At 37.1% G+C, this 53386-nt stretch carries 81 protein-coding genes and 2 tRNA genes (1 of these 83 cut by a window edge); 26 read left to right on the plus strand and 57 right to left on the minus strand.

Translation table 11 applies throughout. The features are described 5' to 3' along the window. Positions 1-80: 80 nt before the first annotated feature. From KO464_05525 to KO464_05570, 10 genes are all read right to left on the minus strand, one after another. Positions 81-290 carry a hypothetical protein gene (locus KO464_05525; GenBank protein MCC7572830.1) on the minus strand — a complete coding sequence of 70 codons (210 nt, stop codon included), beginning with the start codon at positions 288-290 and terminating at the stop codon, positions 81-83. A gap of 4 nt (positions 291-294) precedes the next feature. Beyond that, positions 295-693, minus strand: a complete 399-nt coding sequence (locus KO464_05530; protein ID MCC7572831.1) for a hypothetical protein — start codon at positions 691-693, stop codon at positions 295-297. After that, positions 693-1349, minus strand: a complete 657-nt coding sequence (locus KO464_05535; GenBank protein ID MCC7572832.1) for a hypothetical protein — start codon at positions 1347-1349, stop codon at positions 693-695. The genes KO464_05530 and KO464_05535 overlap by 1 nt, the downstream gene beginning before the upstream one ends. 98 nt (positions 1350-1447) lie before the next feature. Continuing rightward, positions 1448-1777, minus strand: coding sequence for a hypothetical protein (locus KO464_05540; GenBank protein MCC7572833.1), 330 nt, complete (start codon positions 1775-1777; stop codon positions 1448-1450). 9 nt (positions 1778-1786) lie between these two features. Further along, a complete protein-coding gene (locus KO464_05545; protein ID MCC7572834.1) occupies positions 1787-2728 on the minus strand; it encodes a hypothetical protein in 942 nt (313 codons plus the stop codon). A 6-nt stretch (positions 2729-2734) separates the two neighbouring features. After that, positions 2735-3154 carry a hypothetical protein gene (locus tag KO464_05550; protein MCC7572835.1) on the minus strand — a complete coding sequence of 140 codons (420 nt, stop codon included), beginning with the start codon at positions 3152-3154 and terminating at the stop codon, positions 2735-2737. Further along, the gene (locus tag KO464_05555) at positions 3155-4249 is read right to left on the minus strand and encodes a hypothetical protein (protein MCC7572836.1); all 1095 of its coding nucleotides are present in this window, start codon (positions 4247-4249) and stop codon (positions 3155-3157) included. It abuts the gene before it with no gap. Between the two features lies 1 nt (position 4250). Further along, a complete protein-coding gene (locus tag KO464_05560; GenBank protein MCC7572837.1) occupies positions 4251-5495 on the minus strand; it encodes a hypothetical protein in 1245 nt (414 codons plus the stop codon). A 189-nt stretch (positions 5496-5684) separates the two neighbouring features. After that, positions 5685-6869: a hypothetical protein gene (locus KO464_05565; protein MCC7572838.1), complete on the minus strand. Its 1185-nt coding sequence runs from the start codon at positions 6867-6869 to the stop codon at positions 5685-5687. Between the two features lie 486 nt (positions 6870-7355). Then, positions 7356-7508, minus strand: coding sequence for a DUF2080 family transposase-associated protein (locus tag KO464_05570; protein MCC7572839.1), 153 nt, complete (start codon positions 7506-7508; stop codon positions 7356-7358). Between the two features lie 104 nt (positions 7509-7612). Here KO464_05570 and KO464_05575 point away from each other — a divergent pair, with 104 nt between their 5' ends. From KO464_05575 to KO464_05585, 3 genes are read left to right on the plus strand one after another with little or no spacing between them, the layout of a single operon-like run. Then, complete coding sequence (locus KO464_05575; protein ID MCC7572840.1) at positions 7613-7804, plus strand: hypothetical protein; 192 nt, start codon at positions 7613-7615, stop codon at positions 7802-7804. Beyond that, entirely contained in the window at positions 7804-8055 is a 252-nt protein-coding gene (locus tag KO464_05580) for a hypothetical protein (protein ID MCC7572841.1), read from the plus strand. Before KO464_05575 ends, KO464_05580 begins: the two co-directional genes overlap by 1 nt. Then, positions 8052-8432 carry a hypothetical protein gene (locus KO464_05585; protein MCC7572842.1) on the plus strand — a complete coding sequence of 127 codons (381 nt, stop codon included), beginning with the start codon at positions 8052-8054 and terminating at the stop codon, positions 8430-8432. The genes KO464_05580 and KO464_05585 overlap by 4 nt, the downstream gene beginning before the upstream one ends. Here the strand turns inward: KO464_05585 and KO464_05590 are convergent. From KO464_05590 to KO464_05695, 22 genes are all read right to left on the minus strand, one after another. Beyond that, positions 8422-9909, minus strand: coding sequence for a hypothetical protein (locus KO464_05590; protein ID MCC7572843.1), 1488 nt, complete (start codon positions 9907-9909; stop codon positions 8422-8424). The two genes, KO464_05585 and KO464_05590, sit on opposite strands and share 11 nt — an antisense overlap. A gap of 8 nt (positions 9910-9917) precedes the next feature. Next, positions 9918-10436 (minus strand): hypothetical protein, encoded by a 519-nt coding sequence (locus KO464_05595; GenBank protein MCC7572844.1) that lies wholly within the window; start codon positions 10434-10436, stop codon positions 9918-9920. 26 nt (positions 10437-10462) lie between these two features. Then, a complete protein-coding gene (locus tag KO464_05600) occupies positions 10463-10996 on the minus strand; it encodes a hypothetical protein (protein ID MCC7572845.1) in 534 nt (177 codons plus the stop codon). A 39-nt stretch (positions 10997-11035) separates the two neighbouring features. Beyond that, a complete protein-coding gene (locus KO464_05605) occupies positions 11036-11356 on the minus strand; it encodes a hypothetical protein (GenBank protein MCC7572846.1) in 321 nt (106 codons plus the stop codon). A 13-nt stretch (positions 11357-11369) separates the two neighbouring features. Then, positions 11370-11588: a hypothetical protein gene (locus KO464_05610; protein MCC7572847.1), complete on the minus strand. Its 219-nt coding sequence runs from the start codon at positions 11586-11588 to the stop codon at positions 11370-11372. A 28-nt stretch (positions 11589-11616) separates the two neighbouring features. Further along, on the minus strand, positions 11617-11766 hold the full coding sequence (locus tag KO464_05615) for a hypothetical protein (protein ID MCC7572848.1): 150 nt from the start codon (positions 11764-11766) through the stop codon (positions 11617-11619). Positions 11767-11799: 33 nt separating this feature from the next. Beyond that, positions 11800-12036 (minus strand): hypothetical protein, encoded by a 237-nt coding sequence (locus tag KO464_05620; protein MCC7572849.1) that lies wholly within the window; start codon positions 12034-12036, stop codon positions 11800-11802. Then, the gene (locus KO464_05625; GenBank protein MCC7572850.1) at positions 12033-12401 is read right to left on the minus strand and encodes a hypothetical protein; all 369 of its coding nucleotides are present in this window, start codon (positions 12399-12401) and stop codon (positions 12033-12035) included. Before KO464_05625 ends, KO464_05620 begins: the two co-directional genes overlap by 4 nt. A 35-nt stretch (positions 12402-12436) precedes the next feature. Next, a complete protein-coding gene (locus KO464_05630; protein MCC7572851.1) occupies positions 12437-12583 on the minus strand; it encodes a hypothetical protein in 147 nt (48 codons plus the stop codon). Continuing rightward, the gene (locus KO464_05635) at positions 12580-12933 is read right to left on the minus strand and encodes a hypothetical protein (protein MCC7572852.1); all 354 of its coding nucleotides are present in this window, start codon (positions 12931-12933) and stop codon (positions 12580-12582) included. Before KO464_05635 ends, KO464_05630 begins: the two co-directional genes overlap by 4 nt. Continuing rightward, a complete protein-coding gene (locus KO464_05640) occupies positions 12930-13226 on the minus strand; it encodes a hypothetical protein (protein MCC7572853.1) in 297 nt (98 codons plus the stop codon). Before KO464_05640 ends, KO464_05635 begins: the two co-directional genes overlap by 4 nt. Further along, on the minus strand, positions 13223-13501 hold the full coding sequence (locus KO464_05645) for a hypothetical protein (GenBank protein ID MCC7572854.1): 279 nt from the start codon (positions 13499-13501) through the stop codon (positions 13223-13225). Before KO464_05645 ends, KO464_05640 begins: the two co-directional genes overlap by 4 nt. Next, on the minus strand, positions 13494-13640 hold the full coding sequence (locus tag KO464_05650) for a hypothetical protein (protein ID MCC7572855.1): 147 nt from the start codon (positions 13638-13640) through the stop codon (positions 13494-13496). Before KO464_05650 ends, KO464_05645 begins: the two co-directional genes overlap by 8 nt. Further along, positions 13618-13887 (minus strand): hypothetical protein, encoded by a 270-nt coding sequence (locus KO464_05655; GenBank protein ID MCC7572856.1) that lies wholly within the window; start codon positions 13885-13887, stop codon positions 13618-13620. Before KO464_05655 ends, KO464_05650 begins: the two co-directional genes overlap by 23 nt. Beyond that, complete coding sequence (locus KO464_05660; protein MCC7572857.1) at positions 13884-14201, minus strand: hypothetical protein; 318 nt, start codon at positions 14199-14201, stop codon at positions 13884-13886. Before KO464_05660 ends, KO464_05655 begins: the two co-directional genes overlap by 4 nt. Then, the gene (locus KO464_05665; GenBank protein MCC7572858.1) at positions 14198-14692 is read right to left on the minus strand and encodes a hypothetical protein; all 495 of its coding nucleotides are present in this window, start codon (positions 14690-14692) and stop codon (positions 14198-14200) included. Before KO464_05665 ends, KO464_05660 begins: the two co-directional genes overlap by 4 nt. After that, positions 14667-15593 (minus strand): winged helix-turn-helix domain-containing protein, encoded by a 927-nt coding sequence (locus tag KO464_05670; protein ID MCC7572859.1) that lies wholly within the window; start codon positions 15591-15593, stop codon positions 14667-14669. The genes KO464_05665 and KO464_05670 overlap by 26 nt, the downstream gene beginning before the upstream one ends. Before the next feature lie 56 nt (positions 15594-15649). Continuing rightward, entirely contained in the window at positions 15650-16027 is a 378-nt protein-coding gene (locus KO464_05675) for a hypothetical protein (GenBank protein ID MCC7572860.1), read from the minus strand. Between the two features lie 44 nt (positions 16028-16071). Continuing rightward, the gene (locus KO464_05680; protein MCC7572861.1) at positions 16072-17175 is read right to left on the minus strand and encodes a hypothetical protein; all 1104 of its coding nucleotides are present in this window, start codon (positions 17173-17175) and stop codon (positions 16072-16074) included. After that, positions 17133-17609 carry a hypothetical protein gene (locus KO464_05685; protein MCC7572862.1) on the minus strand — a complete coding sequence of 159 codons (477 nt, stop codon included), beginning with the start codon at positions 17607-17609 and terminating at the stop codon, positions 17133-17135. Before KO464_05685 ends, KO464_05680 begins: the two co-directional genes overlap by 43 nt. Further along, positions 17606-17956: a hypothetical protein gene (locus tag KO464_05690; protein ID MCC7572863.1), complete on the minus strand. Its 351-nt coding sequence runs from the start codon at positions 17954-17956 to the stop codon at positions 17606-17608. Before KO464_05690 ends, KO464_05685 begins: the two co-directional genes overlap by 4 nt. A gap of 152 nt (positions 17957-18108) precedes the next feature. Next, positions 18109-18196: transfer RNA gene (locus KO464_05695), tRNA-Leu, on the minus strand. Positions 18197-18318: 122 nt separating this feature from the next. On the opposite strand from KO464_05695, the gene KO464_05700 reads away from it, so the two are divergent. Beyond that, positions 18319-18819, plus strand: a complete 501-nt coding sequence (locus tag KO464_05700; GenBank protein ID MCC7572864.1) for a hypothetical protein — start codon at positions 18319-18321, stop codon at positions 18817-18819. A gap of 2 nt (positions 18820-18821) precedes the next feature. Further along, a complete protein-coding gene (gene pyk, locus KO464_05705) occupies positions 18822-20222 on the plus strand; it encodes a pyruvate kinase (protein ID MCC7572865.1) in 1401 nt (466 codons plus the stop codon). Here the strand turns inward: pyk and KO464_05710 are convergent. Then, positions 20211-21155, minus strand: coding sequence for a hypothetical protein (locus KO464_05710; protein ID MCC7572866.1), 945 nt, complete (start codon positions 21153-21155; stop codon positions 20211-20213). The two genes, pyk and KO464_05710, sit on opposite strands and share 12 nt — an antisense overlap. A gap of 53 nt (positions 21156-21208) precedes the next feature. Here KO464_05710 and KO464_05715 point away from each other — a divergent pair, with 53 nt between their 5' ends. The 5 genes from KO464_05715 to KO464_05735 all read left to right on the plus strand — a co-directional run bounded on the left by KO464_05715 (position 21209) and on the right by KO464_05735 (position 24075). Beyond that, the gene (locus KO464_05715) at positions 21209-21628 is read left to right on the plus strand and encodes an archease (protein MCC7572867.1); all 420 of its coding nucleotides are present in this window, start codon (positions 21209-21211) and stop codon (positions 21626-21628) included. A 125-nt stretch (positions 21629-21753) separates the two neighbouring features. After that, positions 21754-22266: a universal stress protein gene (locus KO464_05720; protein MCC7572868.1), complete on the plus strand. Its 513-nt coding sequence runs from the start codon at positions 21754-21756 to the stop codon at positions 22264-22266. A gap of 100 nt (positions 22267-22366) precedes the next feature. Continuing rightward, positions 22367-23125 carry a slipin family protein gene (locus KO464_05725; protein MCC7572869.1) on the plus strand — a complete coding sequence of 253 codons (759 nt, stop codon included), beginning with the start codon at positions 22367-22369 and terminating at the stop codon, positions 23123-23125. A 16-nt stretch (positions 23126-23141) separates the two neighbouring features. Beyond that, positions 23142-23402, plus strand: coding sequence for a hypothetical protein (locus KO464_05730; GenBank protein ID MCC7572870.1), 261 nt, complete (start codon positions 23142-23144; stop codon positions 23400-23402). Positions 23403-23493: 91 nt separating this feature from the next. Continuing rightward, complete coding sequence (locus KO464_05735) at positions 23494-24075, plus strand: class I SAM-dependent methyltransferase (GenBank protein MCC7572871.1); 582 nt, start codon at positions 23494-23496, stop codon at positions 24073-24075. Positions 24076-24079: 4 nt separating this feature from the next. On the opposite strand, the gene KO464_05740 is transcribed toward KO464_05735, so the two are convergent. Continuing rightward, entirely contained in the window at positions 24080-25078 is a 999-nt protein-coding gene (locus tag KO464_05740; protein ID MCC7572872.1) for a potassium channel protein, read from the minus strand. Between the two features lie 81 nt (positions 25079-25159). On the opposite strand from KO464_05740, the gene KO464_05745 reads away from it, so the two are divergent. Both KO464_05745 and KO464_05750 read left to right on the plus strand, forming a co-directional pair. After that, positions 25160-25609, plus strand: a complete 450-nt coding sequence (locus KO464_05745; GenBank protein ID MCC7572873.1) for a DUF134 domain-containing protein — start codon at positions 25160-25162, stop codon at positions 25607-25609. 38 nt (positions 25610-25647) lie between these two features. After that, entirely contained in the window at positions 25648-26016 is a 369-nt protein-coding gene (locus KO464_05750) for a NifB/NifX family molybdenum-iron cluster-binding protein (GenBank protein ID MCC7572874.1), read from the plus strand. Here KO464_05750 and KO464_05755 read toward each other — a convergent pair whose 3' ends face one another. From KO464_05755 to scpB, 3 genes are read right to left on the minus strand one after another with little or no spacing between them, the layout of a single operon-like run. Continuing rightward, positions 26017-26613, minus strand: a complete 597-nt coding sequence (locus KO464_05755; protein ID MCC7572875.1) for a DUF1847 domain-containing protein — start codon at positions 26611-26613, stop codon at positions 26017-26019. A gap of 35 nt (positions 26614-26648) precedes the next feature. Continuing rightward, on the minus strand, positions 26649-27620 hold the full coding sequence (locus tag KO464_05760) for a methanogenesis marker 2 protein (GenBank protein MCC7572876.1): 972 nt from the start codon (positions 27618-27620) through the stop codon (positions 26649-26651). A 32-nt stretch (positions 27621-27652) separates the two neighbouring features. Then, positions 27653-28165 carry an SMC-Scp complex subunit ScpB gene (scpB, locus tag KO464_05765; protein MCC7572877.1) on the minus strand — a complete coding sequence of 171 codons (513 nt, stop codon included), beginning with the start codon at positions 28163-28165 and terminating at the stop codon, positions 27653-27655. Positions 28166-28272: 107 nt separating this feature from the next. Between scpB and KO464_05770 the strand changes: the two genes are divergently transcribed. Genes KO464_05770 through KO464_05780 form a run of 3 tightly spaced genes read left to right on the plus strand, consistent with a single transcriptional unit; the run spans position 28273 to position 30438 of the window. Then, a complete protein-coding gene (locus tag KO464_05770; protein ID MCC7572878.1) occupies positions 28273-29547 on the plus strand; it encodes a TldD/PmbA family protein in 1275 nt (424 codons plus the stop codon). Then, positions 29544-30071 carry a flagellar hook-basal body complex protein FliE gene (gene fliE, locus KO464_05775; GenBank protein MCC7572879.1) on the plus strand — a complete coding sequence of 176 codons (528 nt, stop codon included), beginning with the start codon at positions 29544-29546 and terminating at the stop codon, positions 30069-30071. The genes KO464_05770 and fliE overlap by 4 nt, the downstream gene beginning before the upstream one ends. Continuing rightward, entirely contained in the window at positions 30061-30438 is a 378-nt protein-coding gene (locus KO464_05780; GenBank protein ID MCC7572880.1) for a hypothetical protein, read from the plus strand. The genes fliE and KO464_05780 overlap by 11 nt, the downstream gene beginning before the upstream one ends. Before the next feature lie 20 nt (positions 30439-30458). On the opposite strand, the gene KO464_05785 is transcribed toward KO464_05780, so the two are convergent. Next, positions 30459-31187 carry a lipoate--protein ligase family protein gene (locus tag KO464_05785; protein ID MCC7572881.1) on the minus strand — a complete coding sequence of 243 codons (729 nt, stop codon included), beginning with the start codon at positions 31185-31187 and terminating at the stop codon, positions 30459-30461. A 149-nt stretch (positions 31188-31336) separates the two neighbouring features. On the opposite strand from KO464_05785, the gene KO464_05790 reads away from it, so the two are divergent. The 5 genes from KO464_05790 to KO464_05810 all read left to right on the plus strand — a co-directional run bounded on the left by KO464_05790 (position 31337) and on the right by KO464_05810 (position 35432). Beyond that, positions 31337-31558, plus strand: coding sequence for an ArsR family transcriptional regulator (locus KO464_05790; protein MCC7572882.1), 222 nt, complete (start codon positions 31337-31339; stop codon positions 31556-31558). Then, positions 31558-33765 (plus strand): DEAD/DEAH box helicase, encoded by a 2208-nt coding sequence (locus KO464_05795; GenBank protein ID MCC7572883.1) that lies wholly within the window; start codon positions 31558-31560, stop codon positions 33763-33765. The genes KO464_05790 and KO464_05795 overlap by 1 nt, the downstream gene beginning before the upstream one ends. An 85-nt stretch (positions 33766-33850) precedes the next feature. Further along, positions 33851-34012: a hypothetical protein gene (locus tag KO464_05800; protein ID MCC7572884.1), complete on the plus strand. Its 162-nt coding sequence runs from the start codon at positions 33851-33853 to the stop codon at positions 34010-34012. A gap of 128 nt (positions 34013-34140) precedes the next feature. Continuing rightward, complete coding sequence (locus KO464_05805; protein ID MCC7572885.1) at positions 34141-34821, plus strand: SEC59/DGK1/VTE5 family protein; 681 nt, start codon at positions 34141-34143, stop codon at positions 34819-34821. Continuing rightward, complete coding sequence (locus KO464_05810) at positions 34821-35432, plus strand: thymidylate kinase (protein MCC7572886.1); 612 nt, start codon at positions 34821-34823, stop codon at positions 35430-35432. The genes KO464_05805 and KO464_05810 overlap by 1 nt, the downstream gene beginning before the upstream one ends. A 20-nt stretch (positions 35433-35452) precedes the next feature. Here KO464_05810 and KO464_05815 read toward each other — a convergent pair whose 3' ends face one another. From KO464_05815 to KO464_05860, 10 genes are all read right to left on the minus strand, one after another. Continuing rightward, entirely contained in the window at positions 35453-36565 is a 1113-nt protein-coding gene (locus tag KO464_05815) for a fructose-1,6-bisphosphatase (protein ID MCC7572887.1), read from the minus strand. Then, positions 36566-37174, minus strand: coding sequence for a 30S ribosomal protein S2 (gene rpsB / locus KO464_05820; GenBank protein MCC7572888.1), 609 nt, complete (start codon positions 37172-37174; stop codon positions 36566-36568). Continuing rightward, the gene (locus KO464_05825) at positions 37174-37773 is read right to left on the minus strand and encodes a hypothetical protein (protein ID MCC7572889.1); all 600 of its coding nucleotides are present in this window, start codon (positions 37771-37773) and stop codon (positions 37174-37176) included. Before KO464_05825 ends, rpsB begins: the two co-directional genes overlap by 1 nt. Before the next feature lie 26 nt (positions 37774-37799). After that, positions 37800-37877 (minus strand) — tRNA-Pro (locus KO464_05830). A 35-nt stretch (positions 37878-37912) separates the two neighbouring features. Continuing rightward, the gene (locus KO464_05835; GenBank protein ID MCC7572890.1) at positions 37913-38107 is read right to left on the minus strand and encodes a DNA-directed RNA polymerase subunit N; all 195 of its coding nucleotides are present in this window, start codon (positions 38105-38107) and stop codon (positions 37913-37915) included. A 4-nt stretch (positions 38108-38111) separates the two neighbouring features. Beyond that, positions 38112-38516: a 30S ribosomal protein S9 gene (locus tag KO464_05840; GenBank protein ID MCC7572891.1), complete on the minus strand. Its 405-nt coding sequence runs from the start codon at positions 38514-38516 to the stop codon at positions 38112-38114. Then, positions 38513-38938 carry a 50S ribosomal protein L13 gene (locus KO464_05845; GenBank protein MCC7572892.1) on the minus strand — a complete coding sequence of 142 codons (426 nt, stop codon included), beginning with the start codon at positions 38936-38938 and terminating at the stop codon, positions 38513-38515. Before KO464_05845 ends, KO464_05840 begins: the two co-directional genes overlap by 4 nt. Before the next feature lie 4 nt (positions 38939-38942). Next, entirely contained in the window at positions 38943-39302 is a 360-nt protein-coding gene (locus tag KO464_05850) for a 50S ribosomal protein L18e (GenBank protein MCC7572893.1), read from the minus strand. A 134-nt stretch (positions 39303-39436) separates the two neighbouring features. Beyond that, positions 39437-40567 carry an alanine--glyoxylate aminotransferase family protein gene (locus KO464_05855; GenBank protein MCC7572894.1) on the minus strand — a complete coding sequence of 377 codons (1131 nt, stop codon included), beginning with the start codon at positions 40565-40567 and terminating at the stop codon, positions 39437-39439. A gap of 108 nt (positions 40568-40675) precedes the next feature. After that, positions 40676-40870, minus strand: a complete 195-nt coding sequence (locus KO464_05860; GenBank protein ID MCC7572895.1) for a 30S ribosomal protein S17e — start codon at positions 40868-40870, stop codon at positions 40676-40678. Positions 40871-41009: 139 nt separating this feature from the next. Here KO464_05860 and mtxX point away from each other — a divergent pair, with 139 nt between their 5' ends. Next, a complete protein-coding gene (gene mtxX, locus KO464_05865; protein ID MCC7572896.1) occupies positions 41010-41747 on the plus strand; it encodes a methanogenesis marker protein Mmp4/MtxX in 738 nt (245 codons plus the stop codon). On the opposite strand, the gene surE is transcribed toward mtxX, so the two are convergent. The 3 genes from surE to KO464_05880 all read right to left on the minus strand — a co-directional run bounded on the left by surE (position 41744) and on the right by KO464_05880 (position 45624). Beyond that, positions 41744-42526, minus strand: a complete 783-nt coding sequence (gene surE / locus KO464_05870; GenBank protein ID MCC7572897.1) for a 5'/3'-nucleotidase SurE — start codon at positions 42524-42526, stop codon at positions 41744-41746. The genes mtxX and surE overlap by 4 nt on opposite strands. A gap of 34 nt (positions 42527-42560) precedes the next feature. Then, complete coding sequence (locus KO464_05875) at positions 42561-43688, minus strand: ORC1-type DNA replication protein (protein ID MCC7572898.1); 1128 nt, start codon at positions 43686-43688, stop codon at positions 42561-42563. Positions 43689-44400: 712 nt separating this feature from the next. Continuing rightward, positions 44401-45624 (minus strand): proteasome-activating nucleotidase, encoded by a 1224-nt coding sequence (locus tag KO464_05880; GenBank protein ID MCC7572899.1) that lies wholly within the window; start codon positions 45622-45624, stop codon positions 44401-44403. 158 nt (positions 45625-45782) lie between these two features. Between KO464_05880 and KO464_05885 the strand changes: the two genes are divergently transcribed. Next, on the plus strand, positions 45783-46277 hold the full coding sequence (locus tag KO464_05885) for a TIGR00270 family protein (GenBank protein ID MCC7572900.1): 495 nt from the start codon (positions 45783-45785) through the stop codon (positions 46275-46277). On the opposite strand, the gene truD is transcribed toward KO464_05885, so the two are convergent. Genes truD through KO464_05900 form a run of 3 tightly spaced genes read right to left on the minus strand, consistent with a single transcriptional unit; the run spans position 46258 to position 48918 of the window. Further along, on the minus strand, positions 46258-47403 hold the full coding sequence (gene truD, locus KO464_05890) for a tRNA pseudouridine(13) synthase TruD (protein ID MCC7572901.1): 1146 nt from the start codon (positions 47401-47403) through the stop codon (positions 46258-46260). The two genes, KO464_05885 and truD, sit on opposite strands and share 20 nt — an antisense overlap. 9 nt (positions 47404-47412) lie before the next feature. Then, entirely contained in the window at positions 47413-48066 is a 654-nt protein-coding gene (locus tag KO464_05895) for a hypothetical protein (GenBank protein MCC7572902.1), read from the minus strand. A gap of 9 nt (positions 48067-48075) precedes the next feature. After that, positions 48076-48918, minus strand: coding sequence for a hypothetical protein (locus KO464_05900; GenBank protein ID MCC7572903.1), 843 nt, complete (start codon positions 48916-48918; stop codon positions 48076-48078). Positions 48919-48991: 73 nt separating this feature from the next. On the opposite strand from KO464_05900, the gene KO464_05905 reads away from it, so the two are divergent. Together KO464_05905 and KO464_05910 are read left to right on the plus strand one after the other, a co-directional pair. Then, on the plus strand, positions 48992-49930 hold the full coding sequence (locus tag KO464_05905) for a hypothetical protein (protein ID MCC7572904.1): 939 nt from the start codon (positions 48992-48994) through the stop codon (positions 49928-49930). Between the two features lie 115 nt (positions 49931-50045). After that, positions 50046-50642, plus strand: a complete 597-nt coding sequence (locus KO464_05910; GenBank protein MCC7572905.1) for a class I SAM-dependent methyltransferase — start codon at positions 50046-50048, stop codon at positions 50640-50642. Here the strand turns inward: KO464_05910 and KO464_05915 are convergent. Both KO464_05915 and KO464_05920 read right to left on the minus strand, forming a co-directional pair. Beyond that, entirely contained in the window at positions 50619-51041 is a 423-nt protein-coding gene (locus KO464_05915; protein MCC7572906.1) for a DNA-binding protein, read from the minus strand. The genes KO464_05910 and KO464_05915 overlap by 24 nt on opposite strands. 32 nt (positions 51042-51073) lie before the next feature. Further along, entirely contained in the window at positions 51074-51646 is a 573-nt protein-coding gene (locus KO464_05920; GenBank protein MCC7572907.1) for a DUF2179 domain-containing protein, read from the minus strand. A gap of 150 nt (positions 51647-51796) precedes the next feature. Here KO464_05920 and KO464_05925 point away from each other — a divergent pair, with 150 nt between their 5' ends. Then, on the plus strand, positions 51797-52435 hold the full coding sequence (locus KO464_05925; protein ID MCC7572908.1) for a TetR/AcrR family transcriptional regulator: 639 nt from the start codon (positions 51797-51799) through the stop codon (positions 52433-52435). A gap of 8 nt (positions 52436-52443) precedes the next feature. On the opposite strand, the gene KO464_05930 is transcribed toward KO464_05925, so the two are convergent. Next, a complete protein-coding gene (locus KO464_05930; protein MCC7572909.1) occupies positions 52444-52665 on the minus strand; it encodes a hypothetical protein in 222 nt (73 codons plus the stop codon). A gap of 162 nt (positions 52666-52827) precedes the next feature. Here KO464_05930 and KO464_05935 point away from each other — a divergent pair, with 162 nt between their 5' ends. After that, positions 52828-53386, plus strand: the 5' portion of a protein-coding gene (locus KO464_05935; protein MCC7572910.1) for a 4Fe-4S binding protein. The gene runs 251 nt beyond the window's last position; 559 of the gene's 810 nt are visible here — the first part of the coding sequence; its start codon is at positions 52828-52830; the stop codon falls past the right edge of the window.

Here is a 53386-nt window from a genome sequence, read left to right on the forward strand (position 1 = left end):
AGCCATCCCCATGAAGGCTGAAGGTGCAAGTGTATCATCATCAACTATCGCATCTGAAGTCCAATCATCAATTATTGCCATTAATCTTTCACCACCCTATACTTATACCCTCCATCATTGTCAGCTATGATGAAGTCAATCCTTACAGGCCTCTTGCAGCCCGAGCCGTCCTTCTTCTCGCATGGATTATTCGTAGTGATCACATCTCCAATTCTATCCAAAGGTGTCCTCGAGCAGAATCTGTTTAAGATCATGCCACAGTTGGGGCATTTGATACCCTCGGCGGTCATTACCTCATTCATAGTTCCCGCTCACCCTCATGGCCCAGATCCTAGCCCCAAGAGCTGCTGTTGATGGCGGAGTCCATTTAGCATAAAAGACCGTAGTTGCAGTATTAGCCCAGACCGTGCCTACGTAGTAAGGGCCTGCCGCATATGTGCCACCTGAAGATGCCGAAAAGGTAACTGCATTGTAAGTCTCATCTGCTGCCCCTACCTGCAATCCATAAGGATGCTCTATGCAGTCTACCTCCACAGCTATTAAGTCAACGTCAGTCTCAAAGTTCTTGATGTAAACTGCAGTGGCTGCTGAGGATGATCCCCTTACTACAGTCCCAAAGTCTATAGGAACTGAAGTGTCAAGAGAGTATGCTGTTGCACTTACGTCAACAAAGGCTATTCTCGGCGCTGCCATTACAAGCTCTCCATCACGTTTGCTGAAGATGATGTGGGCTTCATCAGGTATGCATTTCTCGGCCTCTTTGGTCCGTCTGAGATATTCTCTAAATGATCTTTGGCTGTGTTCTTGTATGAGAACATGATCTTTATCAGGGCCCTTGAAAGGGCCTCTTTTGATACTTCCATCTGCCCAAGCTTGTAGTCCATCCCTGTGGCTTCAATTGTAAGTATCTTTGCAATGCAGTATGAGACTGCAAGATCTTCAGCTGCAGCCATCATCTCTCCAAGAGTTTCTGAGTTTGTAGGAAAAGAGTAAGTTGAATAAGTTGCAGTGTAGGCCTCTGCTATCAGGTCCTGGGCTTCCACGTCATTTAGACTTTCCGAGCTTGTGCTTCCTGTTGCCCCTGTTGCCAATGCACAAGTGAAATCAGCCAGTGCATCTATCACGGATACTAACTTGGTCAAAGTATTGTTAGCTGTTGCTGTAAGATCTATTGCTGTGGCAACTGCATCAACTGTAAGAGTTAGAGTCCTTACATCATCAACATCTGCAACGTCCAGAGTTACTGTTGTTCCTGCCCCGGAATAAGTAATTGTGATCCCGTCAGGATTTGATATTGATGGGGATATCTGGGTGTAGTAAAATACAAAGGCCTCAGCCTTGACAGCCATGGCCTCAATAGATGCATCGGTCAGTTCCGGGTAGTCCGCCCCGAGATTGTTCTTTACTAGTGCCGCAGATGTGAGATAGAGGGTCATTAACTAACTCCCTAGGCCTTAACTTTAGGTGTCTCCTTTGTCTCAATCTTGGGCTTTGGAACTCCTGGTGCTTTCTTACCGTTAAGCTTTGCCCTGATCTCATCTTCCTTTGCGACTATTTCTCCACGTCTTAGCAATTTGTACTTCTTGTACTCCTCTTCAGATATTGCAAGGATTGTATTCATCTTGACATACTTATTGGCCAGTCTGTCATCCCTTGACCCTGGCTCGGCATTTAGTGCAAAGACTGCCCCAGCCTTGATTCTCCTGCCCTCCTTGTCCCATATCTCATGGAACTGGATGGGGACAGGATTAAAGGAAATAAAAAATTTTGTAGTCAATGAATCACCTTATGAAGATGTGTCAACGTCTATGATGACTACTCCGGGTGTGTCTCCTGCTGAAGTTGGCGAGTCTGTGTCGTCAAGGAATCCGAATGTCATAATGCTCTGTGTCTTTATCTGCTTTGTAGAGTTGTTTAGCATTTCCTCATTGGACCTGATTCCCTCAAATCCTTTAAGCTGGACGTAGGCCGCACCGTTTGCCGGATCTATTAGAGCTGCATAACCTGCTGTCATTCCGTCAACTTCGTAGACCTTCATCCTGTAAGGCCTGTCAAGGTCAAATAGAAGCCTGCCTTTTTCCTCTGAGTAGATTAACTCTTTCTTTGGGTCTGATGGAACTGTGCTCATTGCATTGTGAAGGTCATCATCCTTTGCAAGGTCTATTGCTTCATCTGCTGAAACTAATAGAACGTATGGATATTTTGGATCGCAGTAGTGGCCTGCATTGTGGAGAGTCGTAGCTGCCCCTTTTAGATCATCGTAGGCTATTGTATCGTCAGTTGCGACATCATAGTGCCATGCTGTTGCTGCAGTGATTAGTGAATTTACCTCAGTTACTAGAACGGAGTTATGCTTTCTTGCGACTGCATCGTACTGTTTTGCAAGATTTCTCTTAAGCTTCCAGTCCGGGGATGTTGCAAGAGCTGCTGAGTCAAAGACGGATCTTATTCCGAATTTCCTCAATATCTGCTGATTTAGAACGTAGTCTAGCTCTTCTGTCCTGAACTCTGTAATCAAAGACTTTACAGGGCCTTCCTCTGCATAGAGTATGCCTTCGTAGGGGACGTTTACAATCTCACCCATGTTCTGTGGGAATGGGATTGTTGGGAATGATAGCTCTAAGATTGATTCAACTCTGGCTGCCCCTCTTAAGGCTGCAGTCCAGTACTCATTTATGTCCTGATCGCCGTATTCGGCTGCTTCAAGTTCTTTAAATTCGTCAGTCATTTCGCATCACCTGATCTTATTCCATTCGATTCTGGCATTTGTCCCGCCTACTTCAGTTGGCCTTGCATACCCGATTGCAAGATTGTAGTTTGTACCTGCAAATACTTCGATCTGCCCTGCTGTTGCATCCGAGGGGATTATTGTCGCGCCTTCTGTGACTGCTGCATCTATCTTTGAAGCTACTGGTCCGGTCTTGACAAATCTAGCAACTCTTGATGTCTCTCCAGCTGCTGTTGTGATGTCCTCGTCAATGACGTAGGTCTGTGTAGCACCTGCATAGTTTGTCGGGCATACGATAGCATTTCCTGAAGCATCGACAGTGCAAAGCATTCCTTTTGTCAGAGTCTGTGAAGCTGCAACTTTTATGAATTCAAATGTACATTCTGTCTCGTTTAGAGCTCCCATCTTTGTTGATTCAGATGCCATTTAAGCGCCTCCTCTTAGTCTTTTAGCTATCAGGCCTTCAAGAAGATCCTCAGACTCAGCCTTTTTGGCGAGGCTGATCTCTTTCTTTTGACCTGCAGGAACTGTCTGTGGAGTTCCCTTTCCACTTACCTTTGTAGCATCCTGGGCCAGAACTATTAACGTGGAAAACTCCTTGCTGTAAAGCTCGTCTATTCTGGCCTCAGGATCCACACACTTACCGATCTTTGTTTCCGCCAAAACTATCTGCTTGACAAGTGGCTTTTTTTCGATGGCAATGTTTTTGTTCATCGCCTCCACTTCAGCTAATGCCTTGGCGACCTCTTTGTTGTCTACCATTGTTTTTCCTCCTGCAATGCTCATGGGCATTGCATTTTCAATTACTTTGGATCTATACGGGAATCTAATTGCTGTGTTTGGGTCCTGCGGCAAAAAGCATTTTTTATCTTTTTGGCACTTGGGAATGATTGCTATGTGGTCCGCTATGTCGATGTCCCCAATTGCTACCTTTGGGCTGCTCCCTCCAATCATTGATAGATCCAGATTAGCATGCTTATCGTCTAAAAGAAAATCATACATCATTGCAGTCAAACTAGGCTCGTAGTACGATGCTACAATTGTTCCAACGTCAGGGCCTTCATGTGTTGACTCTGGTGTTGCAAGATCATGATCAACGTATCGTAACGGCTTGTTTCTAAAAAGTGGCGATATCCTCTCAACATCCTTTGCTGATAGGGTAACATAAGTTCCATCCTTCGCTTTGTATCTGCCTGGTGTAAGCCCTATTGCAGTGTGAATAGTCTTACCTGTCTTAGGGCATGGCCTTTCGGCTGCCAGAGTAAATTCAGTCAGGTAATACTGCGCATTCTCTACAAAGTTAGGCTCGTAAGGTGCCAGTACTACGGTGACGGTCTTATCGGGTCCTGGATTTATATCACGGACATTGAAATCTTTTAGGGCCTCTTTGATCTTCTCGACCATGGCCTGATCTAGCTGCTCTATCGGCTCCTGGGACTGTTGCTCCGGCTGTTGCTGCTGTAGTTCTGGCTTTCCCTGCTCCTGGGCAATATCTGTCATCACGTTCTTTGAGGGTGTCATTTTAGCCCTCCTTTGTCCTGATGTACTCGATTGATGTTATTGCTCCTGCGGTCTCCCCAACTGTCCCAGCTGATACCTGTACCTGCACGGCTGCGATTCCGTATAGTTCTGGAATAACTACTTCAATTAACTGGTCTGCATCGCTGTCAAGCTCTATGTAGTCCTCAGTCGCTGGTATTGTTGCATATGGGCATTTTACCCTGTTGTGGTCCATCAAGAACAGATCCGTGTCGCCTACCTCTGTCTTTGCAAGGAATTTTAATCGTGCATTCTGGGAGCTATTGATCTCCACTTTTACATATAGGGCCAGAGAGTCCCATCCCTGGACACCGATTGCATCCCCTATATCGTTGAATGTTGCAGTTAGAGTTGCATAATTCATTGTCATTGCCAAGGCTGTGTTTATTGGTGCTGCTTCAAATGCCACTAGCTGGATTGATGCATTTCCTGTATGGGTTGTTACTGCAGTGCATGTCAGGTCTGTTACTGCATCTAGCTCTGCTATCAATTCAGAAAGAAGATTTCTATCTGCATGTGTGAGATCATACGTTGCATCTGCCGGGGTGTACGTCAGAGTTTTGGCTGTGTTTATTGGTGCTGCTTCCAAGGTGTCAAGAAGTGCCGAGTCTGTATCTCCTGATATTTCTGTGGCTATTGTGCATGTCAGGTCGGCCTCTGCATGAAGTATTGCTATGATCTCTGTAAAGGTGTTTTTTGCCGCATTTGTAAGATCGTGTGTCTCATCTGCCGGGGTGTATGTTGCTGTGACTGCTTCAGCCACTAGATCTGTTTCCACCATTGCATCCAAAAGATTTGAATTGCTGGCCCCTGTTGCCCCTTCATCTATAGTGCATGTGATCCCTTCAACTGCATTGAGGACCGATACCATCTTTGTGATTGTATCCTTGTCACCGTCTGCAAATGCATAGTTTGTAGGGGTGCCGTCTATTGTTAGAATTACCTTTGTAGCATCTATTGTGATTGTTGCAGTTTCCTCTGCTGTCGGGGTGTAGCTTATCGAGAAAGCATGGACGTTGGCCCTTGCTATTGTCAGGGTGTCTGTTGCCTGGGCGACTGTGGCCGTTCCTGTACCTGTGTATGTTAGTGTGAATCCTTCAACATTTGCTCTGGCTATTGTCAGGGTGTTTGCTGCAAGTGCTGCAGTTGCTGTGCCTGTACCTGTGTATGTTAGAGTGAGTGCAGACACGTTTGCTATACTCAAACTTTGCTTACTATCTCTTACCATTTCTTTTATTCCCTCCTGTCAAAAAAACTAATTATTGCTGCTAGTGCGGCCATGAGCCCTATGCCAGAGCAGAGGCCTAAGAGAAATCCGCCAAGGAAATCCCCTAGCATGTTCCCCTCCTGTAAAATTTCCTGATGATTAATATTGGAATAAGCAGAATTAGGGCCAAGATCTTGACTAGAAAGCCTCTCATCTGATGCCCTCCGTTGATATGTTTCCTGCTTCCTCAATCAGCCTTGCGACTACTTCCTGAGTGATCTGCTGGGATTCAGGGCCTAATGGAATCTTTTGGGTCATCTGGGTGTATCTGCCGACAGCATCTGCTATCTCCTGAAGTATGCGGACATTTGTCAGGGCATCCATCTGATTGACCCTATCAAAGGTGACCGTTGCTTTGACACCGAGATGCTTCAAATAGATGTATTCAATGAAAGTTTTCAGCTTGTCCTGATTGGGCTTTACTGCCTCATAGATCATGAGCTTGATCCTTGCCTCTGTATCTGACTTGTAGGCATCTGCCATGAGGGCGGCCTTTGGGAAGGATAGATCGACAAATATCTGATCTGAGGCTGTGTCAATCAACTTGTCGACATTCATCTGAACATTTCCGGGGCCCTTGAACTCTACCTCCCAATCCATCGGCACCATGTAGAATGAATCATAGCTCTCATCCTGGCCCATCTCGTAGACATCGGCTTTCTCTTCATCTGAGGCAGTGTCAGGATATTTGAAAATTGCAAAAGGTTTCCAGAATCTCTTCATCAAGGTCTTTGAGCCTTTCTTAATTTCCAGGAGCTGCTCAACTGTATGGAAGGCCGGGAGAGCTGCAGAGATGCCATATAAATCGTCTGAAAAGAGCCTCTTCATTATGAATATCTCTATGTTGTTCTTGTCTAAAAACTGGTGATTTCCCTGCTGGGAGATCTCTTTTATCAGCTGCTTTTCATCATCCCAATCTACAATGAAGCTTCTAGGATCCCTGATCTTGAAGAGGTCCTCTCCTATTTCCACAACCGCACGGCCAAAGATCAGGGCATTTAGAACTAACATCTTTGCCTTGTCGGCCATCATGACCTTTTGATTGAATAGATCTATCATGGTCTGCGAGGCCTCATCCTCTGCCCTAGCCTCAAATCCCTTGGCCGTTGCATCTGCAAGCATGTTGAAGGCGGTGTTCACCTGCCCGCACTTCATGTAGGCATTTAGCCCCAGCTGCATCATTCTCTCTGGGGCAAGGGGCAGGACCTGATCCTCTGCGGTCTTTTTTGTCTCTGTAAAGAAAGGCCTTGCAAAGGAGAATATCCTGGATACCCCCCTTGCTATAATGTTCTGTTGTTTTTTCTCAGGTGTCTTTCTGGAAAAAGGATTTCTCATTGTATATCTATATGTTTGGAGATGCATATTAAGAAAGGTGTGAAATTATTTAGGCCCTAAAAATGAAATTTAGGCCCTAAATTTGAACAAATGTCCAGTTTTATAAATCTGTCAAGAGGTCAAATCGAGGCCCTATTTTTAGGGGTAGGGGTTTGCGGGTTACAGCGGACATAAAAAAATTATATACCTAGTAGTAATATACTATAATTCTGGCCTTAAAAATAGAATTATTTATATTTTGTCAACACTAAATAAAACTCTAATTAACTTAAAAATTATCAATGGTATATGCAAAATGAAAATATAAATGAATACTAGGGGAGTAAGAAGCAATAATATAACTTTACCTATCCTCATAATATCTCCTACTAATTTTTTAATCTGGCCAGTTCTACCTCTCGTCTTGGTATAAGGATGTGGCACTCGCTATAGTCCTCAGCGCTGCAGATCTCCTGCCAGTCGCACCCTATACAGTTACAAGGGGTATTATTTTCCATCTTTCTCCTCATCGTCTATGATCTGGACCCTTACTTTTCGGCCAATCCAATCTCTTGGTACGGTGACAGCTCCCCCGCCTCCGCTTTTTGTTACCGTGGCCTCAAGCCATCCTTTTTCCTTATCAAATCGTATTACCGCCATGATGTATATTCCTTTATTTATCTTTATATATCTTTCCGTGTTTAGACCGAAAGCTTTATATATAAGTAATAGTAAGGATTAATAAGGATAAATAAAGAGGTAATATGATGGATAAGCAAACTGCAATTAGAATGTTTGAAGCAAGAAAGACCTCTATTGAAGGGGCCATAAAAACTAGATCTGAAGGTAAGAACGACTTCTCCAACTGGAGGCTTGTGTCAGATGAGAAGCTTGAAGGAATACTCTTTGAGGTCAAGAACGTCCTCAATATACTAAATTTTGTGGAGGGGAATTAATGAGCCTCTCCAAGGACGATTTGAGATCACTCAGGAGGTACCTCAAGAAGAACTGCCCAGGCCTTAAAATTACCACTGGCCGGGGTGGATGGCACAGGATGACCTACGTCAGGGGCTCTGGCGAGGGGCAGAAATTCACAGAAGAGGAAGTCCAATTCCTCACTAAGATAGGGCTTTTACCCTGCAGGAACTTCTCCAGCATTAATATGTTCCAGGCGGAAAAAATATTAGAGGAGGTGATTAGAGCATGAGCATTGAAGAAGATGCTATTAGGATAGTAAATGAGATGGTCAAGCAGATAGGAGATCTTGGAATACCTACACCCGATATGGTCCTTGACTGCTATACTAGAGTTTGGTCCACAATGTACATCCAGAGCTCAAAGAACTGCTATGGCAATTCTGGCCCTAGAAATGAGGCCAAGCCAGTAACTCCAGGACCTGAAGATGACCCTATCGTTGCTGCACTAAAGAGCATGGACGGATGGGGATATCCTGACAAGATTGCAAAGGCCCTGAATAGCACAGAGTCAGCCGTTGTCCCCCTGATAGAAAATGCACTTGCCAACGGTAAGATCTACCAGGCCAAGAAGGGCTACTATTCTTTGACTGACAAGCCTAAAAAGTAAATGCATTTTTATTTTTATATTTCCCTTTTATTATCCTGCTTCCTTTTATTTGAGGCTTTTTAAATCTCAGGACCCCCATGGCGATTAATAGTGTATCAACATGATCATCATGCTGGCCGACTAGATGGGTGAATCTCACATTTCCTGCTGCAGTTACTTCCTTTGTGAAGTCTAAAAATTCTTTTTTTATCTTATCGTCAGTTGAATAGATCTTAATCCTTCCCTCATGGAAATACCTTGCAAGTGCTTCTACTGCGGTGTTCTTTGATATGGTCCTTCTCTTTACACCGTGTTCCACTCTCTGGTGCTCGGATATTCCAGCAGAGAGCATGCAGCCTTCGACATTGATATTTTTAGGGCCAAGGGCAGCGGTCAGGACCTCTATCTGATTCTCGCCAACTCCAATATCTGGGAAGATCGCATAAGGCTTTGGCCCTAATTTTAAGGCCAGCTCTATTGTCTTCTTTGTGACGTATGTATAGGGAGACTGGAAAGAGTGATATTGGACCACTGCAATGTTTTCAGGATCTGTCACGTCAATAATGGCTATTACCGATTTGTCTCCTGTCAAGAGGGATTTGCCCCAGTCTATGCAGTAGATATATTTTCTCTGCGGATCAGGAGGGACGTACTCTCCAGGAACAAAAGCCGCCTCAACTTCATCGTAGTCAAAGGGATTGTCTAGGCCTCCTTCAAAGGAGTTCTCATACTGCATTTGGAATATGATCGGGTTGTCATCTTTTGCCGATTTGAGGAAGTCCTCCTGCTGTTTGTACTCCTGCTTTGTTATGTATTTTTTCTGCTGCTCTAATGCCTCCCAGCAGCTCACTTTATGGACACTGTATTTCCCTGATGTCACGATGTTGTACCAGTCCGCACCCTTCCCGTACTTTCCCCAGGAAGAGGATGCAAGTATCAGTTTACCGCCAGTCTTTAGTAGTGTTGGCCTTAAAACTGAGGATATGATCGAATCCGCATTCTGTATCCTTCCGACCTCATCAACTAGGGCCAGATGTGTTGAATCCCCTACAGCCGATTCCCCGTCTTCAGATAGGGCCATTGCTACCATGCCAGAGCCGTTTGAAAGGGATATCTCCGTCTTTGCCCATCTCAAATCCGTATCTCCGCCCTTTCTAGTCATTGGCTTTATCAGGTCATTCCAATATGGGGAGCTCCTCAAAAGCTTCTTTGTCCTGTCAAGGATCCTTACCCCATGTTTTAGCCTTACTCCAGTTGCTGTTATGAAAAAATAATCGTTCAATAACAGCTGCGATGCCGCCTTGACGGATAGTGTCATAGTCTTCCCGGTCTGCCTTGACTGGAGCCATGCCTGGAACTGCGAATCATCCCTGATGAATTCCCTCTCATAGGGATATAAGAAAAGCTCCTTCCCTTCCCAGGTGAAAAAATCTGTTGCAAAGTCCTCTGGAAATTTTTTATAATACTCGTTAATCTTCTGGGAAAGTCCGGGTATCATCCATGCACTTACTCCAGTATGAATGACTTAAAATAGGTGAAGAATCCCGCCTGGATATCTTCCTCGGGGATATTTAAATTTTGGGCCAAAAGCTTACGGTACCAGTAGAGCTGCGAGCCTACGTTATAGTTCCTGTAATTCTTGAAGTCCCATATCTCAATCTTTCCGGCATTGAATCTTATGATGTCTATGTGGCCAGAGACGTTGTCAAAGAAGGAGTATATCGGGACCTCTGCTGCTACCGTCAGATCGTCATGATCTATCATGTAGTTCTCCACCTGATCATGTGGGCTCCCAGGGTAGAGGCGGAAGGCTTCTTTGGCCATCTCCGGGAGCTCTGTATCAATCTCTATGTAGTGCTTGTACTTCGGCTCCCTCATCACTGAGGCCCTGCCCATGAAAGGGAAGAGTTCTTTATGCCACCTGTCGCCTTCCTCATAGACTTTTTTTAGGTAACTATCCAGGCTATCTATAGTTTTTTTATTCACTTTGTGCTGGAAAAGGTAATACGGGGCCTTTACCCCCATCTTTTTTGTAATGATCTCATCATCTGTTATTTGAAATCCCTCCTCTTCATTCTTAGGGCCACAATGGCCTCAATCTCCGTGATGCTTGCCGGGGGCTTTTCTCCGCCGTCCTGGTCCAGTTCATCTAATATCTGCATGATAGTCTTTGCTATTGCGGAAACATTGTCAAGGGGAACGTCAAGATATGTGAGGTACTGCATCCTTGCCATGAGCTTTATCAGGGTGTCCATCCTCACTTGAGTTGCCGCAGCTTCTGGATCCAATTCAAATTCTGGCAGGAGACTTTCGGCAATCTCCTTGTAGTACTTGCTCTTGTCCATCGAGTTCTGCAGTAACTTGCTATACTTGCCATGCTTTGTGTGGGTGAGTGCGACTTTCAATCTGCCCTGAGCAGTTTTAGGGCCAGTAGAAGATCCGCCGTGGAGCTTGCATCTCCCCTCACCCGGGTGATCAGTGCCCCACCCTGCAGGCCTCTTGCACGGCTTTTTCGATTGCTTTGCATTTGCCCCGCATGTAGGATAGGTAACTTCCTTTTCTTCCCCCGGCCCTAGTAGCAGCATCTAGTTTTTCTCCTTTGAAAATAAAAAAAATAATAAGGCCTATGAGCAGGGCGGGCTTACAGTGCGGTCAACTTTAGGGCAGTTGACGGTGACAGTTCCAGTTATGACGTACTTGTAAATCTCCTGAGTCCTGTTCAGATTGTCGATGTACTCCGTTGCCTTAAGCCATCCAGCAGCCTTGAACTGCAGGAATACCTTTGATTCCTTGTAATTACTGTTGCTTGTATTCAGCCCAGCTGGCTCCCTTAGCTGGTACCAGAACTCGTTGCCCTCCCTATTCAGGGTATTGACTAGAACTCCCCTCACCCAGACCTTATTCTTTCTCAACTTGTCGAGATATTCTTTTGCCGATTCAAACATTGCAACACCTCGTTTACTCCTTTATCAGTTTGGCCTTGAGCATGGCAGCTCTTAGCTTCTTAGCCTCCGCCTCTACTTTGTCTAATTGGACCAATCCGAATAGAACTAAGATAGATATGACTGCTGACCCTATCGTTTGCAGTAGATCTGCATAGTTGCTGAAGCCTAACTGGCCCACGAGATTCACTAGAATTGCAAGGATTGCCAATAATTGTGTTTTATTCAGTGCCATAGCAAACACCTCCATATAGCTAAAGTGCTTATGGGCATATTAAGAAAGGTGTGAGAAAAAAAGAAAAATTATTTCTTGATTCTATCTCTGCAACGGCTACATAGATTTTCTGCTTGCCCGTGATAATTGTCTCCTTGCCGAACTGGCTCAGTCCAATAACACCCTCCTGGACATGCATAGTGATCAGAACATCCGCAAATTCTACATACTGTCAATTTATCAATCCCTGCAGCCAATTCTCAAATATTTTAACAGAATGTACAGCCCATACCCTATCCTGTTCTTTTTGTTCTTCTGTTAGATCAATATAATCTATCCATAATTGCTGCCATCGATTGAATCTTTCAAGGCTTATTTTCTCAGTTTCTGCTATGTTTTTACTCCAGTTCATCCACTGCTTATGCTCCAAGTCTGATAGCCTTTCAATTAGTTCCTGTCTTGAATTCATTTCATCCCCCGTATGAATCTGATCACCTGTGAGTCTGAGAACTGCTTGAAGGCCTCGGGCATGGCTTTGACGACTTCCTTCATCTGTGCGATATCGACTTCCTTTTCACCCTTCTCTAGCTCCGTTAAAATTAGGGCCAGAGCTTCTGGAGAGATTGGCGGCTCGTCAACATTGATGTCCTTTTCCAGGAGGTCTAAGATCTTCTTTATCATCTCGTCATGGCTTTTGAGCTGCACTTTTATGTCGAAAAGCTCCGACTCAATTTTAGGGCCAGTGTCGATGGTGATGGTGGAGTACGGTACCTCAGGGTATTTTGAGAGCCGGGCATCGGGCCTGTTTTTAGGGCCAGTTTCAGTGGGCCTCATGATGGTATCTTTTGCATTTGCTTTCTCAACTATACCTATTTTACCATCTCCTTTTTCACTGTCTTTAGAAGCTCCTCTACCCCGGCCTTATCTGGGCCCTCGCACTGGATGTTGATCTTTGTGCCTGTGAATGGATTGTTTTCCTTGTAGAATATCTTCCAGGGTGTTGCTTCTTCTGTCAAGTTGAGGCCTCCAAGATTGTCTTTTGCCCTTCTGGCAGCAGGAATTTAGCTATGTCTGCAAATGTTAATTCTGGAAAATCAGAAGAAAAAAATAGATTATCCCTAGTTACCTTGTCGCCCATCCTCTGGAGTATTCCATCATGCCCCTGCCAATCGCCTATAATCCTTTCAATGTCTTGGAGAACTCTTTCAAGATTTTCCTTCGTGATCTCTTTCATGTAGCCATTGTAATGACAATTCCCGTAATGCTTGCCAGCTGAATAGTTGAATCTCTCTTTCCCGGCATATGTTGTTTTTTCTATCGTGATGGTGTACTTTGTTCCTTTTGGAATCTTGTAGTCCCTGCTCATTTAATTTCCTCAAAGTAGTGCATCCATCCTTTCTCGTCAGGACTATACTTGCCATAAAGCTCTGTCCAGAACTTGACAAAATCCTCGGCTGTTTTGAATCCGCACCTCGGGTAAAGGAAGGCCTCTATCGTCTTTAAGTGGCACTCGAACACGTTGGTGAACTTGTAGGTCTTGCCGAATGCCTCGAATGTGTCTCCATTATCGCCCTTCTTTTCAGTCCTTATGGTTGCTACCTTTGTGCCTTTCTTAAGCGGGGCCTTGAATCTCTCGTTGAATTTGAGCTCTACTTTCATCCCGCTGCCACTTCCTTCTCCTTTGATGGAGTGTGGTCAAGCTTCTGCTGGAAATCTTCCTCGAGGGAGTCTTCCTTGTGGAGCTCTGCCATGATGCTCATTATCCTGTTCATGTATATCCTCTTGCAGTCCTCGCAAAGAGGCGAGCCTTTCACCTTGTCAACGTAGGCCACTGCCCCGTACTCCTTCGGCTTTGAAATCTCGAATGTGATCTTGGCTTCGTATGTCGCTAGATATCCACATATGACACATGGGTCCAACTCGTCATCAGTCATTCACTAGCCTCTTTGCCTCTTCCATGTGCCATTCTTTTCTTCCTGGCATGTTTTCTGATAAGGGATCTTCTGCAAGCTCCCTGTGTGCTTTTGCAGATTCAAGATCTGCTATTCTTTCACTTTCTGTTCTTTTTTCCATTTCTTTTTTCATCTCCTATTTTTTCTAATTTCAGTACATGTATGCAGGGCCTCTTCCTGTTGTACGAATCAGGACATGAGCACCAGTAGTCCGGCCACCCTTCATCAGGCTTGAGATCTATCGATGCGATATGCCCCTTCGTAGTTATGCCCCAGAGAAACGAGCCTGCCCTGCCTGTGGCCTTAAATTCAACTTCTGGAATCTTGGCCAGCTGCCCTTTTGTCGGCTCGTACTCGGATAGCTTCATTTACCACCTCTAGTTAATTTTAGGGCCAGCTCACAGTCTGGATGTGCCCCGTGCTTCAATTCTGCAAATGTCTGGTAGAATAGTCCGCAGATTGGGCATGTTTCCTTAGGGGTAATTCTTGATTCGATTTTGAATATGAATCTCCTGTTTGATAATAGAATTGTTACAAGACTTAGACGGTAGTAATAGATTCCAAATAATCTATCATCCTGTCTTTCTTTCCTTCCAATATCGACATTAATAAAAAATGAGAATATCTTCAGAAAGAAGTAGCCACGTCTGATGATCATGTCAAAATGCCTAATGGTCTTCATGGCCTGCCCCCGATGTTCTTCACTTTGAAATAGAAGCCCTTCCACTGCGATAATGCCCTCTCAACTATGCCCCTGAGCTGCTGCTCCTTGTCATATGTGGGCATCTGCTCTAAAGTTCTCAACGTGAGAGACACCTGAATTAGATCAGATATCAGGAGGTCCAACTGTTCTGGCCCTAACTTTATCATCTGTGTGATTTCCCTCTTGCCGTCAGAATCAATCTTTGGGAAAAGAGATATCGATATGAAGGCCTTGTTATTCATCGTGCCACGTTCAGGGAGTATTCCTGCAGAGGCTGTGACAAAGTATTTATCCAGAGGGTAGCCGTTCCTGATCTCAAGTTCTACCCCATTCTTTGAAGTTATGAGGGCCGTTTCCCTCCTGTCTCTCGATAATCCTTTTCTCGGTGTGTCAGGAATGCCAGCGAATAGCTTCTGCTGTGCCACGTCAAGGGGATCTTCTACCTTATAGGTCAGAAAAATCCCTCCCAAGCCTTGAATTCAAGAAGTCCATCTGTGCATGAAGCCCCTCTCCATAAGCCTCAATCTTTGACCTGTGGGCATCACATGCAGTAAATCCATACATTATTGTAGTGGCCTTATTACTGCAGAAGGCGCATGTATAGCTACTGGCCTTAGAATTAAGATCTAATTTCTCCAGGTATGCTAGAATAGCTTTTAGATATAGCGGCATCCTGGCAAAGTCCATGGCGGCTTCCGGTGTCTCAAACTCTAGCTCAGTGCCTTCCTGATCTGAATCGTCCATGTGGCAGTCCTGGCCTTGTATGGTGAACTGGTCGAATTTTCCAAAGTTGAATTTAGGATCTTCAAGTACAAAGTGGGGCTTTCTATTGATCTTCCCAAAAGAAAGCTTTAGGCCAAGGAAACTGTTCTCTAGCTTCTGTGCATAGACGTTTGCAAGATTCAAAGCCTCGCTAAGTAGATCATAGGAGTTTGATTTCCTCTCAATCTTGGGGTAAATTATCACACTTTTGGTAGTTTTTTCTATTGTTACAGCTGGCAGTTTTGTGTATTCCTTGGCCCAATTGTTCAAGTTTACCTCTTTGTCAAGGGTAAATGTGCTAGGAGCGGACAAGATATCATATCTTATGCCTATATTATGCATGGAAAATGAGGCTTTTGTGTTCTCATCCCCAGTGAGGGATTTATTGGAACATTGGAACTTTGATGGAACTTTGTTCCCAGTATTGCTTAACACCCTGTATAGCTTAGGCCACTCCGATACCTGTTCGATTAATCCAGACTTTTCCAGCCTTTGAATTGCCCTAGATACTTTATTCCTTCTTATTCCCATGTTTCGGGCAATCTGTGCAGGATAAAGGCCAGAGTCCAGAAGTGATAAAATCCTCTCATCTACCAAAGTTCCATCTATTGTTCCACTCTCTGGAACTTTCTGCCCTGCACGATTGGAAGCTTTGCCCTGCACGATTACGACCTCATGCTTTCCCTTACGGAGAGGTACTGCTCCCCTCTCTTGGTGACGTAGTATTTCCTCGCTTCATCACAGGAGACCAATCGGTCCATGAAGGCCTTGTCAAATGCGGAAAATGAGGGGCACTCTGGATTCTTCTTTATGTCTATGATTGAAGTTGGCCCTAATTTTAGAAGCAGCTTTACGAGCCTGTACTCCTGGTCCGCCATGCTCTCCCACTGGTAGATGGGCTTATCGTTAGACTTCTGGCCAATCTCTACGTCCCGCCTCTTCATCATCTTCTTCAGCCATTCACATTGGGCTGTGGCTGGCATCTTCTCCCAGATCATCTCCCGAAGATCGTCATGGTCAAGGAAGTTTACGGCCTCTTCCATGGAGAGTGTGATCTTAATCTCCTCACATTTCCCTGGCAGAAATATCACCCGAATGTGAACTTTGTCTTAAGCGAATCCATAACTAGGCCTATCGGATTTGCAAGGGTGATAACGTCAGAGCCTGCAAACAATAGGGCCACAGGCCTTCCGTCCATATCCATTATGAGGCTTCCAGAATCTCCGCCGTCTGAGAAGGGGTAGGGATTACCTGATTCGATTACTATCTGGCTCTCAAATAGTATGCTCCCGCAGTCGTACCATATCCTTGATGCTGCATTTATTCCCGTTATCTTTCCCTCGGTGTAGAATGTTGTCCTTCCCACCTTGTTGACCCTTAGGCCGACCTTTGGATTTAGCAGCGGCGATTTAATCGGGAGATCTCCATACTGCCCTAGCTTGCTCTCTATGTCCTTGTTGATCTTTGCTAGGCAGCAATCTACATAGTTCACCCCGTTAGGATCTATAAGCACTGCTTCATGCACTGTGGCAACTGCATCATCAGGGCTTACTCCATCGTCATAGTCCCCAGGCTGTATGACCGTATCTCCTTTCTTTCCTTTGTTCTCGTTGTTTAAGACATGAAGATTTGAGAGAATGAATCTCTCTCCTGTTTCTATCTCAGGGGGATCTTCTGGATCTGGTGTTGGAGGTTCGGGGGTATCATCATTAAAAAAAAGCCTCATTAGCCAGTTCCATATCCTGCTTAAGATACTGCCACCTGAAAGAGATCTCTTTACAGCACTTCTAATTCCAATGACTACAGCACCTAAAGTTCCGGCTGTGATGTCAATATGCCCTACTGAGATGCCTGCCTTAATCGGCCTCCATCTCTCCTGCTGCGGCTCTTTTGTTTGTGTCCTGATTGGGGGATTTGCATATATCCTTCCCACCTGAACTACGTCTGTAATCTTTCCGTCAAGCTTTCTAGGGAGCATGTCTATCTTCTGCTTTTTGAGCTCCTTTGGCGATAGCTTCTTTTCTACCCCGATTACTATGGCATGTACAGGTTTGCCGTTTTCATCGTAGACTGTCTTCTCTTCCTTCTTCTTGACACCCTCATAGATTATCTGGACGTTGGGATTAGTTTTCAGAATGTCAATATTGCTCAGATGATCCCCTCCTGGAAGTACCTGGAGTATGAGCTGCACTCAATTTTTCTTATTCTAAAAATAGGGCCAAAATTGTCAACTGCCTTGATGTATGTGAGATCTCCAAAAATAGAAAGGCCTTTTATCATCCTCTTCAGCTGGGCCATCTTGTAGCTTTTTGGCGGCAGGGCTGTCATTGCATCAGTTAAGTATGCTGCAGCTGCCAGCTGCTTGGCCTTGTTGATCATGTCCCTGATCTCTATCCTTTGAGGATTTATGTCGCCCTCTTTGTTCTGGAGGTCATTTTTCAAGTAGATGTGGTAGAAGATAGCATCGCTTGGAGGGAGCCTTACCTCGCTTAAGATATCGACAGTCTCACCCCTGGCATTCTTCAAGGGCATGACGTAGGCATTTGGGATTGTGATATCCTCGGCTATTTCTATGCTTGTGGAGAGTATGAGCCTGTTGTCATTTGTCCCAACTATATGTATCAAGTGGAGGCCTCCTCTTTTGCATAGCAGAATAGGAGCATGCCATTGTGGTAATGGTATGGGATGTATGTTGGCTGAAGACTTCCATCCTTTCTTCTTGATAGTATGGGCTTGACATTTTCCGCTATGGTGATTGGCACAGACACATATGTCCTCTTGGTATTTGAGTAATGGACCGGGAGATTCTTAGCATCCATCTCCTCATCAAACGATAAGGCCACCCATTTCATGTTCTCGTCTATTAAAAATCGGACATAACGAGGCTTCAGCTGCTGCTCTTCTAGGGCCCTGTTGATGTACATTCTTCTCGGGTAGAGCAAGATCTTGCCCTCTCCTTTGGAGTGCTTCATCTCCTTTAAGGTAGGCTCTACCTCTCTAAATTCAAACTTTCCAAAATCGATTTCTTCTTTGGCAAGATTTGTCCTGCCGGGTATTACAAGTTTTTTTTCTTCCGTTTAAGACACCTTTGGGATTAGTCCCCAAAGAGTAAAGAAAAGACCAGTGGTGCGGGAGCTGGGATTTGAACCCAGGAAGACCTACATCACAGGGTCCTAAGCCCTGCACCTTTGACCAGGCTCGGCAACCCCCGCATGGTAATTAAATCCAAACCATATATTTTGAAGTGCCTTATAAATGTAACGATGATACATACGTCAATTAAATACAGTGAAACTTTTATACTAATTTAATAATTATTTTTCAGGTGTGACAAATGGAACATTTAATGGCCGATAAGGCAAAAGATATTTTAGGTATACTAAAGGTATTCTCTATCGATCCTCTTGAGGTTAAAAATTGTAGTTTCCCAGAGCATAAGGGAAGTGATATTGGTGACAGTAGTATTGGTTTTTTAGAACAGACTGAAGAAAAAAATATCTATTCCATAAATTCCGTTCACTATTGCAGAGAACATAGGGATATACCCCTCGCAGAAATTGAAAAAAAACTTAAAGAAAAAATTAAAGGTATTACTTCCAATAAAGGCTCTATACTGATAGCAAGAATTAAGATTGACCCAGATAGTTTCCCTGAAAAAGATATACTCGGCAAAAAGATTAGTATTGATAAAAGAACTCCAATTCTAATTAATAAAGGTAATTTAGGATTTTTAATGAATATCCCTGAAGAAGCAAAAGATATGACCTTAAAATCTGTTATCGATAAAATAATGAATCTAGAGATAGAATTCGATATTGAGTGGGAGGAATTCTAAATTTGAAGAAAACAAAAATTGTATGCACAATAGGACCAAGTGTATCAAATCATGAAATGATAAATAAACTCGTCAGTTCCGGGATGGACGTAGCAAGATTAAATTTTTCACATGGCACTCATTCTGAACATCTTAAAGTGATAGATCTAATCAAAGAAGTATCAGAAGATACTAACAAGAAAATCGGGATTTTACTAGATACAAAAGGACCAGATATTAGAATTGGTGAATTTGATAATAATATCCATATTTTTACAGACAAAGAATACATACTTTCTGTGAATAAAGGAAAAGATATTATCCCCTTACAAAATGACGTATCTCAATTTTTAAAACCTAATGATAAAGTCCTAGTTGATGATGGAACATTGATCTTTTCTGTACTTAGAATTGAAGATAAGGACATATACCTTAGAGCGCTAAATGAAGGAAATCTCAGGCAAAAGGTGAGCATAAACATCCCTGAAAATAGTTATTGTCCTTCAGCAGTCACGAACAATGACATTGTTGATATAAAATTTGGAATAAAACAAGATGTTGATTTTATAGCACTGTCTTTTGCATCGACTAAAGAGGATATAATAAAAACTAGAGAGATACTAAAAGAAGAAAATGGGGAACAGTGGATAATCTCAAAGATAGAGTCTAATTTTGGTATTAAAAATATAGATGACTTAATAGAATATTCTGAAGGTATAATGGTGGCAAGGGGCGATTTGGGTGTCGAGATTGATCTTTCTAAAATTCCAAGTGTTCAGAGATCTATAATTGAAAAATGTAATGTAAAAGGTAGGCCGGTAATTGTTGCAACTCAAATGTTAAACTCTATGATAGAAAATCCAAGGCCAACAAGAGCAGAAGTTGAAGACATTGCCAGTGCGATATACAGTGGCGCTGACGCTGTTATGTTGTCTGGTGAAACAGCGATTGGAAAATATCCTCTAGAAAGTGTCGAAATGATGGTAAAGGTTGCAATAGAAACTGAAAAAGAGTTAAAATCAAGATCGGAATATGGCCCTTCCAAAAGGGTAACAGATGTTATTTCATCACTTGTAGCTAAATCGGTATTGTTATCCAATGTCAAGGCAATCGTGACTTCAACTAGGTCAGGGTATACTGCATGTATGGTTTCCAGACACAAACTTTCAGTGCCCACATATGGTATGACAAATAATACTGCTACTGCAAGAAAGCTTTCTATTGTATGGGGGATAAATGAAGTCTATCTAGACCAAGAGAAAGGAGGAATCTCAGAAGCTGTGCTACATGCTGCCAAATTTTTAAAAAATGAAGGGTTAAAAGATAATGACCTTTTTGTTTTTACTGCAGGGATAAGTAACTCAAAGAAACCAAGAACAAACTTGTTAGAAATAAGAGAAATAGGCGAAGTCCTATCTTCTTGATAGTAGCATCAAAGAAAAAGTTGCAATTAAACCGAATAATGTCAAAACTAGTACGGCTTCCTGTAGCATCGTATAAACTGATTTTTGAACTTTAGGGGATGAAGTTGTTTGTTCAGCTTTAACTTCAGTATTATTGACTTCAGTTGTTGGTATCTCAGTCGGAGTGCCATCCAATCTAACAACTTCAACTGTGTTAACTATCATTTTAATTGGAAATTTCAAATAGGTTGATTTATTATTTGCATCTTTTATTTCTAAATTTAGATAAATTGTGTAATCCCCTGGGACTTCAGGTAATTTAGTGACTAATATATCTTTTTTAGTTAAAGAAGTAATTGCTCCAACATCCTCAGTATAATCAATATTAAACTTAGATTTATCGTATTCTATTAGTATAGAAGAACTTTTTACTGCTGCGCCCCTGTTCACTATAAAAAGGGGTAATGTATATGGAACTTCTTTTATCTCAAAGCTTCTAACTCTTAAATCAATTATGGGTGTTCTAACGCCTTCTATTTTAAATGGAACTTCTAGTAGAAATCCCTCAGAAGTATAATCACACTGCACACCCGAACAGTATACCTGGTAAGAGTATTGTGTTGTTACTTTCAATGGATAAGTTCCAGTATCTATTGCTCTAACTGTGTATTGAATCTTTTCAACTTTTTTTTGACCAGGTTGTAGTTCTCCATAAATAAACTTATTTTTAGCGAATTCGAAATATTCATCTTTTACATAAATATTAATATTTTTTAGAATGCTATTACTTGTGTTCTCAAATACTAATGTAAATTCTCCGCTATCTCCAGAGTAAAAAGATGGAGTTTTTTCAAAATAAACACTCATTTTCTCATTTGGTGCAGTTATGCCAGTGATTGAGAATAAGCCAAATCCTAAAAAACTTATAAATATTATGGCATAGAGTTTTCTCATATAATAAATAGTTAACAGAACATTTTAAAAGCTTTATTCTTATAAGTTATAAAATGAATCCTAATAAATTCGAATATTTCGATGTTACGGCAGATATTGGTGTTAAAGTATGGGGGTATAATCTTAATGAGATATTCGAAAATGCGGCTATTGCTGTTACAAAATTAATGTTAGATCCTCGTACAATAGAAAAAAAGATAGTAAAAGATTTATTTATACAAGGGAATGACCTACCTTCTCTATTAGTAAACTGGATTACTGAACTCCTCGTACTTAGAGATAGCGAAGGAATTATTTTTTCATCTTTTAACATAAACGTTTCAAACGATGGAAGATCGCTTAATGCAATAAGTTATGGAGATTATATCATCGGAAAAAATTTAGAAATGGACATAAAGGCCATCACTTATTCTTTATTCAAATTGGAAAAAATTGATAAACAATATTATTTACAATTTGTTCTGGATATCTAATAGTATGTGATAAATAAACTAATAGTTTATACTAGTTTTAGGAAATATTACAGCGATTAAAGAAGTTTTTTTTATATAATAGAAAAACTTTTATATTTGAATAATCTATAATATATGGTGATATTATGGCTGAATTAATAAAGAAGATATTGGTTCCAGTAGATGGATCTAAAATTTCGGAGAAAGCTCTAGAATATGCGTCTTGGGTGGCAGGCAAAACAGGGGCACAAGTTACTCTGTTACACGTAGTAGACGCAGATAAATTAAAACTGACATATGAGGCAATGGATAAATTCTTGCCCGAGTGGAAAGATAAAGTTAAAGGTGACGACATAAAAAGATACTCTCCATTCTTTGAGGAACAGCTTAGCTGTATGATGGAAGATCCGTTGTGTAAGAGAGGAAACAATGTATTGAAAGAAATGACAAAGTATGCAGAAAAAAATGGATTGAAGGTCAAGACAATTCTAAAGATGGGAAGAGTTGTAGATACAATAGTCCAGACAGCAGATGATGAACATACTGACCACATTATTATGGGAAAAACAGGCCTCACAGGTATAAAGAGATTGGCTATGGGTCATGTGGCAGAAGACGTGGCCAAATACGCAGGCGTCAGAGTCACTCTTGTTCCTTAAATTACAATAATTTTAGTTTTTTTATAAATTATTCTATTTTATAAAAATTGTATAATTTATTGTAGGTAGTATTATATAGACCAAAGTTTATTTATTAATGATGATAGATCCAATATTATTAGCTCCTGTGGCCGCTATATTGTTATTCATTTTAGCGGGTATCCGAGTGATAAAGCAATATGAAAGAGCCGTTAAATTTAGATTAGGTAAATTTGTAGGTATACTAGGGCCAGGATTAAAATGGATAATTCCTGGTGTAGACAGAATAGAAAAAGTAGATTTAAGGGTGGTCACCGTAGATATACCTGCTCAGGAAGTCATATCTAAAGATAATGTTCCAATGAAGGTGAACGGAGTAGTCTTCTTTAAAGTTACAAATGCTGACAAGGCTATACTAGAAGTTGAACAGTATAAATTTGCGATATCTCAGCTTTCGCAATCTGCACTGAGGGATATGGCAGGAAAATCTGACCTAGATACAATTCTTGCCAAGAGGGAAGAAATAGGTGAAAAGATAAGAGCAATTGTAGATATTGAGACTGACCCATGGGGAATAAAAGTAACAGATGTAAAAATAAAAGATATAGAACTTCCAGACAATATGAAAAGGGCGATGGCACATCAAGCAGAAGCTGAAAGAGATAGAAGGGCAAGAATAATTCTTGCAGAAGCAGAAGAACAGGCTGCACAAAGATTGGCAAATGCAGGTGACATAATAGACAAATCACCAGCTGCATTAAAGTTAAGATTGTATCAAACTTTAGCTGAAATAGCTTCTGAGAAAAACTCTACAATAGTATTTCCATTTCCTGAAGAAATGATGGAATTCCTACAAAAAAAGAGAGAACAGAAAAAATAATCTAATGTAGATTTCAATGGAATTTGAAGTTGGAAAGAAATACCGGATTATCAAAGAAGGCAGTTCAATATCCTGGACAGAAACTAATTGCGTGCCAGAATTTAAGACAATCACTAAAGAATTGAAGTTAGGGGAAGTTGTAGAATATAAAGGAAAAAAGGATTTTCCGGGATGCGATGTTTCATACGACATATTTGGAATAGGCCAGAATGAAGGTGTATTTTGGCCAAATCAATTTGGCGGAGCAAAGACGGAGTTCTTTAAGAAAATTATTTAATTTATTTTTTATTTTTTGGTTTAGAAAAAGATTCATTTTTTTAAAGGCCAATATTTAAAAATAAGGAATAGTAACAAAATTTCGAGTGACGATGAAATATTATAATAAAAACGAACTTCTAAAGAAAATTATATACAAGTTTGCAAGGAAAAGGGCAGAAATAATATATAATGCGCTTGAAGGATTTATAAGAAAAGAAGAGATAATCTTAGATGTTGGTTGCGGTAGTTGTAATATAATAGAAATTTTAAAAGAAAGGAATTACAATGTTGTTCCCCTAGATATAGGCGATAATAGCATTATAGAAGGAATTAATCCAGTAGTATACGATGGAGAAAAAATGCCGTTTAAGGAAAATACTTTTGATAAAAGTATGATATTGGCGGTACTACATCATACCAATCAACAAAAGATATTAATTAAGGAAGTAATGAGAGTAACGAAGAAAAGAATAATAATCATAGAAGATGTATATACAAATAAAATCGATAAATTAGTAACAAAATTTGTAGACAGCTTAATAAATCTTGAATTTAATGGGATTCAGTCAAATAGAACTGATTCCGAATGGAGAAATTTCTTTAATACAAATGGATTAAGAATCGTAAATGTCAAATTCCTGAAAAGATATCTAGTTTTTAAACCAGTAATTTATGAATTAGAAATAAAGTAGATTTTTAGATCTTAGCCCCAAGATACTCAAATATTTCTTTTTCAAAATCTTTTGATATACGCATAGTAAGTATATCCCCCTCTTCAATCTTAGTATCAGCTCTTGGAGAGTTAAGATATTTATCCCCTCTTTTAACATAAAGAATATATGCTCCAAAAGTCTCACCAAGTTTTGTTTCTTTTATGGTAAGACCTTTTACTTTCGAATCTTTTTCTATTTTAACACTGATAAACTCTGTAGTAATGTCCCCTTCCTCTGTTACGGAATCCATGAAATCTATTATAAAAGGTCTTGTTAGAGATTCTGCCATTATACGGGCCCCTATGTCATCAGGCATTATCACTCTATTTGCCCCTATCTGATACAATTTTTCTCTTACTTTATCTGAAGACCCTCTGGCAACAATATGTAAATTAGGATTTAAAGATCTTGCAGTTATAACAATATAGACATTTTCAGCATCATCTAAGACTGTTGTTACAAGCCCTTTTGCCTTAGTTATCCCCGCTTCATTTAATATCTTCTCGTCTGTTGCGTCGCCTTCAATATAAGGTATGTTAGCAAGTTTAATTTTATCACAACTATCTTTATTTTTTTCGATAACTACGATATCAAATTTTTTTGATTCTTTTAATCTCTTAGCAATTCTTTCGCCGACATTTCCATATCCACAAATAATATAATGATTTTTCATTTTTTTTAATGATGATTCCATTTTTCGCCACCCATAAATATTTTTTAATTCTCCCTCTACAATAAAATTGACAATAAATGTTAAAGTGTACAAGACTATTCCTATTCCGCCAAACATTATAAAGAGACTAAATATCTTGCTTAAACTAGAATTTGGATGAAGATCTCCGTAACCAACTGTTGAAATGGTAGAACTTGTTAAATAAAGAGAGTCTAAAAAAGATAATCCCTCGATATAATGAAATCCTATTGTTCCCAAAACAATTAAGAATATTGGTCCAATTAAAACAAAAATAAACTTTTTATTCACGATATTATTGTTATATTCATATATTTAAATTTGTTATGACTAAGGGATAAGTTTTTAATTAAAAAAAAACAGTTGCATACTATGCCAAGAGCAAGAAAAAAAAGATGCATTTATTTGGATACAAATGCTCGTTATTTTAAGCCAAGGGGGGTCCCCCTTGAACAACTTGACATTATTAGACTTACATTTGAAGAGCTTGAGGCTATTAGGCTAAAAGATTTGATTGGATTAGAACAGACCGAAGCTTCTGAAAAAATGGGAATTTCACAGCCGACGTTTCATAGAATCCTAAAAGAAGCTAGAAACAAAGTTTCTGAAGCTTTAGTTAATTCTAAGGCTATTGAAATTTTTGGTGGCGACTATGAAATGGGAAATGATCAATTTAGATGTATAAATTGTGGCCATTTCTGGGAGACGGATACTGACTCTAAAGAAGATGCCATAAGATGTCCAAAATGTAATGGAACAAATGTCAAAAACATTAATAGTTGCATCCACAACTGCGAAGGGATAAAATCCAATAAAATATAGAATAGAGTAAAACAAATTTTGAATTATAAGGTAAGTATATGAAAGTTGCAATACCTACAGATTCAAAAGGTGGTCTTTCAGATACCGTTTTCAATCATTTTGGTATGGCTCCAACTTACACAGTTATTGAAATAAATGAAAACAAAGTTGGAAATTTAGAAGTAATAGATAATACTAGTGACCATTTTGGGGGTTCTGAAAGTCCTGTTGAATTACTTCTTAAAAGGAATGTGGGAATTGTAATTTGCTCTAATCTAGGACCTCGTGCTATGGAAGTTCTAACTTGTCAAGGATTTGATCTCTTTTTTACAAAAAGAGAAAAAGTTCAGGACGTCATTAACAAATTTATTAAAGGGGAATTAGAAAGATTTTCTGGCGAGAAAATCTCCTGTAGCGCCCATAAATAATTATTCGAATTTATGATTCCTTATCTTTTTAATCCAATAATTTGAATAAATAGCCCCTACGGGATTATGTGCTAGAACTCTATCTTTTACTATGAGTACAGTAGTTGGAGCTTTTGAATATTTAATAAATAATGAATCATGACCCACGCATAGCCCTACGACTATATTGAATTCAGTTTCTTCTTTTTCTAATAATCTAGCTTGGCCAACGGGATTACATGAAGATTCGCTTAGTTTTCCGGATAGAGTTTTACTAACTCCAAATTCTCCCTTTCCGATACCACATGTTTTACATATGGCAAGGGAAACTTCAAATCCTTTTTCTTCAAGTAAATCCGTGAGAGTTTGAGATTCATTTTTTAAGCCGACACAAGATGCGATTCCAAGTTTTTTGTAATTCATTCTTTTAGAAAATTCAATTAATTCCAATACTCGAGGCATTTTCATATATGCATCGACTTCAAGTTCAGTTGAAGTAATGTAAAAATTGAGATTTTCTTCTTTTCTTATTTCTTTTTCGGCATATTTTCTTATTTCTTTATCATAGCAGTTAATGCCGTCCATACAGAACGAGTCTTCACAATCATTGCATCTCATAAAAAGAGATAAAGAAACTAATTTAAAAAAGTTACTTATTTTATGCCCGTAATTATGTCTGTTTTAAAATCGAATAGAGTCTTTGTTTTATTTTTATCGACCAAACTCATTGTGTTGTCATTTGTAACTTTTCCTATAACTCTAGCTTCAATTTTTTGCTGTTTAAAAAGATTTAGTATTTTGTCTGTATTCTCAGGAGTTGAAGTCAAAGTGAATCCATAGCCAGGGTATATTTTTAACCAGTCTATAAAATCCATATTTTCTGGCCTTTGTATATCGTCAATATTGATAATTGCCCCTTTTCTTGAGGTTTCGAGAAGCATTCCAATTGTACCCAGTATTCCTGGATTAGAGATATCTTTAGCTGCAAACGAAAGTTCTTTTTCAGCTATTTCGTTCATTATACTAAGCTTTGATATGCACTCTTCAGAAGATTTTTTTAGGGTGGTGTCCCAGTTAAGAAAATTGTTATAGCGTCGACCGTCCATATCCATTGCTAGTATTATATCTTCTCCTTCTTTTGCAGAGAAGCTTGAAAGTATCTTTGATGTATTTCCCATTATTGAGACAGATACTGTTGTTGTTTCAGTATCTGGATGAAGGTGTCCCCCCACCATCGGAACTTTAAATTTGTCACAGCCTGTCTTAATTCCTTCAAGTAAATCCTTACAGTTATCAGTCTTTTTTAAAGACATAATATTGACCATAGCGATGGGTTTACCCCCCATTGCATAGATATCATTTACATTTACAAGTACGGCACAATATCCTGCCCAGAAAAGATCATTTAAGAGATTTGCCCAAATTCCGTCTGCGGCAAAAAGAAGATAATTACCTTCAGCTTTTAAAACAGCGGCGTCGTCACCAAAATCAATAATAGTATTTCCATAATTAGAAAAGGGTTTGAATTGATTAATTAGATGCTTAATTGGATTTTTTCTTTTAACACCCTCGTAGTTTCGAATTTCCTGAACAATTCTGTTTAGGTCTGTCATACTTTTCAACATGCGGTTAAAGACTAATTTATTTATAAAAGTTGTTATTTCAAAATGCTTTCCATAAATTTTCTAATCTCTGTAGGTGTAGAAGACTCGAGGCCATAAATTTGAGAAAATTTGGGTGTTGTTTTAAGGATCTTTGTTTTACCACAAGGCTCCGCATCTAATAGCCCTGCTTCAACTAAGATTTTGACATGTTCGTAACACTGACTTCCCCTATATTTGACTAAATCTGATTTTTTTAGAGGTTGTTTGTATGCTATAATTGCCAAAGTTTTTAGAACTGCCCCTCTTATTTCTGATTTTGGGGCAAAATCAGCAGTTAATAAGGAATACTCATTTCTTACTTGCATAGTATATCTGTCCTCTAAAGCCCTAACTACTTCAAGAGAACTTCCTCTATCCTTATAGTCTTTAGAAAGATTTTCAATCAAACCCTCTACATATTCCCTATCTTTCACACCAAGTTTTTTTAACAGCTTAGATATGGGGACAGGTTCACCTGAAATGAAAAGAATTGCCTCAATAGAAGCCTTGTCCTTTGCTATGTCCATATACTTCATATATTTCATATATTTAAATGGTTTGCAGGTTATGCCCAATAAATCGAAATATAAGAAACTTTTTTAATGTCCTAACCTTTGTTTAATTAGGTGTAGAGATGGAATTAGAAGAAATTACTCATAAAACAACGAAGCTTATAGATTCAGATGGGGAAATTTTTGCGCAGAAAATAAAAGTTATTTCTTACGATATTGAAAAAAATAATGTAGAGATTGGCGAAGAAAAAGAGACTATAGGTATAGGCGTAAGAGTAGTTGAGGGGAAAAAACAGGGATTTTCGTTTACAAACAATATAAATAACCTAGAAGAATGTGTTAAGACAGCATACAAAGTTCTGAAAGTATCTAGAGATAGGGAAGATTTTACTGGTCTGCCTACTCCAAAGGAAATAAAAAAGAGAAATCTTGTCGACAAATCTTTGTATTCCATAACTTCTGAAGATTTGATGACTTTCTCAATGGACATGATTAAAGGCTGTGAGGAAAAAGGAGGAACACCATCATCTGGAAGCACGAATCTTACATTTCACGAAGAAAACATTTCGACATCGACCGGCATCTCATTAAGTCAGAAATATGTCACGCTTTTTGGTTACATATCCGCTATTTACAAGAATGGTGATGTATCCACAGGATTTGATTATAATATTATGAGAAGTAAATTTGAGTTTGCCTCCATCGGAGAAAAGGCTGCGTTTAAAGCTAAAGAAACTAGCAATGCCAAAAAAATCCAATCTATGAACTGTGATGTCATTTTAGAACCTGAAGCAGTTTCTTCATTGCTTTCAAATACTTTTATTTCTCATCTTTTTGCTGAAAGTGTGGATAAGAATAGAAGTTTTTTAAAAGGAAAAATTGGGGAAAAAATAACTGACCTTACTATGATAGATGACGGCACTATTGATTATGGCGTGGCTTCTTCCGAATTTGATGGAGATGGAAATCCGACTAAACGAAATATTGTCTTAGAGAAAGGGGTGTTGAAAGAATATCTTTATGACGATTTTTATGCAAAAAAGTTTGGGGTTGAATCTACTGGAAACTCCGAAAGAGATTATAAATCTCTCCCTTCTATTAGCACTACTAACTTCATTATCGAAGGCAATAGAATAGAAGGAATAAAAGAAGGATTTATCATTAATGAACTGAGGGGCGCTCATACTGCAAATCCAATTTCTGGAGATTTCTCCGTTGAAATTTCCAGTGGTTTTTACATAAAAAATGGGGAGAAAGTTCATCCAATAAAACATGGGATGATAGCGGGGAATGTATTTAATCTTTTGAGCAAAGTTAAAGGAGTTTACGGGGATATTAAAAATACAGGCGGGATGATTACTCCATCTATTGTTTCAGAAGCTAAGGTGATAGGATGATAGCTGTTGTAGGTATGCCCGGATCAGGAAAAAGTGAATTTGTCAATGTAGCTCTAAGCTTAGGTTACAGATTCATATCTATGGGGGATATAGTACGAGAAGAAACTGTGAAGAGGGGTTACCCACTTGAAGAAAGTGGAAAAGTAGCACAAATGCTTAGAGATAAAGAAGGGCTTGATGCAATAGCTGTTTTAACTTTAGATAAAATTAGAGAAACTCATTACACCAAATTTTTAATTGAAGGCATAAGAGGTATAAAAGAAATTGAAAGATTTAGAAATGAAATTGATTTTACACTAGTTGGTATACATTCTTCACCGCATATACGATTTGAAAGATTAAAAAACAGAGGGCGAGAAGATGACCCAAAAATCATTGAAGATTTTCATAAAAGAGATTTACGAGAGCTATCGTGGGGATTAGGTGAAGCTCTTGCACTATCAGATTTTATAATAGATAATAATGGCACCTTAGAAGAATATAGAGCCAATATTGATAAGGTGATAAAAAAATATGAGCTTTAAATTAAAAGTATTCGCCGAGGTAAAATCAACAGAAACCAATGAAAAGGTAAAAAGATCGATATTAAATATTTTTCCAGATATCAATATCGAAGAAAAAGAAAAAGAAATTATTGGTTATTCTGAAGATGATGGGGTTCTTTCAAGATTTATCGAATTAGTATATTCTGAAGCAATTAGGGATAGTGTGAATATGGTATTAAAGGAGGGTACACAAGGTGCGAAAATATCATTTTCTGTGAATAAGCAAGCTGCTTTTGCAGGTAGGGTAAATCTATCTCGAGTATCCCCACTGGGATCCATTAAAGTAAAAATCTATGTGGATGATCCTTATGATTTCATCGATAAAATAGTTCCTAAAACACTTTGATTTAAAGTATTATTTTTAAATTATCTTTTATGGTTCCACTCTTCTGTTTCATATTTCTTCTTAGATAATTCTTTTGCAAGGTTTAATTCGTCTCTAGAAATATTCTTCACTTTTGTTTTCCCAAATACTTCTTCAAATCCTTGTTTTAAACAATTAATTAAATCTTGTTTGTTCAACTTATATCCTTCATCCGATAGTGTTGTAACTCTTTTTTTTATTTCTATTTTTTTATCTGAGATCTTAAGAACTTTTTCCATTAATCCTATGTTAGTGTTGTACATTAGGGTTCCATGCTGTAAAATAACTCCGGATTTTCTTGTTTGGGCAGATCCCGATATTTTTTTTGAATTGAATACAATATCATTAAGTGGCTTAAATTCGACCTTGATATTAAGTTTTTTTAAACCTTCAATAATGCCTCCATAAATAAACTCAAATGAATCTAGGATATCTTCAGGTGCATTTTCTTCGGACATCACGACTGAATAGGTAATTTCGCCCAAAGAATCATGAAAGACATTTCCACCTCCAGTTATTCTTCGGACATAGTCGATATTGTTTTTTTTACAGAAATCTAAATCAATTGAAGATTCTAACCTCTGGAAGTAACCAATAGAAACACATGACGGTAGAAATGAATAAAATCTAAATGTATCTGGTATTTTATCATTAGCTCTTAACAATAATAAAGCTTCATCTAGGCCCATTGAAAGATACCCATTATCTTCCCTATATCCTAAATATATCACAGAGAAAATACTATCGAAAACTATTTATAGGTTTACATAAACATCATTTATGGGAAGGGAAATGGAGGAAAAATTTAGAATCCTCTCATATTTTTTCACCTCTAGTGCTAGATTTCCCTTCCCTCGTTAAGGGCTTTAGGAGGCATCTTATGTATCAAAGAATTTTAAAACTGCTTGAGAATGAAGAATCTCCTCTTTCTTCAGAGACGATCAGTGAAAAAACAAAAGAAAGTTTAATGAAAACAAAATCTCTTTTATTGCGATTGCAGGAAGAAGGAAAAGTTGAAAGTACAAAAAAAGATGACATTATAGTATGGCAGATAAAGAAAAAGGATGATGTTGAGAAGAAATTTGAAAAGATGGGAAGATAATGCCTTTTTCTCACCCCTTTATTAAAGGGGAGATATCACCTAGAACCTACCAAGAAACTATTTTTGTGAATAGTAAAGATAAAAATACCTTAGTTATTTTACCGACAGGCCTTGGGAAAACATATATCGGGATTTTACTTGCAGCCTATACTCTACACTCTTTAGAAAAGAAAGTTTTGGTCTTAGCACCAACAAAACCACTAGCCGAACAACATTTGAAATCATTTTCAGATATATTAAATATTGAAAAAGAAAGTTTTTCTCTTCTGACTGGAACAGTGGCTCCCACTAGAAGAAATGAGCTTTATATAAAATCTTTAGTTGTGATTGCTACCCCCCAAGTAATAGAGAATGATATATTGGGTGGAAGAATAACTTTAGAAGATTATGGTCTTATTATTTTTGATGAAGCCCATCGTGCAAGTGGAGACTATGCTTATACCTACATAGCGGAAAAAGCTATATCAAAAAATATCAGAATTATGGGATTGACTGCTTCGCCTGCCTCAGATAAAGAAAAGATGAAGGAAATCATTCATAATCTTGGAATAGAAAATATAGAAATTAGGAATGAAACCTCATCCGATGTCAAATCTTATGTTCAAGACATAAATATATCGTGGGTTTCAGTTAAACTTCCTGATGAATTTCTTGAAATAAAAAAGTTGCTTGAGATATTACTAAAAAAAGAGATTACAGCACTGAAAGATCTTGGATTTGTTTCATCCCAAGATGTTTCAAAAAAAGAGATATTGAGCACTGTAATCAAAATAAATAATAAAATTAAAGAAGTTCCACCACATGAAAAATCTGTTTACTATGGTGCTCTGAAATCACAAGCAAAAGCCCTAAAGGTATATCATGCCTTGGAATTATTGGAAACCCAAGGTATATCGCCATTAATATCCTATTTCAAAAGAATGAGGGATGGTAAAAGCCGTTCTTCGTTAGAGTTGCTTTCTGAAAAAACTATTATGAAGATAATAACAATGGCCAATAATTTGAATCAACAGGGAATTGAACATCCAAAACTTTCAAAATTATTTGAAATTGTTGTAAAAGAAGTTAATGATGGAAAAAATATAATAATATTTTCCCATTACAGAGACACCACAATGAGGATTGTAAAAGAGTTAGATAGCTTTGAAGGTGTAAAAGTTGAAAGATTCGTTGGTCAAGCCTCAAAAAAAGGAGATATGGGTTTATCTCAGAAAAAACAGAAAGAGATAATTGAAAGATTTAGATTAGGAGAGTTTAATGTTCTTGTTGCAACTTCAGTTGCTGAAGAAGGTCTTGATATTCCTGAAGTGGATATGGTTATACTGTTTGAGCCTGTGCCTTCCGAGATAAGGTCAATTCAGAGGAGAGGCCGAACTGCTAGGAGAAGAAGTGGGGAAGTTATAATTCTCATGGCAGAAAATACTAGAGACGAAGGTTATTATTGGGCAAGTAAGAAGAAAGAAAAGCAAATGAAACTTACTGTAATGGAATTAAAAAGAGATTTTAGGAAAAGTGATGAAATGATTATGGCAGAAAAGGGTCAAAGTAAATTAAAAGATTTTGTCAACATGCCAGATATCATAGCAGATGATAGAGAAGACAAAAAGGTGTTAAAAATTTTATCAGAAAACGCTAATATCAAAATAAATCGTTTAGAAGTTGGGGACTACATACTCTCAAACAGAGTTGGAGTTGAAAGAAAATCTTCTAATGATTTTGTTGAATCACTTATCAATGGAACTCTTTTCCCACAAATTTTATCGCTGGCCAATAATTTTGAAGTCCCAATATTGATAGTAGAAGGGGAAGATGTTTATTCTATAAGGAATATGGATAAAAAATCTATCCGTGGCGCAATTATCTCGGCCATGGTAGATTTCAGAGTTAGACCTATTTTTACAAAAAATCCGGAAGAAACTGTCAATTTTCTCGTTGATATTTCATTAAGAGAACAGAAAGAAAAAGATAGGATGCCCATAATCAGAGGAGAAAAAAAAGTAATGAGCCTAAGGGAAAAACAGTTATTTATTGTAGAAGGTCTTCCTGAAGTATCTTCAATACTTTCCAGAAGGTTACTACAAAAGTTTGGCAGTGTGCTTGGAGTTTTTAATGCTGATGAAATCGAACTTAAGGAAGTTGAAGGTGTTGGAGAAATAAAGGCAAAGAAGATACGAGAAATTGTAGATTCCTTGTATGAAGAAATCTAATTTCTTTATTGCTAATCAATAATTAACCAAAAGATTTAAATATTAATAAGCAATAATATATATTAGCATTAATAGGTGATGAATTATGCGAGGAAATAACGATGTCGAAGCAAGAAAATTCTTTAAACAAGCAAAAAGAATGAAAGATAGGGCAGAAGTAAATATAAAAAAGAGAAACTTCGTTTTAGCTTCTATTGAAATAGGTGTTGCAAACAAACTTCTTGAAGAAGGAAGTAAGTTTCTCTAAATTTTATTTTTAATTTTGATATTCTCTCCTAATGTTATTGATCCTGTGCTACTTCTATGAAGAAATTTAAATAAACATCCTATATTTATACCATAGTCTTATATATAAAATATATAAAATCTAAAACAATGTTATCCGGCGATATACTCGGCCTAATAATAGTCTATGGCTATGTGGCCGTTTTACTCTTTATCTCTGAAAAACTGTTGAGCAAATATAAAGTATTTAGCCGAAAATTCCTCCACATAATGGTTGGAAATGTAATGTTTATATTACCTATATTCGAAACAAAATTTGCGATGACTTTTCTTGCTGCTGCCCCGTTTATACCTCTAACATTTTTAATGAGCCCACATTCGCCTTTAAAAATCAAAGATAAAATATCATCTTCAGGACACGGACTTGGATTGGTATACTATGCTATTTCATGGACCGTTCTTGCATTTTTATTTTTTGATCGGCCATGGATTATAGCTGTAGGTATAGCTGCTATGTCATATGGAGATGGAATGGCATCCTTAATCGGGACCAGATTTGGAAAAAGAAAATACCATTTCTTTGGAGAAACTAAGAGTATTGAAGGGTCAATAACAATGTATCTTACACTAGTTACTGTTATGTGGATTGTATTGAAATACTACAATAATATTTTTGTAAATGTTAGTTTAGTACCGATCAATTACTTAATCCTATTATTTGTTCCACTTGTTGCAACTTTATTCGAAGCTGTTACACCCAAAGGACTGGATAATTTGACTGCATGTTTTTCTGCAACAATTCTTTATTACATATTGATACTGGTGGGATAATGAGATTTATTATAATTGATGGATTAGATGGTGCTGGCAAAGACACTCATGCTAATTTAATTCGTAATCGATACGTAACTAGAGGTAATAATGTCATTTTAAGGTCACATCCAGAAAATGATAATACTTTTGGAATAAAAGCAAAAAACTCACTTTTAGGTAAGGGAAAATTAAATTATATTAAAGCATCAATTTACTATGCTTTTGATGTTATAAGATCTGTAAGGAAGTATTATAAAAAAGGTGATGATACATTGATTGTTGTACGTTACCTAATGGGTGTTGCCTATTTGCCATTGCCTTTGGCTAAATTATTCTACAAATTTTTTTCAACTATACTCCCCACTTCAGAGTATATGTTCTTTTTAGATGTTGAGCCACAAGAGTCTCTAAGAAGATTATCTAAAAGAAATGAAAAAGAAATGTTTGAGAATCTAAACGATCTTGTAAATGTAAGGGAGAAAGCATTGAAATTAGCAAATAATTGGAACATTATAAATACAGGACACACAATAAATGAAGTCCAAAAGGAAATAGAAAAAATACTAGATAGATTGGATAATGGAAAAGATACGAAAACAGAATATATCTCAAATCGAATCCAAAATTAATAAAAAAATATTATAAGATATTATAATTTTTCAAATCTCTTTTCAAGTTCTCTTAGAACTTTAGGAAGAGTTGTGTATTCCATATCTTCACATGGTAATCTGTGTGGTTCAAATGGCCCATGCCGTCTCATATAGTCAGCGACTCTTTGTGCTTTTCTTCTAGCTTCATCATATGCAGGATCGTCAAATAGATCAACTGGCCCAACTAGTTTTCCGTTTGCTATCTGAAATCCAAGGGCTATAACTCTTGGAGGCCCATCAAATCTAGTACATACTGCATTCTTTTGACTAACTGGCATTATTGGGCCGTTGTGAGACCCTCTCATCCAGCCGGCCACTAAGTGGGGGAATGCGAAAGGCTCGAGTATTTCGCCAACTGCAGGAAGACCTGATTGCCCCCTTACCAGTGCCACAGGATCATCTTTTCCCACATAATCTCCAGCTATCTTGTAAAGCTTTTCAGTGCTGATGTTTGCAACTGCTTCGTCAGCAGGTAATTTTCCACCTTTTTTTGGATAAACTCTTTTTATTACATATCTCGATTTGGCACCAATCAAAGCAAGCATTTTGTATAGCTCTTCTGGACAATCCATGAATACTCTCTTACTTTCTAAGATATCCCATATCTCGAATCTAAATCCTGCTGCTGCACTTGGGTCTATTACTAACCCTATTGTGTTAAAAGGGTCTGCAAATATCTTATATATCGGTAAATTAAAGGCCCCAGGATCAGTCTTGTCCATCATAAATGCAATAACTGGCTCTGCTTTTCTTTCTTCAAATTCGAGTTCTGCAATTCCAGGACCCAACCCTCTAACATTTCCGCTAAATGCATCAGCTAATAGGTCTTGGCCTGCACCGTAAAGCTTCAATTCCCTAGCGACTTCTGTTGCTTTTTCAAAAGTATTCCACGCAAGATGATGAACTTCTTCAGAATCAATACCTTTTCTATGTGTCATTAATAGTTCTAGATCGTCTCCACAATTTGTAACGTGGAAATCAATTAGAAGTTTACCTTTTTCTTTTTCTAATTCTTTTTGTGCTTTTTGAATTAAATCTGGATGAACCTTGGCATGGCCAGGCCATCCTCCAACATCTGCTTTAATAAGAGAAACAGTTATTTTTTCTCCCATTTAATCCTCCTCGTCTTTTGATTTGAAATCATCAATTGAGAATGGAGGTTCTTCACCGTCTTTTATCTGACCTTTAGCTTTCATCATTTCTCTGGCAATAAGGTAGTAAACAAGCGCTAAGGCTTTTTTACCTTTGTTATTTGTTGGTACAACTAAATCAACGTTTGACAGATAATTTTCAGAGTCGCATAGTGCAACTACAGGTATTTTTGCAAGGCCGGCTTCCCTTAGTATCTGATAATCTGCTCTTGGATCTGTCAAGATTACTACTTCAGGCTCCATAAAATCTTCACAGTTTGGATTTGTTAGAGATCCTGGAATAAATCTCTTTGTAATTGTTTTTGCGCCTATTTTCTGACCAAAAGCTAATACTGGTTTAAATCCATAGATTCTTGAAGAAACTACTAGAATTTTCTCTGGCTCAAATTTAGCAAGAAACTTCCCAACTTTTTCAATCTTCTTATTTGTTTCGTTTATATCAAGGATATATAGACCATCTTGTCTTATCCTAAATATGTACCTTTCCATGTCCCTTGTTTTTTGAGTTGTCCCAATATGTATTCCTGATGCAAGGTACAAATCAAGAGGTACAAGCATTTCATCACTCATTAAATCTCCTCTCCCAAATATTCTTTAATTCTTATTAGTTCATTTATTATTTGGATATTATCTTCCATTAATTCCAAATATCTAAGATTAAATGCTAGAGATATATGACATATCCCTTCATCAACTGCAGAGATTATGCAGTTCTTATCATCTTTTGATGCAGCATAAATATTAGATATTGTATCTAGCTCAATTTTTTTTGGTTTTTGATTGTTTTTTAACTCTTTTAGATCGAAGTTAAATATTTTTCCCCCTATATTCAATAGAGGCATTTGCCCCTCGTATATGCCTCCAAGATATCTAAAAAGAGGTAACGAATAAAAAGAAGATGCTGCTTTGGCAGATGCCAAAGATAAAGCGAATCTTATTTGAGTATAGGGCGTTATTTCGCAAAGCAACTCATCTAGTGATTTTTGTTCAATTGCATCCAATCCTATGAGTTCCGGTAAAACAACTTCTTCTATCTCAGAGATTTCTTCTTCAAAAGGCACAGAGGCTCTCCCAAAACTTGAAGAGGTATATACATCTATTTCTACTATACTCTTCTCTTTATTGCTGTTGTAAACCTTCCTTGCCCTTATATCCTCTATTACGGTCAATATTTCCTCTCCTTCTCCATTTCCTATGGTGGGGCCGTCGGGATTTGAACCCGAGTTTCCACCACCCCAAGGTGAGAGGCTAGTCCAAGCTACCCCACGGCCCCATGTGAAATCGACTATAAACTATTAAAATATAAAATTATATTTTATAGTCGAGCAGTTCATCTATAAGATCAACATGGGTAAGAAGCATTCTTCTGCAGCAATATCTGGTTAGTCCCATGTCGTCCAATATTTTTTCTGTTTTTTCCCCTTTGCTTACTCTAGCTAGATAAGGCTCATAAAGATGTCCAATCACTTTTCCACAGGTAAAGCATCTTACAGGGATAATCAAAAGATCACCTGTAAGATTTCTGTCTTCTTGCTCTTGGTCCTTTAGAAGACTTACTTGGCTTGTGCTCTTCAGTTCTCCTTGAATCTCCCCTTAATAGGATTCTGTCGTATCCTAGATAAGCTTCTTTCAAAGAGTTATCCTGAGTGAATTCGACAAGACCTCTTGCGATTGCTATTCTGCATGCATCAGCTTGCCCCATAATTCCTCCACCTCGGACATCAATGTCAATATCAACTGTATTTGCTGTATCTCCTGCAAGGAGAATTGGTTCAAACATTTTGATTCTTACCAATTCAGGTTCAACTATGGGAAGCGGTTTGCTATTAATTCTGACTCTCCCCTTCCCTTCTTTTACAGTTGCCCTTGCAACAGCTTTTTTTCTTTTACCTACTGATTGAATAATTTTCATACACGCCCCCCAAGGAAGGATGATATTTCTTTTACTCTAAAATATTTCTTAGTTCTTAATTTTGAAACATCAGCTTCGTTGAATCTAACGAATTCTTTTCCAGTTAAATCTTCAGGTATACCAACATATACCTTTAGTTTCTTGTATGCCTGTCTTCCTTTGTCTTTTTTCCAAGGTAACATTCCCCTTACTGCCCTTCTGACTATTCTGTCAGATCTTTTTGGGAAAAATGAACCTCTCAAAGGATTTGCGATATCTTTGAATTGTGCTCTTTTCTTGTAAAGGTCAAAGAAATAATCCCTATTCCCCGTAATTATAACTTCTTCAGCATTGACTATATAAATTTCTTCCCCTTCTAAAAGTTTTTTAGCAGCAACTGATGCCATTCTGCCCAGAATCTGATCTTTTCCATCGATTATCATGAGATCACTCCATTATCCTTACACCGCTACCTCTCGGATTCTCTTTGTAAAGGTCATAAAGAGTTATTGCTCTTCCATTTTTGTTTATCTTTTCCATGGCGGATTTAGAAAACTTGAATGCAGAAATTGTAACTTTATGATCTAGTTCTCCACTGCCCAATACTTTTCCGGGAACAACTACTGTGTCTCCATCTTGTGAATATCTATTGATTTTTGATAAATTCACTTGGGGTAAATGCCTTGTAGGCCTTTTGAACCTCTTAGAAAGGTCAATCCACAAGGGAGTTTTTTCAGAATATCCTTTGTCTATAAAAAAATCTATAAGACTTAATATATTTGGATTTGTTTTATTCAATTTTTTCATTAGTTTCACCTCTCAAACTCTTGCGCTTTCGCTCGCCTGAGATTAACATTGATATTTTAATACCCTATTTAAACGTTTCGATGAATTTTTAAATAGAGGAAATATTTTGAAAAAGAAGAAAAATAAATTATTATTTATCTTTTCCAGATTGGATTTAGAATAGAAGGAAGTTCAGTATCGTATCCAAGATCTTTTAAAGCCATTTGAAGACAGGCCATAGTAACTATTATTTCCTTTTCCGAAACACTTCCCATGTGTCCAATTCTAATTATCTTCCCTTTAAGATGGTCTTGTCCACCAGCTATTATCACGCCGTACTTTTCTCTCATTGTTTTAACGAGTTCTTGTCCATCAATTCCTTCTGGAACTTTAATAGATGTGACTGTGTTTGAACATGTCTTTTCTTCCTGGGGAAATAATTTAAGGCCTATGGATTTTGCAGCTTCTCTTGTTGCCTTAGCCATTTTTTCATGTTTTTTGATCCAGTTGTCAAATCCGCATTCATCTATTATATCCAATGCTTCTTTTAATCCGTAAGCCATCGATACAGGTTGAGTGTATGGAGCCTTGTATTTGTTATTTTTATATTTCTTCAGGTTAAGATAGTAGCATGTTTCGTCAGTTTTTTCAATTATATCCCAAGCCTTCTGGCTAACGGAGATAAATGACATCCCTGGGGGGAGTCCGATACACTTCTGGCTACCCGATGCACATAGATCAACTCCCCAATTATCAACTTCAATATTGTCTCCACCAAGTGATGAAATAGTATCTACAACTAATAGAGCATTACTACCCTTTACAATCTTTCCAATGTCTGCTACTGGGTTTCTAACTCCTGTGGAGGTTTCATTGTGTACCATTGTTACTGCCTTGATGGCCGGGTCTTTTTCTAATGCTTTTTTAACATCTTCTGTCTTTATAGGCATTCCCCAGTCATATTTTAATTCAATTACAGCTCCCTTGTAAGCCTTGACAATGTCTCTAAATCGCTCTCCAAACTTACCTGATGTAATACATAAGACCTTGTCTCCTGGTTGAACAATGTTAGCTATTGCAGCGTCCATTGCAGCTGTACCAGAACCGGCAATTATAAAAACATCATTTTTAGTTTTAAAGATTTTTTTCATTCTTTCGGATTGCTCCATAAAGAGCTTGTTAAATTCATCGCTTCTATGGGGCATGATTTTCATTGACATGGCCCTAAATACCCTAGGGTGAACTGGTATCGGACCAGGTATCATTAGTAAAAAATCCTCATTCATATAACCACGACACTGTTTTAACAAAAATAAACATATATAAGATTATCTTATCTAACTGTAAATTAAAAGTGTTAGAATAGAATAAATCTCAAGAAGATTAAAACAAAATTACATTATTTCTTTGTGTGTCATTAGTCTTGTTGTGTAACCTGCGATTCTATTCAAAAGTTTATGTGTAGGTACATCGAGTAAGTCTTTAATTACTAATTTGTTCTCTTCAAAATCTTTTGTAAGTTCGCCTCTGTGTTTTTCAACTAACTGTCTTGAAATTCTTTTTATAAATGATGGTCTGATTCTTCCCAACATTACACCTCCATTTTAAAAGAAATGGTATAGTGGGCTTTTTAAAATTATCGTCAGATTATTGATTTTTTTCAATTTTAGGCCTTATTGTCTGTATTATTGCAGAAATTATTTAAAGATTAACTATCGAAATAAATCCATGCTTGACATTATTAAGAGTCGAATTGATCCAAATCTTACAATTGGAATAGGAGCTTATGATGACCCAGAAAAAGTTCAAGATGCGGTAAACAGTATCGATTTTTGTAATGTAAAAATTTTCAATACATCTGCCAAGATCATCGCTTCCCTACAAAAAGGCGAAATAGACGCTATTGTCCGAGGTACGCTTCAAAGTTCAGATTTCATAAAAGAAGTAAAAAATAGTTTTAAAATTGATAAGATTTATAGAATTGGCCTTTTAGGAACCTATGACAAAAAATATTTCTTTTTTGCGCCTCTTGGCGTTGATGAGGGTGAAAACCTAAAAGAAAAAGAAATGCTAGTTGAATATGCTAAGGATTTGTTAAAAAGATTCAAAATTGAGCCAAAAATATCAGTCCTTTCTGGTGGACGAAAAAAAGATATAGGAAGATCTGAAAGGGTTGATAATACGATACTTGAAGCAGAAGCTTTGGCAGAGAAGTATGGCGTAAAACATTCTGAAATTTTAATTGAAAATGCAATAAAATATTCGAATTTTATACTTGCGCCGGATGGAATATCAGGCAATTTAATTTACAGGACTTTAATTCATCTTGGCGGAGGCACTTCCCATGGAGCACTCTATTATCCTCTAGCTATTAAAGGCACAGTCATTGTTGATACTTCAAGAGCTGGCCCCAAAGAAGAGTATATTTCATCAATCGCTCTTGCAAATGCTATTAAAAATTATTAATCAAAAAAATCAATTATTTTTTCTAAATTAACTACATTCTTCCAAGATACCAGTTCATTATGGTTTGTTGCGTCAAGATGGATTGGAGTTAATGATACCTTGTTCTGCTTTATTGCTGAATAATCTGTACCTTCTTCAACAAATCCTCCAGGGGGTTTACCAAAGACTTTAAAATACATCTTGCCTTCCTTTTTGTTTGTTTCAAATGGCTCATCATAGTAAACTCTTCTCCCAAGTCTCGTCACTTCAACTCCTTTTAGTTCATTAAATGGAACAGAAGGTACGTTTATGTTTAGAAGCGTGTCAGTAGGCAATTTCTTAAAATTCCAAGAATCAAAAAGTATTTCCAAGAATTTTGTTGCAGTGTCAAACATTGGGTTATAATAATCTGATGAAGAAATAGCTAGCGAAGGTATTCCATTTATTATTCCTTCTCTGGCAGCAGAAACTGTTCCAGAGTAATATATATCATAGGATATGTTCTCTCCATGATTTATCCCTGAAAGTATCAGATCAATTTTTTCTCTCATGAAATGTCTTATAGCAAGAGCTACACAGTCGACAGGAGTTCCAGAAACGAGATAATCTGTTCTTTGTTTATCTGGTAAATAAAGACTCTCAACTTCAATTTTTTTAAATATAGAATAACTATGGCCGATTCCACTACAATTTTCTTTTGGAGCTATGACAACAACTTCGCCTAAAGACTCAGCAACCTCTGTGAGTCTCTTTATTCCTTCTCTTCCATACCCGTCATCATTAGTTACTAGTATTCTCATTTGCACTAAAGAGGCAGTAAGATACTTTTAAAGGTTATTCCTTAATTATTTCTAGTATTGCTTCTTTAGGAACTCTTAGGTGGATAAGATTTTGCTTTCCACGCCCTCTTGACTGAGCCCTTTGAATGTCGACTATCTTAAGATTTTCAAGTTTTGATGTTGCCTTTCTAAAGAGTTCGTATGACATCTCTTCTTCTAAGATATGGAAGAAATCACTTGCTTTTGTGAATTTACCAGAGTTTTCAGCTAAAACTTTCAGGACTTTTTTGTCTGTTTTTGATAGTCCATCGAAGACATTTTTGACATGCAGAGAAGAGCTGATACGTTCTATTGCTTTTTCAACATCATCGATAATTATTTTTTTTCGTCCATCGAGTTCTGCCAACATTGCAGCGTCCTTTATTCCTCTTATCCCAAGTCTTAAGTCGCCTTTCTCAAAAGTTATTTCTGCAATTTTGTCTAAGACTTCCGCTCCCATCACTCCAGGATAAAGTCCAATTTCAGAACGGTATTCAAGAATATCATGTATTGTATCTTGAGAATAAGATTTAAAGTGAACTTCATTTGGCATGAACACAGTCCTAATTTTTTCTGAAACTTTAAATGAAAACGCATTGTCTGTTATAATACCGATAATTCCTGTTTTAACTCCAGGATATATCTCATGCGCCCTTAGAATTTTATAAAGAATATTTTCTGCAATATTAACATGAAATAAAAAATCCACATCGTCCAATGCTACTAGTAATGTTTTATTTTTTTTCTGTAGTTCTCCCATTGTATATTCATAAAGAGTCGTTAATGGTTTTCCGGTTTCTACGGGGGGATATCCAAAAAGTCCTCTGAAAATCTGAGACATTATTGAGAATTCTCGGTAATGAAATTGACAATTTATGTAGACTGGAACAACATTATTTGAAACTTCAGTTATTTCTTTAAAGAGTAATTTGATTGAAGTGGTCTTTCCTGTGCCTGTTGGCCCTAAAACGATAGTATTTGTTGGAAAATCTCCTTTTATTAAAGGTTTTACGTTGTGAGAGATTGCTTCAAGTTCATTGTCCCTATGTTTGAAAACCTCCGGTATGTAACTAAGATCAAAGACTTCGGGATTTCTGAAAAGCGATTCATCCCACATCAAAATATCCTTTATTTTGCTTGACATAACTAAATAAAAAAATTATTTTAAGTTTTTATACTTTAGCTACTTCCATGAATATGTTTGATAAGACAAAGTTCTTATCATTTCTTTCAGAGTTCGCATGTTCTATTGCCTTTTCGATTAATAAAGGAAAAGGAACTTTTTTTGAGTTTTTGTATTCCTGCATATAATCACCAATTAGTATATCACCGGCGGCAATATAAACTAAGCCTTAGTGAGATATTTGATTTTTTATTAATTTAAAGTTCCATTGTTCCCTCAAATCATTTAAATAGTAATTAATATCCTTATTATTAAATTTTAAGAAATAATATATTCTAGAATAACCAATAGAAAGATATATAATCCCAAATAGAATAATTAATCATATGAGATCTGAAGAAAGAAAGAAACTTATGTTAGTTGTTATGACGATTATAGTATGTGGAATGTTATTAATGTCTTCTCTACAGATATTCTTCTTTTTTAGATAGTACTTTATTATTTGATATCGGATTCATATAAAGTTCTCAACATAATAGCAAAAAAATACTGCTGCCAAGCTAAGAACAAATATAGTATATCCAAATATCAAATCTGCTATTTCTTCTCCTTTCAAAGAATCCCCATTATACTAGGATTGATAGTAAATAAAGTTTACTGCAAAAAAGAATATAAAATAAAAAATATGTCAGACCGCCCATCTCTCATCATCAGTCAGACGCTGTCGGTTTCCTCATCCATACATACCAATTAACGAATTATTTTGATATTCCGGTGATGTAATTCTTGATACTGAGCATTTAAAGTCTTCGGGAGTGACGTAATCTCTATCTTCCCTGATTGCGGCCATTCCTGCTTCAGTGCACAGTGACCTAATCTCTGCACCTGAAAGTCCATTTACTAGATCAATAATTTCGGAGTAATCAAGATTCTTAATGTTCATATTCCTAGAATGAATCTTAAATATGTCAAGGCAAGCCTCTTTTGTGGGTGGCGGTATTTCAATCAATCTGTCAAATCTGCCAGGCCGTAAGAGTGCAGGATCTAACATATCCACTCTGTTCGTAGCACCAATAATTTTAACATGCCCCCTTGGATCAAAACCGTCAAGCTCAGCTAGAAGTTGCATCATTGTCCTTGCAACTTCTCGATCTCCGCTTATACCAGTATCAACACGCCTTGCCCCTATAGCGTCTATCTCATCAATAAATAGAATTGAAGGAGCTTTTTCCCTTGATAGATTGAAAACTTCCCTTACCATCCGAGCTCCTTCCCCTATATATTTTCTAACAAACTCAGAGCCAACAACTCTTATGAATGTGGAATCAGTTTCATTTGCAACTGCCTTGACAATTAACGTTTTACCGTTTCCAGGTGGTCCGTGTAACAAAACTCCGTGTGGTGGCTCTATACCGACTTTATCGAAAAGTTCCGGTTTCTTTAGAGGTAATTCCACAGTTTCTTTTATCTTATTTATTTGATCAGTTAATCCACCAATATGAGAATAGGTTACACATGTTTTATCCAAAACTTCCATTCCACATACTTCTGGATCTTTTGTTGATGGTAGAACTTCCATTATAGAAAGATTTCTTTGATTACACGCCACTAGTGCACCAGGAATGAGATCATTAATATTAACATTAGAACAAGCACCAACAACAAATTTTGGTCCACTTGAACTCTTAATGATGATTTTGGATGGATCTATTGCCTCAACTATAACTCCTGTTATCAGCGGGGGTGCATTTAATCTGTCCAACTCTTTTTTGAGGTTCTCATTTTCTTTTTCTAATCTAATTTTCTCAGTTATAAAGCTTCGATTTTGTATTTCAAGAATTTTTAATCTTTCTAGTATCTTATCATTATACTGGGCATCATTTTCATAAACATCTTCTTCGTCAAGTCTTTTTGTCCTATACTTAATACTACTGTCCACTATTAGCACCCCAAACATGATGTATTAGATTTCACATCTTTATAAATGTTTCTACATTGAGTATCATTATTATGAGAAATATTTAAAAAAAATCTTACAATGATGATTATCATTTTTAAGAATAATTCAAAGTTCAAAACCCTTATAAACATTTAATTTGAACAACTGTTGATAAGATGATATGCGAAATATGTGGAAAGACCATACAAGGAAAAATCTTCAATGTAAGAGTTGAAGGTGCCAGTGTAAAGGTTTGTGATAAATGTTCGAGATTTGGAACAGACCGCCAGAGTTGGTCAAAATTTGGCAAAGGCCCTGCGAGTTCAGATGGATTAGTGCTACCATCAAGACCAAAATTTAGTGGCGGGCCAGTGAAAACGAGAGAAGAATATAGTCTAGTAGATGACTACCATCTAGTTATAAAGGATGCTCGAGAAGCCAAGGGATGGTCTCAGAAAGATCTTGCTAGGAAAATGAATGAAAAAGAATCTATAATCCATCATATTGAAACAGAAGGTTTCGCGCTTTCTAATGAACTTATCCAGAAACTTGAAAGAGTACTGAATATTAAACTCAAAGATAAATCAGATGAAGGCATTGAAATATCCAAATATAAACAAAATTTAAAGGAAACAACAATAGGCGATATAATCAAGATAAAGAAGAAGTGAGGCATCTAATGAAAACTGTCGCATATTCGCCTTTATAGAGAAAGAATTTGAATCTTGCTCCTTCTTCTTCAATGCTGAAAGAAAGATCTTTGTATCCTCCCAAGATATTCCTATACGCACCGTTAGATGCTAAAAATGGTGCTTCTTTTACACGAAAACTTTCTTTCGATATTCCTTCACTTCCTATTAATTCCATTGACAACTTTCCCAGAAGAGACTTAGGAATCAAAGAGCTGTAACCAATTAAAGGTGCTATAACATTTATTTCTCCTTTTTTTATACCTTCTTTTACCCGCACAAGATTGGATTTATTTACCTGTGTCCTATAGTAGTTGCCCTGTTTTTGCATTGATACAAGATCACCCACCTCAACTTCATTTAGTGGAACTTCTTTTATTCTTTCGAGAACAACTTGATTGAATATTTTTGCCTGATAAGCATGAACAAAAAGAGAAGAAACTGAGGGAGGTAAAACAATAAAAACTTTGGCGTAATCTGGTGCTTTTGACAAATATTCCAAGATTTGTTTTTCATTTCTTAATTTTGGATATAATTCAAGTGCTTCTGCATACTTTCCGTCTTTAATTAAATCAGCTGCCTCTCCACTAAGATTATCCTTTAATAACAAAGTTTCAACTGCCTCTTTGAATTGGCCTTTCAATATAAGTCTCCCAACTTCCTCGTTGCCCCCAAATCGCTGCCCCCCAAAAAGGTTTGGAAATCCAGATTGTCCTTCTATTTTCTGTATATTGAATTGTATTTTTTCATCAGAATTATTTGGAATGTTCCTCACAAGAATGTTAAATTTGTTTCCTACTAGATCACCGATATCAATCTTCTGCCCTTTTGAAAAATCGAATAATTCTGCGTCTTTTAATTCTATACTCTTTAGAATATCTTCATAGATTCTTTCAATAGAAAAACTCTGGATAGTTACTGCATGCCTATCTTTGAGTCCTGCGTACCCAAATTTACTAAAAGGTATTCCTGTCTTTCTCGCTATTTCATGAATGACATCAAGCGTGTCTCTATTTATTTTTTTTACCTTGAAAACAAGATATTTGCCTCTTGTGAGATTTATGACTTCCTCTACTTGAAAATCTTCGGGATATTTTTTTATTTCCATGAAATCGCTCTATGTCACGCGAGTACTTAATTCGGTTAAAGTAAAGAAATCCCCTATTCCGGTCCACCGGATCCTCAAAGGTCCACCATATAAACCAGGTGTCTGTGTCCTAAGAATTACATCAAATCTTAAATTTTCCCTAGGGATCATTGAATCAATTGTAATCTCATTGCTGATCAGTCTTACCCTTGCATCCGATACTCTCACTACTTGGAATCCCCTCATATACGACTCAGGTAATGAAATTCTAATATTCTGAGCATTTTCATTAGATGTATTTGTAAGACTAAAAGATACTGTTACATTTTCACTCGGATGAAAAGTTGAAGATGTCCATTGTACTTCAGTTGCTACCCACACTACAGGTATGTCCCAAGATTGAAGTTGAAGCTGTAACACTTCATTTTTCTTTAATAGATCCTGAATCTGGAAAGTATAATTTCTGACAACTGAATCATACTGTGATTTTTCTGTTTCAAGGACAAGAAGTTTATTCTCAAGAATTGTCTGCTGCCCCTGAAGCTTTGTTATCTCTTGATTTAGAGTGTTTACTCTCTGACTAAGTACGGTATTTTGATTGTTCAGAAGGCTTATATTGTATACCGATATTACAAGCCCTACTGCCAAAATAAATGTTGCGACTACAAATACTTCTTTCTGCATAAATCCTCCTTAACTTATTATATCCACGGCAAAATCCATAATGATTCTACCAAAGCTTTCTGGTAGAATGTCTATTAGGATGAGTGTCATGTTTTTATTATATACTTTTATTTTATCTTCTCTATATAGTTCTAGTATTTTATAAGATATATCTCTTCTTGTTTGTTTATCATATTCGGCCAAATTGAGCATATTTAAGGATATTTCCCCTATTATCTTGCTCTTAACTCTCCAAAGACTTGTTTCGGGAACATCTTTGATAGCTGTCGGATCAACTATTGGGAAGGCTTTCCCCTGGACAATCTGTTTAGCCATTATTCCAGTAACATTACCTTTTGCAGTGATATCCTTCTGCTGCCCCAATATCGTAATCTGTTGAGTAAAATCAATAGGAACATATCCAACTACATCGACTAATTCCTTTAACGTATCAGAATCTATAACAACTACCCTTGTAATATCAATTTCAGATTGCCCTTTTGAAATTTGCTTTGCGTGGCTCACCCCAGTTCGTATATCAGATGCTTTTATCAAAGAGTTGTTAATGTTTATCCCCAAAGAACTTAGAGCAGGATTTGTTGATAATGGATCTATATCCACACTGCTTCCATTTGGCCTCAAATTAGAGAAAATAATGACAGAAGAAACTTCTAGCGTTCCAGGATTACCTTTCTCTTCGTCTATGAAAAGGAATAGAGTATTATCATTTCCCAATCTATAAACGTCATAAAATACCCCGGCAAATAGAAGTGCCACTAATAGGACGAAAATTATGGGCCATTTCCAACCTACTGATTTTTTCTTTGAATCTTTTTTTTGATTTTTGGCTTTTGTATCATTATTTTTTGCCATATTTTCTCACCAATAAGTTCCTATCTACTATTTATTCCTAAAAATATTTAAAATTACCTATCAAGATAGCATTATGAAGATACTTTGCCCCAACTGTAGGGCCACAATACTCTTCAAAGGTGATGAAAAATATCTACTTTGCTCAAACTGTAGAATTAAAATAAAGATGCCTACAAAGAAGGATTACCCAAATATAACGCCAAATCTTATTGAAAAATGTTCTATATGTGAAAAGGTAATAAAATCTTCCAAAAACAAAAGAAGATGCCCTGTTTGTGGACAAAAAGTATGCTCTTCATGTTGGAATTATTCAAGACTTGTTTGTAAGAGGTGTCTTGAAGAAGGTATAACTTCCAAGCCGCTTTACACACTTAAAGAGAAGAATTCAAGGCCAAAACTATTCTTAAGAGAAGAGTTCCTTGAAGATATAAAAGAAGGAGAGATAGCATCGATACCTATCAAGGTAAAAAACCTAGGAGATGAAGATGCTTTAAATGTTAAGGTAGAGGTAAGATCTTCTCCAAATATTAAAACAATTGAATCAGCCGACATAGGAAAAATAGAAATGGAAAAGGAAAAGCGATGCATATTGAGATTTACTCCAAAGTATAGCGGTAAGGGTAGTATTGAGATTCTTTTATCATATGAGGATTATGGCAAAAACAAGTTTTTTGAAAGTGTTAAATCAGAGTTTGATATCAAAGAGAAAAAGAAACGAGAAGAGAAAAGATGGGATTACCAGAAATGGAACTATGACTCCAAAAAAGAAAAACGGAGAGAAGAGCCAATCAAAAAAGATAGCGATTCTCTTGAAGTGCTATTAAAACAGTTTGGATGCGCTCCCGATGCATCAATTGAAGATATTAAAAAGAGGAAGAAAGTGCTAAACATGATGTACCATCCTGATTTCAATGTGAATAAGCCAGATCAAGTCAAGAAAGAAATGGAAGATATGTTAAAGGAAATAAATGAAATCTATCAAAAAATCTTGAATAAAAAAGGAGAAAAATAATCAACTTATAGTTTTACTAAAATTATTTAGATTACAATTTTACGAGAATTTTTATATTGCTCTTTTATAATTGATAATAAAAATCTATTTAATTCTATATAAAAATCAACTAAATATGGCCCACAAATTCGATGTAAAAGAAATGCATAGATTGGATTCCCCTGAAAGAAGAAAAATATTACCTCCTGAAGAAAATCTAATTAAAGCTGGCCTAAAAACTAAGGATATCATTATAGATATTGGATGTGGGATAGGTTATTTCTCTATACCTGCTTCAATAATTATAGGGAATGAAGGTAAAGTATTTTCTCTTGATACCTCTAGCGAAATGTTAGAAGAACTTGAAAGAAGGGTATATGAAAAAAAGATAAAAAATATAACACCAATTCTTTCAGAATCTTACAAATTTCCATTAGAATCTAATATTGGAACATTTGCTTTAATGTCAAATGTCCTTCATGAAGTTGATGACAAACTTAGCTTTCTAAAAGAAACAAATAGAGTTTTATCTAACCGAGGAACCCTCTGTATAATCGAATGGCAGAAAAAAGAAACTGAAAGAGGCCCACCATTAGAAGATAAACTCAATGCATCAGAAATAAAAGATTTATTAGAAAAAACAAATTTCAAACTAAGTAATAGCTTTCCAATAGGTGAGAATTTTTCTGCTTATATATCTAAGAAAGGATCAGATGAACTTCAAAAGATTTAAACCTATCTCATCACTAAACTTTCTTTCAACTTCCCCTTCAATTGCGTCAATTATAACTTCAACTGTTGCGCTAACAAATGCTGAATTTAAATGTCCTGCAAATGACTTATGCTCTTCATTTCCAAGATTTACGTGAAGGTGTAAATAGACTTCTCCGTTCATAGTTGTAATGTTCCCATAAAGTGGGGCAATTTCATGATTTCCAACTAATTCTTTAGAAAAATACTTTTTTGATTGGGCTTCAAAAAGTCCAATTGTAACTTTGTTTGTAGCTCCAAGTCCAGTTATTGTTCCTAGTTTGATATTATTCTTGATACAAAATTTCTTTAGGATTTCTACTACTTCTTCTCCTTTATCGATTCTAATTATATATTTGTTGCCAAATTTCCTGTATTCCATATTATTGAATAAAATTAGAAGTATAAAAATCTTCACTTGCCTTTTCTTAAAGATCTAAAGGTTCCCATAAATCGCTTTTTCTTTAAGGGGATTCCTACAAATTCTTCTTTGCTTACGGATTTGACATCTTCAATTGAAACAAAGGAATTTGGCGCATACTTATCGATAGCTTCGTATATAGGCTCAAGTTTCTTTCTTTTTATGACAGTAAATAATATCTTTACTTCACCTTTTTTGCCATATGCATCAACAATTGTGACACCACATTTTTCTTTTCTTAAGAAATCAATGATCTTATCGGTATTCTCTTTAGTAATTATTCTTGCAATTACATGTCCAACGGCAAGCCTCTCTTCTATTACTATTCCAACATAATTTCCCGCTGCAAAGCCAGCAGCGTATGCCAAATAATGTATTATGCTATTGACATTCTGCATGACTTGGCCAATAACATTAATCCAGATAAATACTTCAAAAAACCCAACAATAGGTGCAAGTTTCTTAAGATTCTTTGATACAAATATGATTCTCATAGTGCCAAGACTAACATCTAGCACTCTTGCAAGAAAGATTAGTAGGGGTAATAGCCAGAACATCATATCCATCTAAACGCCTTTGAATACAGCATTTTCAATTAGTTTATAAGGATTTACTTACTAATCTAAATACTATACATAAAAGCTACTTATAAGTCATTAATATTTCTTCTAAGTCGAAATATTTTTAAGCAAGAATTTATTAATCTTGTTGATATCATGCCCAAAGTATTTCCAGATTACAGAGAAGAAGCTAAGAACAGAATAGTAAAAGAATCTGTAAAGTTCTTTTCTGAAAAAGGATACCACAAAACTAAGATGGCAGAAATCGCCGAAGGTCTTGGTGTCAGTAAAGGAGCAATATACCAGTATTTTAACAGTAAGGAAGAACTGTTTTTAGAGGTAATCAAATATTACGTTGAATACACTCAGAAAGAGTTAGTATCGTTCCTAGATTTAAAGGAGCCTCAAAATATATCCACGGATGAATTTTTTGATATTATGTTTAACATTGAGCAATCGCAATCAGTTGAGAATCTTAATCTTTTAGACAGATTATTCCCGCCTCTTGATTTTAATCTAGCTATCTCTGAGCTAATGACCAGTAACCCTTCTCTGAAGAAAGAAATGACAAAGTACTATAAAGATTCAATTAAATTAATGGCTGATTACTTTGAAGACTATAAAAAAAGAGGAGTTATCAAAAAAAACTTGGATACATTCTCCCTATCTATGGGGATAGCATCTCTCCAAGATGGGCTCATGGCTGCAATACAAATGGGGATAGAAATATCAGAAATAAGAAAAACCTGGAAAGAAATCACTGAAATGATGTTAAAAAGTGCTTTGGTAGATTAGTATTTAATTCAACGCTTCTTCCATGCAATAGAGATTAATATAACTGCAACTAGAAACTGTACAAGAGACAACATTGATACAACTCCTTTTATAATTCCAATTTCAAAAAATCCCATTAAAACAACGACCACCTCTATAATTGAAATTACAAAGAGTATTATTGCTAATCCAAATATAAATTTGGATATGTCTTTTTTCTTTGTTATGATATCTTCAATTGGATGGATCATATCATCTTCAAGATTAATCTTTTCTTTGCTTTTTGTCTTAGAAACATGATTAATATTCTTTTTTATCTTTAATAAATTTTCTTATTGGAATAGATTCCAATAGGTTTAAATTTAGATTAATTCTATGAATTAAAAATACCAAATGTTTGACAAATGATATATATGGAGAATATTCCCTTTTCAGTCAGAATGCTTTCAAAACTATTTCCACTCAGATTCTTCTTTGCAAAATTTACTAAGTTACCTTTGATTGGAAACGTAATGGATAAAATGTTTTTTGAGAATGATAGACTCTTCTATATCCCAAAAGATAAAGTAATCACGATCAATCAGAAAATCGATGAAGATGACTCAATTTTAATTCCCTCTGAGATTTTAAATTATTATATAGATAGATCAAAGCATCACGTCATAATGAATTTCTGTATATGTAGAAAGTCGAAGAAATGTGAACATTACCCCCAAGACTTTGGTTGTCTGTTCCTTGGTGAGGCTGCATTAAATATAGACCCAAAACTTGGAAAACTGGTAACGAAAAATGAAGCAAAAGAATACGTAAAAAAATGTCGTGAAGCTGGACTTGTTCATTTAATTGGTCGAAATAAGCTAGATTCCGTATGGTTAAAGGCTAAGCCTCCAGAGAAGTTGCTTACAATATGCAACTGTTGTGAGTGCTGTTGTCTTTGGATGATGTTACCGAATCTCTCTAACGAAATCGGCT

Source organism: Methanofastidiosum sp., from assembly GCA_020854815.1.
Classification (GTDB): Archaea; Methanobacteriota_B; Thermococci; order Methanofastidiosales; family Methanofastidiosaceae; genus Methanofastidiosum.

Excerpts from the sequence above, each read along its gene's own strand:
- KO464_05615 (MCC7572848.1), bottom strand. The coding sequence starts at position 11,766 with ATGCATGTCCAGGAGGGTGTTATTGGACTGAGCCAGTTCGGCAAGGAG.
- KO464_05570 (MCC7572839.1), bottom strand. The coding sequence starts at position 7,508 with ATGGCGGTAATACGATTTGATAAGGAAAAAGGATGGCTTGAGGCCACG.
- KO464_05850 (MCC7572893.1), bottom strand. The coding sequence starts at position 39,302 with ATGAAAAAATTGAATAAAACAAATCCAAATATATTAAGTCTTATAGAT.
- truD (MCC7572901.1), bottom strand. The coding sequence starts at position 47,403 with ATGGAAATAAAAAAATATCCCGAAGATTTTCAAGTAGAGGAAGTCATA.
- KO464_05800 (MCC7572884.1), top strand. The coding sequence starts at position 33,851 with ATGCGAGGAAATAACGATGTCGAAGCAAGAAAATTCTTTAAACAAGCA.
- KO464_05755 (MCC7572875.1), bottom strand. The coding sequence starts at position 26,613 with ATGAGATGCAATGATTGTGAAGACTCGTTCTGTATGGACGGCATTAAC.
- KO464_05720 (MCC7572868.1), top strand. The coding sequence starts at position 21,754 with ATGGCTGAATTAATAAAGAAGATATTGGTTCCAGTAGATGGATCTAAA.
- KO464_05750 (MCC7572874.1), top strand. The coding sequence starts at position 25,648 with ATGAAAGTTGCAATACCTACAGATTCAAAAGGTGGTCTTTCAGATACC.
- mtxX (MCC7572896.1), top strand. The coding sequence starts at position 41,010 with ATGCTTGACATTATTAAGAGTCGAATTGATCCAAATCTTACAATTGGA.
- KO464_05565 (MCC7572838.1), bottom strand. The coding sequence starts at position 6,869 with ATGAGAAATCCTTTTTCCAGAAAGACACCTGAGAAAAAACAACAGAAC.
- KO464_05595 (MCC7572844.1), bottom strand. The coding sequence starts at position 10,436 with ATGGGGGTAAAGGCCCCGTATTACCTTTTCCAGCACAAAGTGAATAAA.
- KO464_05545 (MCC7572834.1), bottom strand. The coding sequence starts at position 2,728 with ATGACTGACGAATTTAAAGAACTTGAAGCAGCCGAATACGGCGATCAG.
- KO464_05895 (MCC7572902.1), bottom strand. The coding sequence starts at position 48,066 with ATGCAGAAAGAAGTATTTGTAGTCGCAACATTTATTTTGGCAGTAGGG.
- KO464_05810 (MCC7572886.1), top strand. The coding sequence starts at position 34,821 with ATGAGATTTATTATAATTGATGGATTAGATGGTGCTGGCAAAGACACT.
- KO464_05585 (MCC7572842.1), top strand. The coding sequence starts at position 8,052 with ATGAGCATTGAAGAAGATGCTATTAGGATAGTAAATGAGATGGTCAAG.
- KO464_05815 (MCC7572887.1), bottom strand. The coding sequence starts at position 36,565 with ATGGGAGAAAAAATAACTGTTTCTCTTATTAAAGCAGATGTTGGAGGA.
- KO464_05920 (MCC7572907.1), bottom strand. The coding sequence starts at position 51,646 with ATGGATATGATGTTCTGGCTATTACCCCTACTAATCTTTCTTGCAAGA.
- KO464_05900 (MCC7572903.1), bottom strand. The coding sequence starts at position 48,918 with ATGGCAAAAAATAATGATACAAAAGCCAAAAATCAAAAAAAAGATTCA.
- KO464_05745 (MCC7572873.1), top strand. The coding sequence starts at position 25,160 with ATGCCAAGAGCAAGAAAAAAAAGATGCATTTATTTGGATACAAATGCT.
- KO464_05650 (MCC7572855.1), bottom strand. The coding sequence starts at position 13,640 with ATGGAAAAAAGAACAGAAAGTGAAAGAATAGCAGATCTTGAATCTGCA.
- surE (MCC7572897.1), bottom strand. The coding sequence starts at position 42,526 with ATGAGAATACTAGTAACTAATGATGACGGGTATGGAAGAGAAGGAATA.
- KO464_05555 (MCC7572836.1), bottom strand. The coding sequence starts at position 4,249 with ATGACACCCTCAAAGAACGTGATGACAGATATTGCCCAGGAGCAGGGA.
- KO464_05580 (MCC7572841.1), top strand. The coding sequence starts at position 7,804 with ATGAGCCTCTCCAAGGACGATTTGAGATCACTCAGGAGGTACCTCAAG.
- KO464_05560 (MCC7572837.1), bottom strand. The coding sequence starts at position 5,495 with ATGGTAAGAGATAGTAAGCAAAGTTTGAGTATAGCAAACGTGTCTGCA.
- KO464_05885 (MCC7572900.1), top strand. The coding sequence starts at position 45,783 with ATGATATGCGAAATATGTGGAAAGACCATACAAGGAAAAATCTTCAAT.
- KO464_05840 (MCC7572891.1), bottom strand. The coding sequence starts at position 38,516 with ATGAAAATTATTCAATCAGTAGGTAAAAGAAAAAAAGCTGTTGCAAGG.
- KO464_05620 (MCC7572849.1), bottom strand. The coding sequence starts at position 12,036 with ATGAATTCAAGACAGGAACTAATTGAAAGGCTATCAGACTTGGAGCAT.
- KO464_05530 (MCC7572831.1), bottom strand. The coding sequence starts at position 693 with ATGGCAGCGCCGAGAATAGCCTTTGTTGACGTAAGTGCAACAGCATAC.
- KO464_05675 (MCC7572860.1), bottom strand. The coding sequence starts at position 16,027 with ATGGAAGAGGCCGTAAACTTCCTTGACCATGACGATCTTCGGGAGATG.
- KO464_05790 (MCC7572882.1), top strand. The coding sequence starts at position 31,337 with ATGTATCAAAGAATTTTAAAACTGCTTGAGAATGAAGAATCTCCTCTT.
- KO464_05780 (MCC7572880.1), top strand. The coding sequence starts at position 30,061 with ATGAGCTTTAAATTAAAAGTATTCGCCGAGGTAAAATCAACAGAAACC.
- KO464_05875 (MCC7572898.1), bottom strand. The coding sequence starts at position 43,688 with ATGTCAAGCAAAATAAAGGATATTTTGATGTGGGATGAATCGCTTTTC.
- KO464_05610 (MCC7572847.1), bottom strand. The coding sequence starts at position 11,588 with ATGGCACTGAATAAAACACAATTATTGGCAATCCTTGCAATTCTAGTG.
- KO464_05930 (MCC7572909.1), bottom strand. The coding sequence starts at position 52,665 with ATGATCCATCCAATTGAAGATATCATAACAAAGAAAAAAGACATATCC.
- KO464_05795 (MCC7572883.1), top strand. The coding sequence starts at position 31,558 with ATGCCTTTTTCTCACCCCTTTATTAAAGGGGAGATATCACCTAGAACC.
- KO464_05730 (MCC7572870.1), top strand. The coding sequence starts at position 23,142 with ATGGAATTTGAAGTTGGAAAGAAATACCGGATTATCAAAGAAGGCAGT.
- KO464_05715 (MCC7572867.1), top strand. The coding sequence starts at position 21,209 with ATGAATCCTAATAAATTCGAATATTTCGATGTTACGGCAGATATTGGT.
- KO464_05640 (MCC7572853.1), bottom strand. The coding sequence starts at position 13,226 with ATGAAAGTAGAGCTCAAATTCAACGAGAGATTCAAGGCCCCGCTTAAG.
- KO464_05655 (MCC7572856.1), bottom strand. The coding sequence starts at position 13,887 with ATGAAGCTATCCGAGTACGAGCCGACAAAAGGGCAGCTGGCCAAGATT.
- KO464_05735 (MCC7572871.1), top strand. The coding sequence starts at position 23,494 with ATGAAATATTATAATAAAAACGAACTTCTAAAGAAAATTATATACAAG.
- KO464_05805 (MCC7572885.1), top strand. The coding sequence starts at position 34,141 with ATGTTATCCGGCGATATACTCGGCCTAATAATAGTCTATGGCTATGTG.
- KO464_05925 (MCC7572908.1), top strand. The coding sequence starts at position 51,797 with ATGCCCAAAGTATTTCCAGATTACAGAGAAGAAGCTAAGAACAGAATA.
- KO464_05915 (MCC7572906.1), bottom strand. The coding sequence starts at position 51,041 with ATGGAATACAGGAAATTTGGCAACAAATATATAATTAGAATCGATAAA.
- KO464_05575 (MCC7572840.1), top strand. The coding sequence starts at position 7,613 with ATGATGGATAAGCAAACTGCAATTAGAATGTTTGAAGCAAGAAAGACC.
- KO464_05590 (MCC7572843.1), bottom strand. The coding sequence starts at position 9,909 with ATGATACCCGGACTTTCCCAGAAGATTAACGAGTATTATAAAAAATTT.
- fliE (MCC7572879.1), top strand. The coding sequence starts at position 29,544 with ATGATAGCTGTTGTAGGTATGCCCGGATCAGGAAAAAGTGAATTTGTC.
- KO464_05690 (MCC7572863.1), bottom strand. The coding sequence starts at position 17,956 with ATGAAGCACTCCAAAGGAGAGGGCAAGATCTTGCTCTACCCGAGAAGA.
- KO464_05770 (MCC7572878.1), top strand. The coding sequence starts at position 28,273 with ATGGAATTAGAAGAAATTACTCATAAAACAACGAAGCTTATAGATTCA.
- KO464_05645 (MCC7572854.1), bottom strand. The coding sequence starts at position 13,501 with ATGACTGATGACGAGTTGGACCCATGTGTCATATGTGGATATCTAGCG.
- KO464_05550 (MCC7572835.1), bottom strand. The coding sequence starts at position 3,154 with ATGGCATCTGAATCAACAAAGATGGGAGCTCTAAACGAGACAGAATGT.
- KO464_05625 (MCC7572850.1), bottom strand. The coding sequence starts at position 12,401 with ATGAGGCCCACTGAAACTGGCCCTAAAAACAGGCCCGATGCCCGGCTC.
- KO464_05880 (MCC7572899.1), bottom strand. The coding sequence starts at position 45,624 with ATGTTTGGGGTGCTAATAGTGGACAGTAGTATTAAGTATAGGACAAAA.
- KO464_05525 (MCC7572830.1), bottom strand. The coding sequence starts at position 290 with ATGACCGCCGAGGGTATCAAATGCCCCAACTGTGGCATGATCTTAAAC.
- rpsB (MCC7572888.1), bottom strand. The coding sequence starts at position 37,174 with ATGAGTGATGAAATGCTTGTACCTCTTGATTTGTACCTTGCATCAGGA.
- KO464_05605 (MCC7572846.1), bottom strand. The coding sequence starts at position 11,356 with ATGTTTGAATCGGCAAAAGAATATCTCGACAAGTTGAGAAAGAATAAG.
- KO464_05710 (MCC7572866.1), bottom strand. The coding sequence starts at position 21,155 with ATGAGAAAACTCTATGCCATAATATTTATAAGTTTTTTAGGATTTGGC.
- KO464_05910 (MCC7572905.1), top strand. The coding sequence starts at position 50,046 with ATGGCCCACAAATTCGATGTAAAAGAAATGCATAGATTGGATTCCCCT.
- KO464_05700 (MCC7572864.1), top strand. The coding sequence starts at position 18,319 with ATGGAACATTTAATGGCCGATAAGGCAAAAGATATTTTAGGTATACTA.
- KO464_05855 (MCC7572894.1), bottom strand. The coding sequence starts at position 40,567 with ATGAATGAGGATTTTTTACTAATGATACCTGGTCCGATACCAGTTCAC.
- KO464_05725 (MCC7572869.1), top strand. The coding sequence starts at position 22,367 with ATGATAGATCCAATATTATTAGCTCCTGTGGCCGCTATATTGTTATTC.
- scpB (MCC7572877.1), bottom strand. The coding sequence starts at position 28,165 with ATGGACATAGCAAAGGACAAGGCTTCTATTGAGGCAATTCTTTTCATT.
- KO464_05535 (MCC7572832.1), bottom strand. The coding sequence starts at position 1,349 with ATGGCTGTCAAGGCTGAGGCCTTTGTATTTTACTACACCCAGATATCC.
- KO464_05845 (MCC7572892.1), bottom strand. The coding sequence starts at position 38,938 with ATGATAATCGATGGAAAAGATCAGATTCTGGGCAGAATGGCATCAGTT.
- KO464_05905 (MCC7572904.1), top strand. The coding sequence starts at position 48,992 with ATGAAGATACTTTGCCCCAACTGTAGGGCCACAATACTCTTCAAAGGT.
- KO464_05600 (MCC7572845.1), bottom strand. The coding sequence starts at position 10,996 with ATGCTGCTACTAGGGCCGGGGGAAGAAAAGGAAGTTACCTATCCTACA.
- KO464_05635 (MCC7572852.1), bottom strand. The coding sequence starts at position 12,933 with ATGAGCAGGGACTACAAGATTCCAAAAGGAACAAAGTACACCATCACG.
- KO464_05660 (MCC7572857.1), bottom strand. The coding sequence starts at position 14,201 with ATGAAGACCATTAGGCATTTTGACATGATCATCAGACGTGGCTACTTC.
- KO464_05760 (MCC7572876.1), bottom strand. The coding sequence starts at position 27,620 with ATGTTGAAAAGTATGACAGACCTAAACAGAATTGTTCAGGAAATTCGA.